Consider the following 54,593-nt stretch of genomic DNA (forward strand, 5'->3'; position numbering starts at 1 on the left):
GCGGTGCGGCGCGAATGCACGGTATCTCGGCCGCCGTCGACTCGCGTCGGCTCGGGCTGCCTCTGGCGCAGGAACTTTCGGCCTACCTGCGCACGCTGAATGCCGACGATCTGGCTCACGTCCTTACGGCAGGCATGACGTTCAACGAGCTGCCGTTCGGTGAGAACGAATTCTCGTTGGTGCGACGGATGCATCACGGCGCGGACTTCGTCATCGACCCGCTGCCCAACCTGTTGTTCACCCGCGACTCGTCGTTCTGGATCGGTGCGCGAGTGGCCATCACTTCGCTGGCGCTGCCTGCGCGAGTGCGCGAGACGTCGCTGACCGACCTGATCTACGCCCACCACCCGCGCTTCCTCGGCGTGCGGCGGGCGTACGAATCACGGTCGGCGCCGGTGGAAGGTGGAGACGTTCTGCTGCTGGCGCCCGGTGTCGTCGCGGTGGGGGTGGGGGAGCGGACCACGCCCGCAGGCGCCGAGGCGTTGGCGCGCAGCCTGTTCGACGATGATCTTGCGCACACGGTGCTCGCCGTGCCCATCGCTCAGGAGCGCGCGCAAATGCACCTCGACACGGTGTGCACGATGGTCGACACGGACGCCGTAGTGATGTATCCGAACATCGTCGACTCGTTGTCGGCGTTCACGATCAGCCAGAAGGGCAGCGGTGTGACGATCTCCAGAGCGGCGCCGTTCGTCGACGCCGCAGCGGATGCGATGGGGATCGGCAAGCTGCGCGTGATCGACACGGGCCTGGATCCCGTCACGGCCGAGCGCGAGCAGTGGGACGACGGCAACAACACGCTGGCGGTGGCGCCCGGTGTCGTGGTGGCCTACGAGCGCAACGTCGAAACCAATGCGCGCCTCGCCGATTCGGGCATCGAAGTGTTGCCGATCGCTGCCTCAGAGCTGGGGACCGGCCGCGGCGGCCCGCGCTGTATGTCCTGTCCCGCAGCGCGCGACCCGCTGTAATCGCCGCGACCCGCAAGATTGCAGTGAAGGCTGCGATCCATCGAGAATCACGACCCTGTGCGCAATCTTGGGGCATAGCCGCGCCGCGCGAAGGCTTGGTAAACGCGATGCAGGATGTATCGCCTGCTGTGTTCGGCAACGACATGGATGTCGATCCAGCCTTCTCGGTCAATCAGCTCGGCCCGTCCAATGTCGTGCACGTAGCGATCGCGATCGGTCAGGTGGTGCTTGCCGTCGTAATCGAGGCCGACCATCGGCTCGTCGTAGCCCATGTCGATGAACGCCCGATTAATCCCGTCGCTCACCATGATCTGGGTGCGTGGCGGTGGTAGCCCATCATCGATGAGAATCAGTCTCAGCCGTGTTTCCTGAGGCGATTGCGAACCACCGTCCATCAACGACAACGCGATTCGAGCGCGGGATAGGCCCCGAGCTCGCGGATAGCGGTCGGCGAGCAGGCTCACTTGTGGTGGGGTGATCCGAGTCGCCTGTGCAAGCGCATCGAGATGAGCCACCGCAGGGTCGCGCCGAAGGTGGCGTGCCAGGTCGAACGCTGTGCGTTCGGGAGTCGTTACGGCAATGCCGCCGATGTCGACGATGTCGGCCGCGTCGATTCGTTCATTGCGCACCTCGATGCCTGGTGGCGGCCGACCACATCGCCAGATCATTTCGATCGGTGAGTCGACGGCTACCCACAGGGCGCCGTGCATCGCGGCTGCCGCGCGGCCGGTGATGACACCTTTTCGGCCCGACCACAGCCAAGCGCCATGAGTCCGCTGTCTGAGCGACGGCACTGTCTGCTTCGGCAAGTAGATGTCCGGGAAGATCGTTCGATAATTCCAGCGCAGGCGTGCGCGAGTCATGCCGCCGCGAGCCAAGGCGTCACTCCCGACGAACACGTCTCGCATGCCGCGATGCTGTCGAATCGACCCGACAAATTGAGCGGCACTCGAAAGATTGCACACACGGCTGTGGATTACGCCTCGCAACAGCCCTCCGTGCAATCTTCAGCCCCGCCGGGCTACCGCCAGCTCGGAAGCCAGATCTCCAGATTCCACGTCGACTGCGAGATCGGTAAGCCCGTGAGAATTGGGTACATCCACGCGAAGTTCGTGATCACTAAGGCCACATAGCAGCTGACGGCAATGAGGCCGAGCGTTCTTCGTTCGGGGTTCTGGTTCGGCTGATGCAAAATGTCGCCGCAGATCATCGCGATCATCATGACGAGGAAGGGCGACATGGTCGCCGCATAAAAGAAGTACATCTGCCGGTCGATGTCGGCGAACCACGGCAGGAAACCCGCACCGTAGCCGACGAGAGCCGCGCCGTAGCGCCAATCCCTCTTCACGAACGCCCGCCACAGCGCCCAACCGAGAACCGGCACCGCGATGAACCACATCGCGGGCGTGCCGACCAGCATCACGGCCTTCACACATGACTGCGCGCCGCATCCGGAGACGTTCTCCTGGTCGATCGCATAAAGCACCGGCCGCAGCGACATCGGCCACGTCCACGGCTTGGACTCCCACGGGTGATGGTTTCCGTCGGCGTTGGTCAGCCCGGAGTGAAACCGGTATGCCGCGTACGTGTAGTGCCACAGCGAACGGATCGCGTCCGGCAGAAAGCCGCCCGGCCCGATCGACTGGCCGACCTCGTGGCGGTTCACCCCGGTCTCCGACGCGAACCACGGCGCATACGACGCCAGGTACACGCCGAACGGAATGAGTCCCAATGCGTAGACGACCGGGCCGACGTCGCGCCGCAGCGTGCCCGCCCAGGGCCGCGGCACGCGGTATTGCCTGCGGGCGGCGACGTCGAACGCCAAAGTCATCAGCCCGAAGAACACGATGAAGTACAGGCCGGACCACTTTGTTGCACAAGCCAATCCGAGCAGCACACCGGCGCCGAAGCGCCACCACCGAACGCCCAGCCGGGGGCCGAACGGTGATTCGCCGATGCGGCCCTCGAGCAGGGCGATGTGCATCCGTTCCCGCACCTGGTCGCGGTCGACGATCAACGCACCGAACGCCGCCACCACGAAGAACGCCAGAAACCCGTCGAGCAGCGCGGTGCGTGACGCCACGAAGTTCACGCCGTCGGCGATGAGCAGCAGGCCCGCGATGGCGCCGACCATCGTCGATCGGGTCATCCGCCGCACGATGCGAGCCACCAGGGCGATCCCGATGACGCCCAACACCGCGCCGGTGAACCGCCAGCCCAGCCCGTTGTAGCCGAAGATCGCCTCGCCGATCGCGATCAGTTGCTTGCCCACCGGCGGGTGCACGACCAGCCCGTAGCCGGGGTTGTCCTCGACGCCGTGGTTGAACAGCATCTGCCAGGCCTGCGGCGCGTAGTGCTTCTCGTCGAAGATCGGCGTGCCCGCATCGGTCGGCGAGTTGAGGTTGAGGAACCGCGTCAGCGCCGCCAGCGCAGTGATGACCGCCGTCATCGTCCAGCCGTTGAGCCGGTCGACGGGCCCGAAGTCCGCGACGGGCATCAGCGGGCCCGGGCTGATCACTGGAACCGATCGCGCGGCCGTCGGCTGCTCCTCCTGTGCTTCTCGCGTGCGCGGTCCGGTGGTGGGGGCGGTCACGCGAACGATCGTAGGCTGTGCGGGATGAGCCCCGGACGATTGCTGCTCGCGGCCACCCCGCTGGGGTTGCCCACCGACGCCTCCGCCCGGCTGATCAACGCATTGGGCGGCGCCGACGTGGTGGCCGCCGAGGACACCCGAAGGGTCCGCACACTGGCGAAGGCCCTCGACGTCCGCATCGCGGGCAGGGTGGTGAGCCTGTTCGACCAGAACGAGTCGACGCGCGTGCCTGCACTGGTCGACGACATCAGGGGCGGCGCGACAGTGCTGGTGGTCAGCGACGCCGGCATGCCCGTGATCAACGACCCCGGCTATCGGTTGGTGGCGGCCTGTGTGGAGGCCGGGTTGAAGGTGAGTTGTCTGCCCGGCCCGTCGGCGGTGACGACGGCGCTGGCGGTGTCCGGGCTGCCCGCCGACCGGTTCTGCTTCGAGGGCTTTCCGCCACGCAAGCATTCGGCGCGCAGCACGTGGCTGACGGGTTTGGCTTCCGAGGAGCGAACCGCCGTGTTCTTCGAGTCGCCGCGACGGCTCGGGGCGTTCCTCCAGGACGCCGTCGAAGTGCTCGGGCCGGAGCGGCGCGCAGTGGTCTGCCGGGAGCTGACCAAGACCCACGAGGAGATCGTTCGCGGCTCGCTGGCCGAACTCGCCGAGTGGGCCGCCGACGGCGTGCTCGGCGAGATCACCGTGGTGTTGGCAGGCGCCGAGCCGCAAGCCGATCTGGAGTCCCTGGTGGCAGCGGTGAACGCGCTCGTCGACGACGGCGCGCGGGTCAAGGACGCTTGTGCTGAGGTGGTCGCCGCGAATCCCGGGGCGCCGTCAAAGCGTGAGCTTTACGATGCGGTTCTGCGCTCGCGCGACTGACCGGGAGGCGCCATGGCATGGCCCGCACTGGTGCTTGTGCACGGCGGTGCGCACGCATCCGACTGCTGGAATCTGACGATCGGCGAAATACGGCGACTGGCACCGGAATTGACAGTGCTCGCCGTCGACCTGCCGGGGCGGCGTGGAAAGCAGGGTGATCTGGCGACGCTCACCATCGACGACTGGGTCGACTCGATCGTCACCGACGTCAATGCGGCCGGGCTGAAAGAGGTCGTGATCGTCGGTCATTCGATGGCAGGGGTGACGGTGCCCGGCGTCGTCGCCAGCCTGGTGCGCCCCGCGTCCGCGAAATGATCTTCGCCGCAGCGTGCGTCCCGCCCGAAGGTAGCGCGATGGTGGACGTCATCGCTCCGTTGACCGCACATATCGCGCACCGCAACGCCAAGAAAACTGCGCCATACGTTGTGCCACCTCTTCTGGCGAGATTGTTTTTCCTCAACGGCGCGACCCGTGAACGACGTCGCTTCATGGCAGGACGCCTTTATCCGGAATCCAATCGAATTCTTTTGGAGACGGTGACTCGGCGCGGAATGCCGACCGAGGTGCCCCGCAGCTGGATTCTGACCACGCGCGACCGCACGCACTCTCGGAAGGAACAACGGGCCAGTATCGCGGCGATCGGCGGCGTGGACACGTTGATCCCAATCGACTGCGGGCACGCGTTGATGGTCATCGAGCCCGAACGGGTGGCCGAAATACTGGTCGAACGCTGTCGGCGGTACGCGAAATGAGCCTGCCCGCGTTGGTGCTCGTGCACGGCGGCCAGCACGCCGCCGACTGCTGGAATCCGACCGTCGACGAAATCCGGCGTCGCGCACCGGGCTTCGGGGTGATCGCACTCGACCTTCCCGGCCGGCGCGACAAGCCCGGCGATCTTCTCACCGCCACCATCGACGACTGGGTGGACTCGTTGCTCGCCGACATCGAGGATGCGGGAGTCGACGACTTCGTCATCGTCGGCCATTCCCTGGCCGGGCTCACCGTCCCCGGCGTCGTGGCGAAACTCGGATCCTCACGAGTACGGGAGATGGTGCTCGCTGCGGCGTTCGTCCCACCGGCAGGCAAGTGCGTAGTCGACACACTGCCGGGCCTGGTGGGTTGGTACACCCGCCGTAAGGCTGACACCGGCATGTCGGGCACCCTGCCGAACTCGTTGGCGGAGTTCGTCTTCTGCAACGGGATGACGCGTCCGCAGCGGACGTTCAACCGGGCCTGTTTCTACGCCGAATCGCCGTCGATCATCTTCGACAAGGTCGACCGCTCCCGAATGCCCGACGATGTGCCGCGGACCTGGATCCTCACGCTGCGTGACCGGGCGCTCTCCGCGGCGTCACAGCGCAGATCGATCGCCGCACTCGGTGGCGTGCACACCGTGCTGCCGATCGACACCTGCCACAACCTGATGGTCAGCGAGCCGGAACTGCTCGCCGAGATCCTGCTCGAGCGCTGCCACCGGTACGCATAGCGCCGACGATCGGGGCCGCCTTGTGTAGGCACTCGTCCCATTCGCGGTCGGGATCGGAGTCGGCCGTGATGCCCCCGCCGACGCCGAGCACCGCCGAGCCGTCGGCTGCGAACTCCACGGTGCGAATCGCCACGTTCAATTCACACCCGGCGACCGGTGAAGCCAAACCCACTGTGCCGCAATAAACCCCGCGCCGATGCTGCTCCCACCCGGTGAGCAACTGCCGGGCACGCGTCTTGGGCGTGCCGGTGACCGACGCAGGTGGGAACGCTGCGTCCAGCAGTGCAGCGATCGGCACGTCGACGGGCATGCGCGCGGACACCGTCGACACCAGATGCCACACGCCAGGAGCCGGCCGCACCGCGAGGAGTTCGGGCACGGTCACCGTGCCGGTCACCGCGACGCGGCTCAGGTCGTTGCGGACCAGGTCGACGATCATGATGTTCTCGGCGACGTCCTTGGCCGACGCCCGCAGCGCCGCGGGATCGGCCGTCCGCGGCAACGTCCCCTTGATCGGGCTCGACGTGACCGCATCGCCTGCTCGTCGCAGGAACAATTCCGGCGACAACGACGCCACCGCACCCCAGTCGCCCGCAACATACGCCGCCCGCGCAGGCGAGGTGCGTGCCACGGCGTCGACGAAGAAGTCGATCGGCGCACCGTCGAGCCGGCCCGCGAACTGCGTGCACACACATGCCTGGTAGATCTCACCCGCGGCGATCGCCTCCAGGCAGTCGAGCACCCCGCGGCGGTGGGCTCCACGGTCGGCGTCGCTCCAGGTGATGCCGAACGGCCTCGGCGGCAACGGGCTTCGTAATGCTTCGGCAACCCACTCCGAAAGGGCGGCGCCGGAAAGGCTTTCATACCACCAGTGGCCGTCGCCGTCCTGGCGCAGCACGCAGTCGGTCCAGCCGCCCGCCGAGTCGGGAACGCGACCTTGGCGTCCGTCGGCAGCCGCGTCTGGATACGACAGATATCCGAACCAGCCACCCCCGACCGCCGCGTCGGAGCGATTTCGGCGCGCCGGCGTGCGCTGAGCGTCGGTGAGCGCGCCGAAATCGCTATAGGTGACATCGGACACCGTCAACGACGGCGCGATGACAGCGCCCGAGCCGAACCATTCGCCGATCAGCGCGGCGGGTGGCGCCATTCCGTGCCGATCCGCAGCGGCGGCCACCGCGCGCAGCACCCCTGGGGCACCGCCGAGATCGCCGAGCCGCTCGGTCCGCATCGACCAAGCTTGTCAGACGGTGCGGCTGATCTCCCTCGGGACCGCGATGCCCAACAGCTTGTCCGGGTTGCGCATCGCATAGAAATGGCTGATCAAGCCGTCGACGATCTCGATGAGGAAGACGCCTTCGAGCTGGTCGCCGTTGTACACCACGATCGAGGGTGAGCTGTTGTAGACGGCCGTCTCGAACCGGACATCCGGCATGCGCTCTGCCGCAACACGGAAGAGGGCGGACAGAATGGCCGCGACCTTGCGGGCACCGACGACAGGCCTGCGCGCTGCCGTCGCCTTGCCGTTGCTGTCGGCGGTCCACGTGGCATCCGGTGCCAGCAGCGCCATCAGGCCGTCCACATCACCCGTCGACGCCGCCGTCATGAACTGTTCGGTCAATTCGGCCGTCTTGGCCGAGTCGGCGGGCTCGAAGCGCTTGCGCCGCGCCTGCACGTGTTCGCGTGCACGGTGCGCCACCTGACGCACGTTCACCGCGGAATTCCCGACGGCGCCGGCGATTTCGTCGTAGTCGAACCCGAAGACCTCGCGCAGCACGAACACCGCCCGCTCGTCCGGGGTGAGGGTTTCGAGCAGCACAAGCATCGCCATCGAAACCGATTCGGCGAGAACGACATCTGTCGAGGCGTCACGGTCGTCCAGCAGCAGCGGCTCAGGCAGCCACGGGCCGATGTACTCCTCGCGACGGCGGGCGCCCGCCCGTAGTGCGTTGAGCGCCTGGCGGGTCACCAACTGCGCCAGATACGACTTGGTGTCCCGCACCGTCGCGAGGTCGACCTCGGCCCATCGCAGATAGCTGTCCTGCAGCACGTCGTCGGATTCGGTTGCCGAACCGAGAATTTCGTAGACGATCGTGAACAGCAGCGGCCGCAGGTGGGTGAACCGCTCGGCGTGTTCGCCGCCGGCTGAGCCGGCAATCTGGTTCCCGCCGAAGGTGGTCACGGGTTCGTGACCACCTGGGCATCGACCGCGGGCTCAACTTCACGCTTGGAGCCCTTGAACAGAAACGCCGAACCGGGCTTGCGTGCCTCCCGGCGCAGCCCCCACAGCGTGCCTCTGCAGACTGCCTCCTTCATGGAGGCGGCCAAGCGACCACCGAGGTAGAACCTCGCAGGCGCATCGTCCTCGTGGGTGAATTGCAGTGTGGCCCCGTGCCTGCCCAAGCTGACGCACTGCGCGACGAACTTCGGTTCGATGACAGCAGGCTCCTCGCCTGCGATGCGGCTCAAGACGGTGTCCGCCGCCTGCGTGGCGAGTGGGCCCGCCGATTGGCAGCTCATCCGCAGCGGTCGGCCCGACGGAGCGGCGCAGTCACCCGCGGCCACGATGCGTGCGTCGTCGACACTTGTCAGGGTTTCGTCGGTGAGCAGCCTGCCCAGCGCGTCGGTGCGCAACACGCTGTCGGCGGCCAGAGCGGGCACTCCGAAACCGGCCGTCCAGATGGTGATCGCGCTCGGGCGCACCGCGCCGTCGGCGAAAACCACCGCCCCGCGGCGGACCTCGGCCACGACGTCGGACTCCAGCACCGTCACTCCGTGTTTGTGCATCCACTTTGCGACGGACCGACGGCCCGGCTCGGACAGCGAAGGGGCAAGCTGACCCCCGCAGACCAACGTGACATTGCGGCTCTGCTCGGCCAGCTCGGAGGCCACCTCTATTCCGGTCAGTCCCGCCCCGATGACGGTGACCGGCGCATCGGGGTGTAGCTCGTCGATGGCGGTGCGCAGTCGTTGCGCCAGCTCCAATTCGGCTATCGGATAGGCGAATTCGGCCGCGCCTGGAACGGACGCCGGGACGGCTCCTGTGCTGCCGACGGCGTAGATGACGTAGTCGTAGTGCACCGGCCTGCGACCCGAGGCGAATTCCACGGTCTGTGCGGCGGTGTTGATCCTGATGGCGCTGTCCACGAGCAGCTGGATGCCTTCGCCAAGCAGCGTGCCGTAGTCGGCGGTCGCCTCGCCGGTTCCCGCGACCAGCTGGTGCAGTCGGATCCGCTCCACGAACTTGGGGCGAGGATTGACCAGCGTGATGTCGATGTCGCCACGCAGCCGCAGATGGTTGGCCGCCAGCGTGCCCGCGTATCCGCCGCCGATGACGACGACGTGGGGGCGTGTCCCGGTCATGATGTCTCCTGTCATTTTCGCTCCGCGCGTGCGCGGTGTTCTTTCGCTCCTCGCGTGCGCGATGTTCTTTCGGTGATGCCCTCAAGACACCGACGAGCCGTGAGACGTGACAAGACGTGACGAGCGTCACTCACCTATTCTGGCGAGCAGACGCAAACGCCCGCAAAATCAATTGAAAACTTGGGCCTTTGCGTCTGCTCGCGAGGGAAAGTCACCCTGTGGTCGGGGAGCCGAACTCCTAACCCGACGAGACGCCTTCCGGCAGAACAATCCGCGGGAACACCCCGACCGGGGCGGGCAGCGCGGTACCCGGCGCGAGCGGGGTGCCGATCGCGGCGAAGGTCCGCTGGTCGTCGGGCTGACCGAGCAGGTCCAGCAGCTTGGCCGCCGACTCCGGCATCACCGGCTGCGACAGCAGCGCGGCCACCCGGACAACCTCCATCGTGGTGTAGAGCACCGTGCGGAATCGTTGTTGGTCGGCCTCGGACTCGGACTTGCGCAGCACCCACGGCTCCTGCGCCGAGAAATAGCGGTTGGCCTCGCCGAGCATCAGCCAGATCGTCTCCAGCGCGAGATGCATCGCGGACGCATCGAAGTGCGCCCGCACCGTCGACAACAGCTGATCACCTGCGCGATCCAGAAGCGCGCGGTCGTCGTCGGTGAATTCGCCCGGCTCCGGAACGATTCCGTCGAGGTTCTTGGCGACCATCGACAGCGACCGCTGCGCCAGGTTGCCCAGTTCGTTGGCGAGGTCGGCATTGATGCGGGCGATGATCGCGTCCTCGCTGTAGCTGCCGTCCTGGCCGAACGGCACCTCGCGCAGGAAGAAGTAGCGCACCGGGTCGACGCCGAAGGTGTCGACGAGGTTCACCGGGTCGACGACGTTGCCCACCGACTTGCTCATCTTCTCGCCTCGGTTGAGGACGAAGCCGTGCACGAAAACCCTGCGCGGCAACTCGATTCCCGCCGACATCAGGAACGCCGGCCAGTACACGGTGTGGAACCGGATGATGTCCTTGCCGATCATGTGCAGATCGGCGGGCCAGAACCGTTTGAACAGTTCCGAGGAGGTGTCGGGGAAGCCGACCCCGGTCAGATAGTTGGTCAGCGCGTCGACCCACACGTACATCACGTGGTCGGGATGGCCGGGGACCGGCACGCCCCAGTCGAACGTCGTGCGCGAGATCGACAGGTCGCGCAGCCCGCCGGAGACGAAGCTGACCACCTCGTTTCGCCGGACGTCCGGCCCGATGAATTCGGGATGGGACTCGTAGTGGGCGAGCAGTTTGTCGGCGTAGGCCGACAGCCTGAAGAAGTAGGTCTGCTCCTCGGTCCACGTCACCGGCGCTCCGGTCTCGGTCGCGATGCGCACCCCGTCGGCGCCGACGGTGGTCTCGCCCTCGGTGAAGAAGCGCTCGTCGCGTATCGAGTACCAACCCTTGTACGCGTCGAGGTAGATGTCGCCGCTCTCGTTCATCCGGCGCCAGATCTCCTTGGACGCTTCGTAGTGGTCGGCGTCGGACGTGCGGATGAACCGGTCGTAGGAGATGTTCAGCTTGTCCTGCAGCCGCTGGAACACATCGGAATTGCGCCGCGCCAGCTCGGCGGTCGGAATGCCCAGCGCCGCCGCGGTCTCGGCCATCTTCAGCCCGTGCACGTCGGTGCCGGTGAGGTACCGCACGTCGAATCCGTCGAGCCGCTTGAACCGGGCGATCGAATCGGTCGCGATGTATTCGTAGGCATGGCCGATGTGCGGATCGCCGTTGGGATAGGCGATCGCTGTCGTTATGTAGTACGGGTTCCCTGGGGTGCGCGTCCTCGCGCCGGGGATGGCGGTGCTCATTTCTCCCTCAGCCTATGGTGTGGCGGTGAGCACCACCCGTCCGGCGCCGCCGCCTCCCGAGCCGTTGAGTCCGTTGGTGGATGCGCACACTCACCTCGACGCGTGCGGCGCCGTCACCGCCGACGATGTGCGCGCGATCGTGGACCGCGCCGCGGCCGTCGGCGTGCAGGCGGTCGTCACCATCGCCGACGACCTGGATTCCGCCCGCTGGGTCACCGAGGCCGCCGACTGGGATCCGCGCGTGTATGCGGCCGTGGCGCTGCACCCGACGCGGGCCAACGCGCTCACCGACGAGGCGAAGACAGTCATCGAACGGCTGGCGGGCCATCCCCGCGTGGTGGCGATCGGGGAGACCGGCATGGACAACTACTGGCCCGGCCGACTCGACGGATGCGCGACGCTGAGCGAACAGCGCGACGCCTTCGCCTGGCACATCGAGCTGGCCAAGCGGACCGGCAAGCCGCTGATGATCCACAACCGCGACGCCGACGCCGACGTGCTCGACGTGCTGCGGGCGGAGGGCGCGCCGCCGACGGTGATCTTCCACTGCTTCTCTTCGGACGCCGAGATGGCGCGGACGTGTGTCGACGCGGGCTGGGTGCTGAGCCTGTCGGGCAGCGTCAGCTTCCGCAACGCCCGCGCGCTGCGCGAGGCGGCCGCACTCATCCCTCCCGGACAGCTGCTGGTGGAGACCGACGCGCCGTTTCTGACTCCGCACCCCCACCGGGGCGCGCCGAATGAGCCCTACTGCCTGCCGTACACAGTGCGCGCACTCGCCGATATGGTGGACCGGCCCGCCGCCGACGTGGCCCGGAACACGTCGGCAACCGCAGCCCGCGTGTACGGCTTCTCGGTGAACGCGCCGTGAATGGTGACCGAGTTGCTGTTGCTGAGCGGGTTCGTTACCGTCTTGTGATCGATGGCGGGGGCACTGAAGCAGACCGGGGTCCGAGTCGGGGAATTGCACTGATTTGAATGCATTAACGAAACTCCACGAGTCGCGCTCGCCGCACCTGCGGGCACTGGTACTCGTCACATTGCTGGCGCTCATCTTCGCCGGCGGCTTCGCTGTCGCGGCGCACAAGACCGTGACGCTGACCGTCGACGGCACCCAGATGACCGTTGCGACGATGAAATCTCACGTCATCGACGTCATCACGGAGAACGGCTACGACGTCGGCGATCGCGACGATCTCTACCCGGCAGGCGACCAGGCGGTGCACCAGTCCGACACCATCGTGCTACGGCGCAGCCGGCCTCTGCAGCTCTCGCTGGACGGCCAGAACAGCCGCGAGGTGTGGACCACGGCGTCCACCGTCGACGAGGCGCTGGCCCAGCTTGCGATGACCGACAAGGCGCCCGCGGCGGCCTCGCGCGGCAGCCGAGTACCGCTCGGCGGCATGTCGCTACCGGTGGTGAGCGCCAAGAACGTGCAGATCAACGATGGTGGCGCCGTGCGAACCGTGCATCTGGCCGCGCCGAACGTCGCCGGCCTGCTGGCCGCCGCAGGCGCTCCGCTGGAACAGAGCGACACGGTGGTGCCCGCCGCCGCGTCCCCGGTCGTGGAGGACATGCAGATCCAGGTGACGCGTGTCCGAATCGAGAAGGTTACCCAGCGCGTACCGTTACCGCCGGCCAACCAGCGGGTCGAGGATCCGACGATGAATATGAGTCGCCAGGTCGTCGAAAACCCAGGAACTCCGGGAATTCAGGACGTAACGTTTGCCATCGCCAAGGTCAATGGGACCGAAACCGGGAGATTGCCAGTAGCCAATGTCGTCGTCGCGCCGTCCGTCGACGGGGTGCTGCGGGTGGGTACGAAGCCGGGTACCGAGGTGCCTCCGGTGAGCAATGGCGGCACCTGGAATGCGCTGGCCCAGTGTGAGGCGGGTGGCAACTGGGGGATCAATACCGGCAACGGATTTTTCGGTGGCGTGCAATTTGATCAAAATACCTGGGAGCGAAACGGTGGTCTGAGGTATGCTGCGAGGGCCGATTTGGCAACGCGCGAAGAGCAGATCACGATTGCTGAGGTCACCCGGGCCCGTCAAGGATGGGGCGCGTGGCCCGTATGTAGCGGGAGAGTGGGGGCGTCCTGACAATCAGACTGCTGGGCCGGACTGAAATTCGGCACCTGGCCAAAGAGCTTGATTTTCGGCCGCGTAAGTCTTTCGGCCAGAACTTCGTCCACGACGCGAACACTGTGCGTCGTGTGGTCTCGGCGTCCGGGATCAATCGTCAGGACCATGTCCTGGAGATCGGCCCCGGCCTCGGCTCGCTGACTCTCGCGCTGCTGGACCGCGGAGCGCACGTCACCGCCGTCGAGATCGACCCCGTACTGGCGGGTCAGCTGCCGCACACCGTCGCCGAACACTCGCACAGCGAGATCAACAGGCTTTCGGTGCTGCACCAAGACGTGCTCGAGTTGCAGCCGGGCGACCTGCCCGAAGAGCCGACGGCCCTGGTCGCGAACCTGCCCTACAACGTCGCCGTGCCCGCACTGCTGCATCTGCTCGCCGACTTCCCGTCGATCCGGACCGTCATGGTGATGGTGCAGGCCGAAGTGGCCGAGCGTCTCGCGGCCGAGCCCGGCGGCAAGGATTACGGCGTGCCCAGCGCGAAGGTCAGGTTCTACGGCAAGGTGCGCAGGCACGGCATGGTGTCGCCGACGGTGTTCTGGCCGATCCCACGGGTGTACTCGGGGCTGGTCCGCATCGACCGGTACGAGACCACGCCGTGGCCGACGGATCCCGGCTTCCGCCAGCAGGTGTTCAACCTGATCGACATCGGTTTCGCCCAGCGTCGCAAGACGTCTCGCAACGCATTCGCCGAATGGGCGGGGAGCGGCAACGAGTCGGCGCGACGGCTGCTGGCCGCCAGCATCGACCCGTCGCGACGGGGCGAGACCTTGTCCATCGCCGACTTCGTGAGGCTGCTGGAGCGCTCGGGGGTCTGGGACCCCCAGACGAAAAGGGTGATCCAGCCGGTCGAGTTGCCCTAGCCGCTACTCCAGCGCGCGGGTGAGCTGCTCGATGAGCTCCGTGCAGGAGTCGTATCGGGCCTCGGGGAGTTTCGCCAACGCGCGATGCAACCACGAGTCGAAACGACGCGGTACCCAGGCGATCTTGTCCGAGTAGCTCGGCACCTGCCGGTTGAGATGAGCGTCCACGAGTTGCATCCAGGTGCCTGCCCCTGAGTAAGGGGGTGCGCCGAGCAGAAGCTCGACCGCCGTGCACGCCAACGCGTACTGATCCGTCAGGGCCGACGGCGGCCTGCCGCGCAGCAGCTCCGGCGCCGTGTACGGCAGCGAGGCCTCGATGTGTTTCGCACGCCACCCCACGGTCTCCGCGACCGCACATGCGATCCCGAAGTCGATGAGCACAGCACGGGAAAGGTCATGCGAGACAAGAATGTTGGACGGTTTCACGTCGCAATGGACGATTCCGCACCGGTGGGTGTAATCCAGCGCAGCGGCGATCTGGCGCAGCGCGGTCAACCTGGTCTGCGTGTTCGGCAGTGCGCTTGACGTGCCACCGTCGATGATCTCCATGGTGAGCCAGCCGACGCCGCTGTCGTACACCGTCACGATGTGTGGGTGGTCGAGCTGGTGTGCGAACTCGAATTCTCTTCGTAGCCGGGCGATTTGCTCCTCACCGCGGTGGTGCTCGTCGAGAACCTTAAGCGCCACCGCACGATCGGGACCGGCAGGTCGGTGGGCCCGGTATACGGTGGCGTGCCCGCCCCGGCCGAGCGTTGCGTCGATGACATAACCCGCGAAGTCACCGCCGACCACAAGCACGATTCCAGCGTAGGCCGGGTGTCCGCCCGGCTTTTCTGGCCGCATGACTATTTGTTCGCGGCGCCTCGGCGCTAGGGTCGTGCCGTGTCCAACGGCAACACCGCATCCGAGTGGGTTCCTACTGGGTCGGTCACCGTGCGGGTGCCGGGCAAGGTCAATCTCTATCTGGCCGTCGGTGATCGCCGCGACGACGGCTATCACGAGCTGACCACCGTTTTTCATGCGGTATCGCTTCTCGACGAGGTCACCGTCAGAACCGCCGACATGCTCTCGCTGGAGATACTGGGAGAGGGCAGCGAGGGCCCGGGGGCGCTGCCCACAGACGAGCGCAACCTGGCCTGGCAGGCCGCCGAGCTGATGGCCGAGCATGTCGGCAGGGGGCCCGATGTCGCGATCACCATCGAGAAGTCGATCCCGGTCGCGGGCGGAATGGCAGGCGGAAGCGCCGACGCGGCGGCCGTTTTGGTCGCGATGAACTCGCTGTGGGAGCTCGGTGTGCCGCGCCGCGACCTGCATTCGATGGCCGCCGAATTGGGCAGCGATGTTCCGTTCGCCCTGCACGGAGGCACCGCACTGGGCACCGGCCGCGGCGAGGAGCTGGCGACCGTGCTGACCAGAAACACCTTTCACTGGGTGCTGGCGTTCGCAGACGGCGGCCTGTCCACCCCGGCTGTGTTCGCCGAGGCCGACCAGTTGCGCGAGTCGCAGGACCGGACCCTGCCGCCGCGCCTGGACGATGCCGAACCCGTGCTGGCGGCCCTTGCCTCCGGCGATCCCGCCAGCCTCGCGCCGCTGCTGGGCAACGACCTGCAGCCCGCGTCCCTGAGCCTCGATCCTGGGCTGCGCCGGACGCTGCGGGCGGGCGTCGAGGCAGGCGCGCTGGCCGGAATCGTGTCCGGCTCGGGCCCGACCTGCGCGTTTCTGTGCGCCTCAGCCACCTCGGCCGTCGAGGTCGGCGCCGAATTGGCCGGCGCCGGGGTGTGCCGCACGGTGCGGGTGGCAAGCGGGCCGGTGCAGGGTGCCCGGGTGGTTCCCGCGCCCACTCCACAGGTGTGACGCAAACCTCAATTACTGCATGAGTTTGGCAGTTACTTAAGAGTTGCATAAGATGACTAACGGTGAAAATTCGCGGTCAAGGAGTGGACGCAAATATCGCCGCTGCCGGGAGTCCCGGCGAGCGGGCGTGTCGCCTTACCGCATCACCGAATCGAGACATAACTGCGCTACAAACGTATGCGCGCCGACGTGAAAGCGCCTATGAGCAGGCGGAGCATTACACCTTGGCATTTGCGGGGACCCCGAGGAGGCTGTCGTGAGCAGATTCACCGACAAGATGTACCGCAGTGCCCGTGACGCCACTACGGGCATGGTCACCGGAGAACCGCACGAACCCATTCGCCACACCTGGGGAGAGGTGCACGAGAGGGCCCGCCAGATCGCGGGTGGCCTCGCCGCCGCGGGCATCGGACGTGGCGACGCCGTCGGCGTGCTGGCCGGCTTCCCCGTCGAGATCGCCCCGACCGCCCAGGGCCTGTGGATGCGTGGCGCCAGTCTGACGATGCTCCATCAGCCCACTCCGCGCACCGACCTCGTGGTCTGGGCCGAGGACACGATGAACGTCGTCCAGATGATCGAGGCCAAGGCCGTCATCGTCTCCGAACCGTTCATGATCGCGATTCCCGTGCTCGAGGAGCAGGGCATCAAGGTGCTGACGGTGACCGATCTGCTCGCGTCTGATCCGATCGACCCGATCGAGGTCGGCGAGGACGAACTGGCACTGATGCAGCTGACGTCGGGCTCAACCGGATCGCCGAAGGCCGTGCAGATCACCCACCGCAACATCCACTCCAACGCCGAGGCGATGTTCATCGGCGCCAAGTACGACGTGGACAGGGACGTCATGGTCAGCTGGCTGCCCTGCTTCCACGACATGGGCATGGTCGGCTTCCTGACCATTCCGATGTACTTCGGTGCCGAGCTGGTCAAGGTCACGCCGATGGACTTCCTGCGCGACACCCTGCTGTGGGCTCGGCTGATCGACAAATACAAGGGCACGATGACCGCGGCGCCGAACTTCGCGTACGCGCTGCTGGCCAAGCGGCTGCGCAGGCAGGCCCAGCCGGGTGAATTCGACCTGTCGACGCTGCGCTTCGCGCTCTCGGGCGCCGAACCCGTCGAGCCGGCCGACGTCGAGGACCTGCTCGATGCGGGTAAGCCGTTCGGGCTGGAGCCCTCGGCGATCCTGCCCGCTTACGGGATGGCCGAGACGACGCTGGCGGTGTCCTTCTCCGAATGCAACGCCGGCCTGGTGGTCGACGAGGTCGACCGCGACCTGCTGGCCGCTCTGCGGCGCGCGGTGCCCGCGACGAAGGGCAACACCCGCAGGCTGGCCACGCTCGGCCCGCTGCTCGAGGGGCTCGAGGCCCGCATCATCGACGAGCAGGGCAATGTGATGCCGACTCGCGGCGTCGGCATCATCGAGTTGCGCGGCGAACCCGTCACGCCCGGTTACATCACCATGGGCGGCTTCATCCCCGCGCAGGACGAGCAGGGCTGGTACGACACCGGCGACCTCGGCTACCTGACCGACCAAGGCCACGTCGTGGTCTGCGGTCGCGTGAAAGACGTCATCATCATGGCGGGCCGCAATATCTATCCCACCGACATCGAGCGGGCCGCCGGCCGCGTCGAGGGCGTCCGGCCGGGCTGCGCCGTCGCGGTGCGCCTGGACGCCGGGCACTCCCGCGAGACCTTCGCCGTCGCGGTGGAGTCCAACGCGTGGGAGGACCCGGCCGAGGTGCACCGCATCGAGCGTCAGGTGGCCCACGAGGTCGTCGGCGAGGTCGACGTCCGGCCACGCAATGTCGTGGTGCTGGGGCCCGGCACCATCCCCAAGACGCCGTCGGGCAAGCTGCGGCGCGCGAACTCCGTCTCGCTGGTCACCTAACCCCGCGAGCGTGCGTGTCTGTACCCGGACACGCCGTGCTACTGCGGCATTTTGCGCTCGCTCGCGACAGATCCAGCGGGCGCTAACTGCTCGTAGATCTGCCACCAGAGCGCCTCGTGATCGAGCGGCGACATGCGCTCCTCGTCGACGCGCTCGTCGGCATACGTCAGCGTCATGGCCTTCGCCAGCAGATTGTCACGAGCGGCAACTGTAGCCACATCTTTATGGCCCGCCATCGTCACCACACCGATGGCGCGGACCCGCGCGCGTGTTTCGTCGGCACGCATCAGCGCGACCGCGACCAGCGCGATGACCGTGCCCGTGGAAATCGCCAGCGTGGCCCACGGTCCGATCACTTGCTGTAGGAAGACCTCCGCCACGAACCACAGCACCGCGCCCCAGATCGGCGCGCCACGCCAGATGCGGAGACGACGGCGCTGGTCATCGCTGATGCCGGGCGGATAGACCACCAGCCGGTAGCGCGTCACGCCGAAGCGGTCGATCTGGATGCGAACGAAACCCCACCGGTTCTCGCCGTCGAGCAGCCGGGCGCACCAGCTGCGCAGTCGACCGGGGCGGTTTTCCATCTTCTCTTGCATACCGTCGGGTTTACGCTGGCCCACCCGCTAAACGTGGTATCCGAACGCTTCCTTGACGGTTCGCGACGGGTTCTTAACGCCGGACGGCGGAGACCATCCATGCGGGCAGGATCGGCGCTCGGGTGAGGAAGTGGTCGCCCTGGCCGATGCCCGGCAGCCGATCAAGTTTACAGACGCACCTCCACATGTAAAGCCATTGATGTGTACGTACCGCGGCTGTATGTAATACGCCCGCGAGGCGACCGCGGCCGCACTGCGCACCTTCGGCGACATCGACGACACGTCTCGTGCGATGGCCGTTCTCGTACAGTATGCGCGCGCCGTACTCGACGTAGGGCCAGGCTCCGACGCCGAAATCCTCGACGGCGTAGGCCATTTCCTGCATCTCGAACAGCGGCTGATCCCGAAAAGGTCACCGGCTGGTTGGCAGGCTAGCCGGCCGCGGCGCGTTTCATGCGCCGTCGAGACGTGCCCAGGCCCGCGGTGTGGCGCAGTTCGGCGAGAAACTGACCGGGACTGCCGCTACGAATCATGTAGTGGCACATAGCGATACGGACGACCGCCGAGGCCGCGACCTCGTTCTCGTCGCCGGAAATGATGCGGGCGATGCGCTCGTGCATGATCGGGAGCACCCGCTTCATCTGGTGCAGCACATGCTCGGGTTCGATGTCGGCGAGCGAACCCAGTGAGTACGTGCTCTGGAACTCCACGATGAAGCGCAACGCGGCGTCCAGGCGATCGGCGCCGCTCAATCCTGCCATCGCCGCGGCGATTCCGGAGTCGAAGTTGTCCTGCTCGTAGAGGCCGAACGCCTCGAGCGGTCCCTCTTTGGAACCGAAGTACCGGTACAGCGTCGGGCGCGAGACCTTGGCCTCGGCGGCGACGTCGGACAGTTGCAGCTTGCGTCGCCCGTCTCGCGCCAGCACCACGAACGTGGCCGCGAGGATTCGGCGCCGCGTCGACAGTTCGGCGTCGGGGGACGAGCGGGTTGCCACAATCGCGCCCTTTACATCTAGGGGTTCGAATGTCACGCTAGCAGCTGCCGGGCGGCTGTGTGCCTGCATGACAGTGCGAGACAGATGTGCGCAGAATGGTAAGCCAGCGACGGCCATCGACTGGGAGGTGGCGACAATGACGAAGTTCATGGTCGACACGATCCCGTGGGACTTCGACGCGTCGGTACCGTTCATGTGGCAGCCGGCCAACCCCGGACTGGGGCTGTTCTGCAACACCTTCACGTCCATCGCGGCGCCGTTCGAACGCTGCGACGAGACCGCCCGCGAACTGCATCAGCTGCGTGATCTGCTTGTGCGCGTCGAAGATCCAGCCGGCGGCACGGGTCTGGGCAATGCCGAGACGTTCGCGCTCGGCGCGTTCCCCGAACGCGGGCTGACCGCGGAGAACTCGTTCCTGTGACGGTCGCGGTCATCGGAGCCGGGCCCGGCGGCATCGCGATGGGCATCCAGCTCGCGGCCGCAGGCCACGACTTCACGATCTTCGACCGAGCCGACGGGTTCGGCGGAACATGGCGCAACAACACCTATCCCGGTGCGGCGTGTGATGTCCCTTCGCACTTCTACTCGTACTCGTTTGCGCTCAACCCGCGGTGGAGCAAGACGTTCGCCCAGCAGCCGGAAATCCTCGCGTATCTGGAGCGGGTGGCAGCCGACCACGGGCTGACCGAGCATCTCCTCGGCAATACGCTCGTCACCGAACTGCGCTGGGATGGCCACGCACAGAAGTGGTCGATCGAAACCGCCGACGGCGCGACCTACGAGTTCGACGCCGTCGTGAGCGCGGTCGGAATGCTCGACGTGCCCAACATCCCCGAGATTCCCGGCGCCGACCGATTCCGCGGTCGGGCATTTCACTCATCGAACTGGGATCACACGAGATCGCTTGCGGGCGAACGCGTCGCGTCGATCGGAACGGGTGCAAGCGCGATTCAATACGTTCCCGAAATCGCGGCCGATGCCGCGCACCTGACGGTGTTCCAGCGCACGCCGATCTGGGTGAGTCCGCGTTACGACGAGCCGTTCACCCCGCAGCAGCAGGAGCTGTTCGAGCATGCCCCGGAGGAGGCCCTGAAGGTTCGCGATGCGGCGTTTCAGGCGTACGAATCCGCCAACTTCGGCGCCGATTCCGAGATGACCAAGGGTCTGACCGAGATGGCCCGCGAGTACCTGGCCCGCAAGGTCGCCGACCCGGAACTGCGCGCCAAGCTCACCCCGTCGTATCCCGTCGGCTGTAAGCGGCCCCTGCAGTCGCGCGCCTGGTTCCCGACGTTCGCGCGGCCGAACGTCACGCTGGAGACGTCGCCGATCGCCGAGTTCACCGAGTGCGCCCTGCGCACCGCCGACGGCGACGACCACGAATTCGACACCGTCATCTACGGAACCGGCTTCCACGCCGCCGACTACCTGCTCAGCCTCGACGTGTACGGAACCGGCGGCCGTCGACTGCGCGACGACTGGCGCGACGGCGCCGAGGCGTATCTGGGCACCGTCGTACCGGGCTACCCGAACCTGTTCACGCTGTACGGACCCAACACGAACGGCGTCACCTCGATCATCTACATCCTCGAAGCCCAGGCCGAGTTCGTCCGTCGCATCCTCGACGACATGGCCACGGCGGGCGTGCAAGCCGTGGACGTCAGGCGTGACGTCCACGACACCTACAACGCCGAGATTCAGCGGGCGATGCAAGGCACGGTGTGGCTGGCCAACTGCAACAGCTATTACCGCCATCCAAACGGCAAGGTCGTTACCCAATGCCCTTACAGCGGAACAACGTTCGTCGAAATGCTTGCCCGTGTAGAACTCCACGATTTCGACCGGAAGGAATCGATCGCGTGCCAGGAATCCACCACACGGCGATAGTGACCGCCGACGTCGACGCCTCGATGCGGTTCTGGCGCGACGGTCTCGGCTTCACCGAATTGTTCGACCACACCTTCACCGGCGACTGGCCGACGTTGTTCGGAGCGGCCACCGATCAGCTGCGGTCGATCTTCCTCGGCGATCCCGAAACGCCCGACACCGGCATCGTGGAACTGGTAGTGCTCGTCGGCGCACGCGACGAGCACAGGGACATCCGCGCCGAGGCGAGGCATCCGCCAACGGATGTTCCGGGGTTCGGCTTCTTCCTGCTGTCGCTGCAGCGCGACGTCGACCCGACGCTGGCCACGCTGGCGGGCCTCGGCTTCGACGACGGGGTTCGCCGCATCGAGATGCCCGCACCTGGCGGAAAGAAGGTGGCGATGGCGGTGATCACCGCGCCGGACGGCGTCCGCGTCGAGCTGATCGGCCCACCGCAATGAGCGCGATAGTCACGGGCGGAGCATCCGGCATCGGACGTGCGGTTGCCGACCGGCTGCGCGCCGCGGGAAACGACGTCGTCGTGTGGGACCTCAACGGCGGTGACATCGATTGCGACATCGGCGATCCCGATTCGGTGGCCACCGCGATCGACCGGACGGTTGCCGGTCACGGAGTCCCCAACCGGCTCGTCGCGTGCGCGGGCATCGGCGCATCAGGCCTGCTGCTCGAGCAGACGACGGCGGACTGGCAGCGGGTCATCGACACAAACCTGACGGGGACCTGGTTGACGATGCGCGCCGTCGCCCGGGCGATGGTCGATCAGGGCGCGGGCGGGTCGATGGTCGCGGTGTCCAGCATCAGCGGGACGCTCGCCGACCGCGACATGGGCGCCTACTGCGTGTCCAAGGCGGGCATCGACATGCTGGTGCGGGTGGCGGCGACGGAGTGGGGCTTACACGGCATCCGCGTCAACGCCGTCGGCCCCGGCGTCACCCGCACGCCCATGCTCGCCAACCCCGAGCAGCTGCCGGGTTGGGTCGACGGGCTCACCGAACGGACCGCGCTCGGCCGGCTCGGCGAGGCCGACGATATCGCCGAGGCGATCGTCGCAGTTCTCGAAATGTCCTGGGTCACAGGGCAAACCGTGTTCGCCGACGGTGGGCTGGCGTTACACAGCCCGATCGACTCCTACGGGCAGGTGCAGCGCCTCCTGGCACAGCGAAAGAAAGATTAACAACCGTCATGCTGAGTATTGTGTACTGTACTCAGCATGACGGTCGACAAACTGCCCCCGCGCATCGCCGATCACCCGACGGTCCTCAAGGTCCGGTCGCGGAGCCGCAGGAAACCGGGCCTCATCGACGCGGACTGGCTGCGCCAGGTGTGTCTGGACGCGGGGGCCGACGACGTCGCATTCGCCAGCATCGACAACGCCGATCTCGCGTCGGAACGCGAGCACGTCGAGGCGGCGCTCCCCGGCACCCGCAGCTTCATCTCCCTGGTGGTCAAGATGAACCGCGACAACGTCCGGTCAACTGCGCGCAGTGTTGCCAACCAGGAATTCCATCGCAGCGGCGAGCTGATGAACGAGGCGGCGCACCGGATCACCCGGGCGCTGGAAGACGCGGGCCACCGCGCAATCAACCCGTCGATGTCGTTCCCCATGGAGATGGACCGGTTTCCCGGCCGCATCTGGGTGGTCGCACACAAACCGGTCGCGGTCGCCGCCGGCCTCGGCGTCATGGGCATCCACCGCAACGTGATCCACCCCAAGTTCGGCAACTTCATCCTGCTGGGCACGATTATGGTGGACGCGGCGATCAGCAGTTACGGTCAGCCGCTGGACTATTCGCCCTGCCTGGAGTGCAAGCTGTGCGTTGCGGCATGCCCCGTCGGCGCGATAAAGAAGAACGGCGACTTCGACTTCGTCGCGTGTTCGGTGCACAACTATCGCGAGTTCATGGGCGGCTTCACCGACTGGGCTCAGACCATCGCCGACAGCGAGAACGGCGCCGACTTCCGCTCCCGCGTCAGCGATTCCGAGAACGCATCGATGTGGCAGAGCCTGTCGTTCAAGGCGAATTACAAGGCGGCGTACTGCCTTGCGGTGTGCCCCGCAGGCGAAGACGTCATCGAGCCCTACCTTGACGACCGCAAGGGTTTCATGGACCTGGTGCTCAAGCCGTTGCAGGACAAGAAGGAGACGCTCTACGTGCTACCGGACTCCGATGCGAAAGCCCACGCCGAGCGCCGCTTCCCGCACAAGCAGGTCAAGGTGGTGAACAGCGGCATCAGTGGACGTTGAACGGTCGCTCGGCAGCCGCGAGCGCCCGCAGAATTACGCCGAAACACGGCGTGTCGCCGTACAAACACGGTCGCTCGCGGTGCGAGGGGAACCCTAGCCCATCGCGGTGCGAGGGGGTCACGGCCAGGCGTGCACGGTGTTCTGCGCCGGCTCGAGGCCCTGTGTAATCAGCAATTCGGTTGCGTCGGCGGCCTGTTCGCAGATCACCGGAACCTCGGGCCGCTCTGCTGCGCTGAAGTTCTCCAACACGAACGACGCCCCCGACTTGCGACCCGGCGGGCGGCCGATGCCGATGCGCACCCGTTGGAAGTCGTTGCTGCCGAGCGCGGAGGCCACGGAACGCAGGCCGTTGTGACCCGCTACGCCGCCGCCGAACTTCAGTCGTATCCGCCCGAAGTCGATGTCGAGTTCGTCATGCACGATCACGACATCGGCGGGCGGCACGGAGTAGAACTTCGCCAGCGGTCCGACCTGGCGGCCGGACTCGTTCATGTACACGCGCGGCTTGGCCAGCACGACCGAACGGCCCGCCAGCCTGCCGGTGACGACCTCCGCGCCGGACTTCTTGTGCACCTTGAACTTCTCGCCCATGCGGTCGGCCAGCACGTCGACGACCATGAAGCCGAGGTTGTGCCGCGTCGTGGCGTAGTTGGGCCCGGGATTGCCCAGGCCCACCACGAGAAGTGGCTCGGCCATGTCGCGGGGACGATCCGGCTATTCGGAGGATGCTTCGGCGGGTGACTCCCCGCCGTCGCCGGTGTCCTCGTCGGCCCCTTCGCCTTCCGCGGTCTCTTCGCCTTCAGCCGCGGCGGCTTCGCCTCCGCCCTCGGCCTCCAGATCCTCGGCGGTCGGTGCGGCAACGACGTTGACGACCAGCATCTCGGGATCAGATATCAGCGAGACGCCGTCGGGCAGCGGGATGGAGGCCGCGGTGAACTGAGTGCCGATGTCGGCGCCCTCGACCGAGACGGTGAGCTGATCGGGAATGGCCTGGACGTCCGACTCGATCTCGATCGTGTTGGTGTCCTGGGTGACCAGGGTGCCGGGGATGGCCTCGCCTTCGACGATCACGTTGACCTCGACGGTCACCTTCTCGCCGCGGCGGACCACGAGTAGGTCGGCGTGCTGGATGTTGCGACGGATCGGATGGATCTCGAGCGACTTCGTCAACGCGAGTTGCTCCTCGCCCTCGATGTCGAGGGTCAGCACCGCGTTGGTGCCGGTGTGCCGCAGCACCGCGGCGAAGTCGCGGCCGGGCAGCAACAGGTGCTTGGGGTCGGCGCCGTGGCCGTAGAGCACGGCAGGCACCTGGCCTGCGCGCCGGGCACGACGCGATGCGCCCTTGCCGGTCTCGTGGCGTACCGATGCCGTCAGTTTGTTCTCGCTGCGAGCTGCAGTCTTGGCCATGCGTGTTGCTCCTCTATGCCGGTTGTTCCTCGTCCGCGGCAGGGTCGCGATCACGCAATGCGTGTTCCCGTCGATAACGGTGGCAGATGCCACCCTCGCCGTGACGCCGACACAGGTTAGCGCATCAGCAGCTCAGAGTGCGAATTTGGTGCCCGTGAGCTGCTCGGACAGTTCCCATAGGGCGGCGGCGCGCTTCGCGTCGCGGGCAAGCGGGCTGCGCGGGGTCGGCCCGGTCGGCCCGCGCATTACGAACCGTGGACCGATGAAGCTGTCGCCGGGCAGCTCCTGGGAGGCCGCATATAGCGTCTGCCTCGCGCCGAAGCCGGCGTCAGTGCCCACCAACGGAGTCACGAAACCGATCAACTTCGTTCCGATGGGGTTGCCGGTGTTGCCCTGCAGATTGGTTTCGGAGTAGCCGGGGTGGGCGGCATGTGCCTTCAGCGTTGATCCGGCAGTGCTCAGGCGGCGCTGAAGCTCGCTGGTGAAGAGCAGGTTGGCCAGCTTCGACTGGCCGTATGCCGGCCACGCCAGGTACGGCCGCGACTTCCAGTTGAGGTCCTTGAGGCTGATGTAGCCCATCAGGTGCACCATCGACGACACCGTGACCACGCGGTCGGTGATCTTCGGCAGCAGCAGGTTGGTCAGCGCGAAGTGGCCGAGATGATTGGTGCCGATCTGGCTTTCGAACCCGTCGACGGTCTGCGCGTAGGGCACCGCCATGATGCCCGCGTTGTTCACCAGCACGTCGACGGCATCCACACCGTCGGCGAACGCCCGCACCGACGCCAGATCCTGCAGATCCAGCTTGCGGACCTCGACGTCGCCCGTCATGCCCGAGGCGGCCGCATCGCCCTTGTCGGTGTTGCGCACGGCCAGGATCACCTTGGCGCCGACGCGTGCGAGCTCACGTGCGGTGATTTCGCCGAGGCCGCTGTTGGCGCCGGTGACGATGACGCTACGTCCGGTGAACGAGGGCAGGTCGGCGGCGGTCCATCCACTCATGACAGACACCCTATCCGGATGATTTTCTGCGACCCGCGGGCGCGGCGATGCCGATCACTTCTTGGCGACGTTGAACCCGCTGATGACCGCCTCGATGTCGGGCGCCTCGTCGCGGGCCTTGTCGGCATAGCCGGTCACGGTGAACTGAATCAGGTAGCGCTGGTTGGCTGGTGCCGCACCGGTGGCGATGACGACCCGGTTGTAGGAGTGCATCCGCCTGCCGTTGAGGTCGTAGCTGCCCTCGATCATCGACGACGGGAACCCCTTGAAGTTGTCGAGAGAAGCGTTGAGTTTCTTGAAGTTCTCCGACAGTTCGGCGTCGGCGTTGCCGTGCTCGATGGCCTTCTTCGCGTCGAAGTCCCCGCCGCTGAGTTGAAACACCATCAACATCGCGGTCGGGTAGGTGTCGCCCTTGGCGATGACGCGAGTGCCCGGTGCGAACCTCGGATTGCTGTACTGCGCCCAGCCTTTCGGACTCGGCATCGTGACGATGAGGTCGGTCAGCTTGTCGGGCGCGACGGGTTGCCCGACCACGCCCGCGCTCTCCAGGTACTGCGAGATCGGAACCGGCGTCGTCGTCTCCGTCGGCTTGGCACTCGTGGTGGTGGTCAACAGCGACGTGTAGTCGGGGGACTGCGCCCCGCAGCCTGCCGCGGCGACGGCCAGCAACACGAGAGTCGCCGCAAAGCGGTGACGGATCACAGAACCTCGCGAACCGAGTCCAGCGGCCTGGCCAGTCGCGTGCCTCTGGGGGTGACGACGAACGGCCGCTCGATGAGAATCGGGTGCGCGGCCATGGCGTCGAGCAGTTCGTCGTCGTCGGCGTCCGCGAGGTTCAGCTCGGCGTAGAGAGGTTCACGCCTGCGCACCGCGGTCCGAACGTCGATGCCTGCGTCGTTGATCAGCTTGACGAGTTCGGCCCGCGACGGCGGCGTCTTCAGATACTGGATGATCGTCGGCTCGATGCCGTTGTCCCGCAGCAACTCCAGCGTCTTCCGCGAGGTCGTGCAGCGGGGATTGTGATAGATGACCGAATTCGACACTAAGCCGACCCGTCGAAAAGTCCTGTCACCGAACCATTCTCGAACACCGCGCGAATGGTGCTGGCCAGCAGCGGCGCGATGGACAATACCGTCAGCTGCGGGAACTGCTTCTCCTCGCCGATCGGCAGTGTGTTGGTGACGATGACTTCCCGAGCGCCGCATTCGGCCAGCCGCTGCGGCGCCGGATCGGACAGCACGCCATGCGTCGCGGCGATGATGACGTCCTTCGCACCGTCCTGATGCAACAGGTTGACCGCCCCGGCGATCGTGCCGCCGGTGTCGATCATGTCGTCGGTGAGGATGCAGGTCTTGCCCCGCACGTCACCGACCACGCGGTTCGACTTCACCTGGTTGGGCACCAGGGGGTCGCGGGTCTTGTGGATGAAGGCCAGCGGCACGCCGCCCAGAGCGTCGGCCCATTTCTCGGCCACGCGCACGCGGCCGGAATCCGGTGACACCACGACCATGTCGTGGTCGTGGTAGTTCTCGGCGATGTGGCCGGTCAGCAGGTTCTGTGCCCGCATGTGGTCGACCGGGCCGTCGAAGAAACCCTGAATCTGGTCGGTATGCAGGTCGACGGTGAGGATCCGGTTCGCACCGGCCGTCTTGAACAGGTCGGCGACCAGACGCGCGGAGATCGGCTCGCGGCCGCGGTGCTTCTTGTCCTGACGGGCGTACGGATAGAACGGCAGGATCGCGGTGATCCGCTTGGCGCTGCCGCGCTTGAGCGCATCGATCATGATCAGCTGTTCCATCAGCCACGTGTTCAGCGGCGCCGGATGGCTCTGCAGCACGAACGCGTCACAACCGCGCACCGACTCGTCGAAGCGGACGAAGATCTCGCCGTTGGAGAAGTCGCGGGCAGTTTGGGCGGTGACCGGGACGTCGAGCTCCTTGGCGACCTGTTCGGCCAGTTCCGGGTGCGCGCGACCGGAGAACAGCATCAGATTCTTGCGGTTGTCGGTCCACTCGGTGCCCACTGTGTTCCCTCGCCCTTCGGGGATCGATATCGGCCTAATCGTACGTATCACGGCGCGCCGCCCGTGGCCGGGTTGCCAGAACGAGAACGGAAACCGACCGGCTCACGTCTATTCGTCGTCGTCAGGGTCGGCGCCTTCGCTGGATTCGTTGGCCCTTCGGGCCGCCTCGGCGGCTTTCGATCCGGGGCGCTTGCGCTCGACCCAGCCCTCGATATTGCGCTGCGGGGCCGCCGAAACGGCCAGCGCACCCGGCGGCACGTCGTCGCGCACCACGGTGCCCGCTCCGGTGTACGCGCCGTCGCCGATCGTGACGGGCGCGACGAACATCGTGTCCGAGCCGGTGCGCACATGCGACCCGATCTTGGTACGCCGTTTGGTCTCGCCGTCGTAGTTGACGAAGACGCTCGACGCACCGATATTGCTGTGCTCGCCGATGTCCGCGTCGCCGACGTAGGTGAGGTGCGGCACCTTGGTGCCGGCGCCCAGCGTGGCGTTCTTGGTCTCGACGAACGCGCCGAGCTTGCCGACGTCGCCCAGCACCGTGCCGGGCCGCAGGTAGGTGAACGGGCCGACGACGGCGTCGTCGCCGATGGCGGAGACGGAGCCGTGGGTGCGGACCACCGACGCGCCTTCGCCGACGGCGACGTCGGTCAGGGTGGTGTCGGGGCCGATCTCGCAGCGGCCGCCGATGCGGGTGGTGCCCAGCAACTGGGTGCCGGGCTGGATGACGGTGTCGCGGCCGACGGTCACGTCGACGTCGATCCACGTGCTGGCGGGGTCGACGACCGTCACGCCCGCGCGCTGGTGGGCGGCCACGATGCGGCGGTTCAGTTCGGCGGCCAGCTCGGACAGCTGCACCCGGTCGTTGATGCCCGCCACCAGCGCGGCGTCGTCGACGTGCTGAGCCCGCACGATCAGGCCGTCCTGGCGGATGATCGAGATGACGTCGGTGAGGTAGAGCTCCTGCTGGGCGTTGTGAGGCCGCAACCGGTTCAAGGCGGATCGCAGAACTTCGATGTCGAAGGCGTACACGCCCGCGTTGACCTCGCTGATGGCCTGCTGCGACCGGGTGGCGTCCACTTCCTCCACGATGCCGATCACTTCACGGTCCTGGGTGCGCAGCACGCGGCCGTAGCCGGTCGGGTCGGGCAGGGTCGTCGTCAGCACGGTCGCCGCGGCAGTCGCGGCGCTATGGGCGGCGATCAGCTCGGCCAGAGTGTCGGCGTCCATCAGCGGAACGTCGCCGGAGGTCACCACGACGGTGCCCGCGAAGTCGGCGGGCAGAGCGGTCAACCCGCAGCCGACGGCGTGCCCGGTGCCGTGCTGCTCATCCTGCACCGCGATGTCGATCTGTCGGCCGAGCGACTCCGCCAGCTCGGCGACTGCCGGGGTGATGCGGTCGCGGTCGTGGCCGAGCACGACGACGAGGTGTTGCGGGGCGACCTTGGCGATCGAGTGCAGGACGTGCGCGAGCATGCTCCGGCCCGCCAGCGTGTGCAACACCTTCGGGATGTCGGATCGCATCCGGGTGCCGGCGCCTGCGGCCATCACCAGAACCGCGGATTGGCCGTGCTCGCTCATCTGCCTGTCCTCATCGGGAAGCTCCGTCGCCAGGACTCGAACCTGAACTATCTGAACCAAAATCAGAGGTGCTGCCGATTACACCACGACGGACTGATCAACCCGTGATGTTAGTCCAAGCAACTAGGCTGACCGGTGTGGCAGTGCCAGAGAAGGAACTGCGTGTACCACGCGCCCGGATGACCGGTGCCGAGCGGCGTCACCAGCTGATCGACATCGCTCGGTCGTTGTTCGCCGAGCGCGGATACGAGGGCACCTCGGTCGAGGAGATCGCCCAGCGCGCCAACGTCTCCAAGCCCGTCGTCTACGAGCATTTCGGCGGCAAGGAGGGCCTCTACGCGGTGGTGGTCGACCGCGAGATGTCTGCGCTGCTGGACGGCATCACCTCGTCGCTGACCAGGACGACCAACAACCGCTCGCGGCTGCGCATCGAGCGGGTCACGCTGGCCCTGCTGACCTACGTCGACGAACGCACCGACGGATTCCGCATCCTGATCCGCGACTCGCCGGCCGCCATCACATCGGGCACCTACTCGACGCTGTTGAACGATGCCGTCAACCAGGTGTCGTCGATCCTGGCCGGGGACTTCTCCCGTCGCGGCCTCGACCCGGAAATGGCTCCGCTGTACGCGCAGGCGCTCGTCGGGTCGGTGTCGATGACCGCGCAGTGGTGGCTCGACGTGCGCGAGCCGAAGAAGGAAGTGGTAGCCGCGCATCTGGTCAACCTGTGCTGGAACGGGCTGATGCACCTGGAGAACGACCCGCCGCTGCTCGACGAGTAGCGGAATCGGCGTGCGCAGTGGCGCTCGACACACGAAAGCGCGCCGAAATCGCAAGTGCCTAAGATGGAATCATCATGACCGCATCGGGGACCGTTCGTGTCCAAACCCCGATCGCGGGCCTCGTTGACCTGGCGCTGCGCGACCCCTGTCTACAGGAGGTCACCAGCCGTGCAGCCGACAGACCCGCCGATCTCGCTCTCATCGGACCCGCCAGCGCCAGGCTGTTCGCCGCCTGCGCGCTCGCCGAGGCCGGGCCGCTGCTCGTCGTCACCGCCACCGGCCGCGAAGCCGACGATCTGACCGCCGAACTGCGCGGCGTCTACGGCGATTCGGCGGCGCTGTTCCCGTCATGGGAGACGCTGCCGCACGAACGGCTGTCCCCGGGGGTGGACACCGTCGGCGCGCGGATGATGGTGCTGCGCCGGCTTGCCAACCCCGACGACGAGCGGCTCGGGCCGCCGCTGCGGGTCGTGGTCACCACGGTCCGCTCGCTGGTGCAGCCTATGGCGCCGGACCTTGCCGACATCGAGCCCGTCACGCTCACGCGCGGCGAGGACGCCGATTTCGACGGCGTCATCCACCGGCTGGTCGAGCTGGCCTACACCCGCGTCGACATGGTCGGCAAGCGCGGGGAGTTCGCCGTGCGCGGCGGAATCCTCGACCTGTTCCCGCCCACCGCCGAGCATCCCGTGCGTGTCGAGTTCTGGGGCGACGAGGTTTCCGAGATCCGGATGTTCTCGGTCGCCGACCAGCGCTCGATCCCGGACATCGACGTCGACACGGTGTTCGCCGTGCCGTGCAGCGAACTGCTGCTGACCGACGACGTCCGGGTCCGCGCGTTCGAACTCGCCGCCGAGCACCCCAGAACCGGCACCGAGGTGCCCGGCAGCGTGCCCGACATGCTGGCCAAGCTCGGCGAGGGCATCGCCGTCGACGGCATGGAGTCACTGCTTCCGCTGTTGCGTCCCGCCGAACTCTCCCTGCTCAGCGACCACCTACCCGCGCACACGCCGCTGCTGATCTGCGACCCCGAGAAGATCCGCACCAGGGCCGGCGACCTGATCAAGACCGGCCGCGAGTTCCTCGAAGCCTCGTGGTCGACGGCCGCCGTCGGCGGCGACGCACCCATCGACATCGAGGCGCTCGGCGCGTCGGGCTATCTGAACCTCGAGGACGTCATCGCGGGCGCCCGTTCGGGCGGTCACCCGTGGTGGACTCTTTCGCAGCTCACCGCGTACACGGGCGGAGAGGACGAGGGGGAGACGGCCATCGAGCTGGATATCCGCCCGTCGCCGTCCACGCGCGGCCAGCAGTTCGGCGTCGACGAGATCTTCGCCATGCTGCGCGCGCACGTCGCGACCGGCGGATCGGCGGCCGTCGTCACCCCTGGCACCGGCACCGCGCACCGGGTCTGCGAGCAGCTGGCCGACGCCGAGACGCCCGCGTCGATGTTGGAGCCGGGCGAGACGCCCAGGCCGGGTGTCGTCGGCGTCATCAAGGGTCCGCTGCACGACGGTGTGGTGCTGCCGGGCGCCAACCTCGTCATCATCACCGAAACGGATCTGACCGGCAATCGGGTCACCGCGCCGGAGGGCAAGCGGCTGGCCGCCAAGCGCCGCAACGTCGTCGACCCGCTGGCGCTGACCGCGGGCGACCTGGTGGTGCACGATCAGCACGGCATCGGGCGCTTCGTCGAGATGGTGGAACGCACGGTCGGCGGCGCCCGTCGCGAGTACTTGGTGCTCGAGTACGCGTCTGGGAAAAGAGGTGGCGCGGCGAGTAAAACGGACAAGCTGTTCGTGCCGATGGACTCGCTCGACCAGCTGTCCCGCTACGTCGGCGGCGAGGCGCCGACCCTGAGCCGACTCGGCGGCAGCGACTGGGCGAACACCAAGACCAAGGCGCGACGGGCGGTCCGCGAGATCGCCAGCGAGCTGGTGTCGCTGTATGCCAAGCGGCAGGCCTCGGCGGGGCATGCGTTCGGCCCGGACACGCCGTGGCAGGCCGAGATGGAGGACGCGTTCGGGTTCACCGAGACGGTCGACCAGCTCACCGCGATCACCGAGGTCAAAGGCGATATGGAGAAGCCGGTCCCGATGGACCGGGTGATCTGCGGCGACGTGGGCTACGGCAAGACCGAGATCGCGGTGCGCGCGGCGTTCAAGGCGGTGCAGGACGGCAAGCAGGCGGCGGTGCTGGTGCCGACGACGCTGCTGGCCGACCAGCACCTGCAGACGTTCTCCGAGCGGATGGCCGGCTTCCCTGTCACCGTGAAGGGGCTGTCGCGGTTCACCGATGGGGCGGAGTCGCGGGCGGTGCTCGAAGGCATGCGAGACGGGTCGGTCGACATCGTGATCGGCACGCACCGGCTGCTGCAGACGGGGGTGACCTGGAAAGACCTCGGTCTCGTCGTCGTCGACGAGGAGCAGCGCTTCGGCGTCGAGCACAAGGAGCACATCAAGTCGATGCGCACCCACGTCGACGTGCTGACCATGAGCGCCACCCCCATTCCGCGCACGCTGGAGATGAGCCTGGCCGGAATCCGCGAGATGTCGACGATCCTCACCCCGCCCGAGGAGCGCTATCCGGTGCTGACCTACGTCGGGCCGCACTCCGACAAGCAGATCGCGGCCGCCCTTCGCCGTGAGCTGCTGCGCGACGGGCAGGCGTTCTACATCCACAACCGGGTGCGGTCGATCGACCAGGCCGCCGCTCGGCTGAAGGCGCTCGTGCCGGAGGCGCGCGTCGTCGTGGCGCACGGGCAGATGCCCGAGGAGCAGCTGGAACGCACGGTCGAGGGCTTCTGGAACCGCGAATACGACATCCTGGTCTGCACGACCATCGTCGAAACGGGTCTGGACATCTCCAACGCCAACACGTTGATCGTCGAACGCGCCGACACGTTCGGGCTGTCGCAGCTGCATCAGCTGCGCGGCAGGGTCGGCCGCAGCCGGGAGCGCGGATACGCGTATTTCATGTACCCGCCCGAGGTTCCGCTGACCGAGACCGCCTACGACCGGCTGGCCACCATCGCGCAGAACAACGAACTCGGCGCGGGCATGGCGGTTGCGATGAAGGACTTGGAGATTCGCGGCGCGGGCAACGTGCTCGGCGCCGAACAGTCAGGACATGTCGCGGGTGTCGGGTTCGACCTGTACGTGCGGCTGGTCGGCGAAGCCGTGGAAGCGTATCGAGCGGCCGCCGATGGGGAAACCGTTGCCGCCGTTGAGGAACCCAAGGATGTGCGCATCGATCTACCGGTCGACGCACATCTTCCGCCGGACTACATCGCCAGCGACCGGCTGCGGCTGGAGGGCTACCGGCGGTTGGCCTCGGCGGCCGACCAGGATGCCGTCGGCGCCGTGGTCGACGAACTCGTCGACAGGTACGGCCCGCTGCCGGAGCCGGCCCGGCGCCTTGTCTCGGTCGCGCGGCTGCGGTTGTTGGCGCGCGAGTACGGCGTTACCGAGATCAGCGCACCGTCGGAGTCGACGCTGCGACTGTCGCCGTTGACGTTGTTGGACTCCCAACAACTGCGGCTGAAGCGGATGCACCCAAGTGCGAACTACCGCGCGACGACGTCGACGGTGCAGGTGCCGATACCCCGAACGGGCAGCGGCGTCGGCGCACCGCGGATCCGCGATGTCGAACTCCTGCAGATGGTGGCCGGTTTGATATTGGCCCTCAATGGAAAACCGCAGGACGATGTTGATATAACGAACGTCGGAGGTGTTTCGGGAATGACTGAACGACAAGCGCGATGACTGTCGTTCTGGTCGACCCGCGCCGCCCCTCATTGATTCCGGTCGAGGCGGTTGAATTGCTCGCCGGCGACGTCCAGTACACCGAAGAGATGCCGGTCAAGGTGCCGTGGTCGCTTCCGTCGGCCCGGCCCGCCTACGAGGGTGAGGACGCGCCGGTGTTGTTGTCGTCGGATCCCGACCATCCCGCGGTGCAGGCGCGCTTGGCCGCAGGCGACAAGCTGATCGCCGCACCTGAACCGCAGGCGGGCGAACGACTGGTCGACGCCGTCGCGATGATGGACAAGCTGCGCACGGCCGGCCCGTGGGAGAGCGAGCAGACGCACGACTCGTTGCGCCGGTTCCTGCTGGAAGAGACCTACGAGTTGTTCGACGCGGTGCGCAGTGGCAACGCCGACGAACTTCGCGACGAACTCGGCGACGTCCTCCTGCAGGTGTTGTTCCACGCCCGCATCGCCGAGGACGCACCGCAGCACCCGTTCACCATCGACGATGTCGCCGACTCGTTGCAGCGCAAGCTCACCAACCGTGTTCCGGCGGTACTCGCGGGTGAGCCGATATCGCTGGATGACCAACTGGCACAATGGGAAGAACGCAAAGCCCTGGAGAAGAGGGCGAAGTCGCACCATTCGAGCATGGATGACGTACCAACGGGGCAGCCCGCATTGGCGTTGGCGCAGAAGGTGATTGCCCGGGTCAGGCAGTCGGGTTTGCCGGCGGACCTGTTGCCTGCCTCGATGATGAACGTGGCGGTGTCGCCGGACGGCGACGCGGAAAACGAGCTACGTAGCGAGGTTTTGGAGTTCATGGACACGGTGCGCACAGTGGAGAGGGCGATCGCCGCAGACCGTCGCGGCGAGGACGTTCCCGAGGAGCTCGACATCGCCTCGCTCGGGGTCATCACCGAGGAGGAGTGGCGGGAGTTCTGGCCATCCGCCGAAACCGAGCCTGCGCCGGACCGCATTCCCGAGCCGACACCCGCCGACGTGCCGGAGCCCGGGCCCGTCGAGGTGCCGGAGCCCGCACCCGTCAATGTGCCGGAGCCGACGCCCGAGGACCTCAGCACGAACGGTGTCGAGGTCGACGAGGAAGCCGTCGAACCGCGCTCGTAAAACCGACGTAGCGATCCACTCTGCGGCCATGGCGGGATTTCGTCGAAATTCGCGCACTCGGGGCAAGAGTCAGTCGACGAGTTGATCGCCGAGGAACCGGTCTGAACCCGTAACCCCCGGCAGTACGAAGAAGAATCCGCCGCCGACGGGCAGGATGTACTCCTCGAGCGGCTCGCCCCTCAGCCGGCTCTGCACGGCGAGAAAGCCCTTCTGCAGGCTGCGTTGGTAGGCGACGAATGCCAGGCCCTGGTCGAGCCTGCCCGCGCCGTCGAAACCGCGCGAGTAGTTGAAACCCCTTCGCAGGATCAGGTTCTGCTGGCTCTCGGTGGTGCGGGGGTTCGCCAGTCGGATGTGGGCGTCCAACGGGACCCGCTTGCCGTCGGGGTCCTCGGCGTAGTCGGGATCGGCGAACTCGTCGGTCATGCCAAGCGGGGCGCCGCTGACCTTCTTGCGGCCGATGAGCGCTTCCTGCTCCCCGAGGCGGGTACGGTCCCAGAATTCGACGAACATCCGGATGATGCGGACGGCCTGATACGAACCGCCGACCGCCCATTCCGGTTCGCCGTCTCCCGGTTGCACCCATACGTGCTGGTTCATCAGCGTGCCGTCGTCGACGTCGAGGTTCGCCGTTCCGTCCTTGAATCCCAACAGGTTTCGCGGAGTGAGGGCCTCCGATGTCTTGCCCGCGCCGATGCCGCGGGCGTACCCGTCGATCATCCACCGCAGTGTCAGGTCGCTTCGGGTGCGGCGCATCAACTGCCGCAGCGCGAACTGCACGGTGTCGTTGTGCCCCGCCTCGAGGATGATCGAGATGTCTCCGTGGGACAGTTTCGGGTCGAGCCGATCGTTGGCCAGGAACGGCATCGTTTCCAGTTCCTTGGGCCTGCGATCCGTCAGGCCGAACCGGTCGTCGAACACCGAGGCCCCGAGGCCGACGAGGACCGACAGATTGTCGGGGGGTGGTTTCTCGCCGAGGATGCCGGAATCGACTGGGGGATAAGCGGGATCCCGCGTCTCGGGGGGCTTGCCCGCCATCAGCCCGCGGATCTCCTCGGTGAGTTCCTGCAGCGTCGCCTTCAAGCCTGCGCGGTCGGTGGCGTGCAGGTTGAATGAGGCAATCAGACCCTGTTCGGGGATCGGCAGCGTGGTGATGCCCGCTTGATGCCGGCCCTCGAACCGGACGAACTCGGGCTGCGGGAGCCGCGGCGGTGCCGGCTCGGGCGACGAACACCCGGCCAGCGCTGCGCCCGCACCCACCGCGACACCGGTGCCCAACGCCCCGGTGACGAACCCGCGGCGGGATAGTCCTCGTCGTGGTGGCCGCTCGGTCACTGCAGCTTCAAGGCTCCTGCAACCTGGGACAGGTTTTCCGACAGGCCGGCCAGCTGCGCCTTGAGCGCGTCGACGACCGGCGGCGTCACGGTGACCGCCGGGCACCGCGGCGACGGGAACTCACTGTTCTGCGGGCAGAAGTTCACCCAGCCGTCGCCCTGGTGCAGCGGCCGTATGGTGTCGAAGATCTGCGAGAACCCGGCGCTGATCTTGCCCAGCAGCTCGGCGTTGGCGTCCTTGAGCGGCCCGCTCAGCTTGTCGATCGCGACCTGCGATCCCTGCAGGTTGGCGTCGAAATCGTAGAGGTCGGTCTTGGAGTACCGATCCTCCTCGCCGGTCAGCTTGCCCTGCGAGACCTCCTCGATGAGCTCGGCGGCGCCGTTGGCCACGTCGATCGGCTTCACCTTGACGCTGGGCAGCTGCTTCTGCAGGTTGGCGATGTCGGCGTCGAGCCGGTCGGCGAACTGCGCGCCGCCCTCGGTGGTGTTCTTCTCGAACAGCAGGTACTCGAGCCGGTGCCAACCGGTAAAGGCCGGATCGTCGACGTTGGCGAAATCGTCCACCCGGGAGTCGGTCTTGGCGTCGGTGTCCTCCACCAGCCCGGCGATCGGTTCGATGCGCTCCCACGGCTGGCGCGACGGCGCGAAGGCCTCCTGCGCGGCCTTCAGGTTGTTCGCGCGCACGGCGTCGGTGAACACCTTGACGACCTTGACGAGCTCGTCGGACTGGGCGACGGCGTACGCCTTGTAGTCGTCTGCGGCCTTCTGAAGCTCTGGGCTGGGCGCGGCCGCAGCAGACGTCGACGTCTCGCCGGCCGAACTCGATTCGCTGCTCTCATCGGTACTGCCTGAGTCGCTGCTGGAGCAACCGGCTAGTACCAAGGCCGCTGTCGCAATCGACACAGGCCAGGTGAGATGCAGTTTCATTGAGCCTCCTCGTAGTCGGACGCGTGAACATTACAACGCTTTGCTCAATCGAGGGTAGGCATACCTAAATATTGTTTGCCTGCCCTTACCAGCGCTCGCCAACGGCGGGTCCGGCGGAGCACTCTGCGAGCCATGGGACGATGGATTTCAACAAAGGGTTTTGAGGAGTCCGGTGTCGCCAGTGCTTTGGCTGCGGGCTGTCGCGGTGATCGGCGCGACAGCGCTGCTGATGGCCGCAAGCTGCTCATGGCAGCTCGGCACACCGATTCCCGAAGGCGTCCCGCCGCCGACGGGTGACCCGGTCCCACAGATCGACACCCACGCCAAGGGCAGGCCGGCCGACCAGCTGCACTCCTGGGCTGCCGAACGGGCGTCGGCGCTGGGCATACCCGTCGGGGCGCTGGAGGCGTACGCCTACGCGGCCAGGGTCGCCGAGGTGGAGAACCCCGATTGCCATCTGGCCTGGCCCACACTCGCGGGAATCGGCATGGTGGAGAGTCACCACGGCACCTATCGCGGCGCGACCATCGCGCCGAACGGTGATGTCACGCCGCTGATCCGCGGCGTGCGGCTGGACGGCACGATGGGCAATCTGCAGATCATCGACAGCGATTCAGGTCTGCTCGACGGCGACCCCGGTATCGACCGGGCGATGGGCCCCATGCAATTCATCCCGGAAACCTGGCGGCTCTACGGGGTCGACGCGAACAACGACGGCAAGGTCAGCCCCGACAACTTCGACGACGCGGCGCTGTCGGCGGCGGGCTATCTGTGCTGGCGCGGCAAGAATCTGTCCACGCCACGAGGCTGGATGAACGCTCTGCGGGCCTACAACTTGTCCGACCAGTACGCCCGCACCGTGAGGGACTGGGCGACGGCCTACGCCGATGGCCACGCCCTTTAATCGCACCGTCCCCATAACCACGTTCTGAGCCGGATTGTCGAGCTCTCCCCCTACGCTTCGCGTGGGAGGTACCCCCACAACGCGGCGCCCCGCCGCTTGATCGTCGCCCGACTAGGCTCATCCCCTAGGCCCCCGTCCGAACTCGACCGACCAAGGAGAAGCGCCAGTGCCCATCATCGAGCAGGTCGGAGCACGCGAAATCCTCGACTCCCGCGGTAACCCGACGGTCGAGGTCGAGTTGGCCCTGACCGACGGCACGTTCGCCAGGGCGGCGGTGCCGTCGGGCGCCTCGACCGGTGAGCACGAGGCGGTGGAGCTGCGCGACGGCGGATCGCGCTACGGCGGCAAGGGTGTGCGCAAGGCCGTCGAGGCGGTTCTCGACGAGATCGCGCCCACGGTCATCGGGTTGAGCGCCGACGACCAGCGGGTGATCGACCAGGCCCTGCTCGACCTCGACGGCACACCGGACAAGTCGCGGTTGGGCGCCAACGCGATCCTCGGTGTGTCGCTGGCGGTGGCCAAGGCCGCCGCGGAATCGGCGGGGCTGCCGCTGTTCCGCTACGTCGGCGGACCGAACGCCCATGTCCTGCCCGTGCCGATGATGAACATCCTCAACGGCGGCGCACACGCCGACACCGGCGTAGACGTTCAGGAGTTCATGGTCGCGCCGATCGGTGCGCCCAGCTTCAAGGAGTCGCTGCGCTGGGGCGCAGAGGTGTACCACTCGCTGAAGTCGGTCCTCAAGAAGCAGGGCCTGGCCACCGGACTGGGCGACGAGGGCGGATTCGCGCCCGACGTGGCGGGCACCAAAGCCGCCCTCGACCTGATCCTGTCGGCCATCGACGCGACGGGCTTCAAGCCAGGTACCGACGTGGCGCTTGCGCTGGACGTGGCGGCAACCGAATTCTACACTGAGGGAACGGGTTACAGCTTCGAGAAGCAGATCCGAAGCGCGGAGGAGATGACCGAGTTCTACGCCGGGCTGCTGGACGCGTATCCGCTCGTCTCGATCGAGGATCCGCTGTCGGAGGACGACTGGGACGGCTGGGTGGCGTTGACGACCGCGATCGGCGACCGCGTCCAGATCGTCGGCGACGATCTGTTCGTCACCAACCCCGAACGTCTCGAGGAGGGAATCGAGCGTGGTGCGGCCAACGCTCTGCTGGTCAAGGTGAACCAGATCGGCACGTTGACCGAGACGCTCGATGCCGTATCGCTCGCACACAACAGCGGCTACCGCACCATGATGAGCCATCGCAGCGGCGAAACCGAGGACACCACGATCGCCGACCTGGCGGTCGCGGTCGGCAGCGGGCAGATCAAGACCGGTGCACCCGCGCGCAGCGAGCGCGTCGCCAAGTACAACCAGTTGCTGCGCATCGAGGAGACGCTCGGCGATGCCGCGCGATTCGCAGGCGACCTCGCGTTTCCGCGGTTCGCTCCTGGCGATGAGCCGCTTGTGCGAAGCATAGACGGTGAGGCCAAATAGCCTGTGCCCGAAGCGAAACGGCCCGACCCGAAGCGGCGGTCCCCGGCGTCCCGACCGGCCAAGACGGCCAAGTCGGGGAAGGCTGGTGACACCGCGCGGGGCCGTCCGAGGGCAGCGTCTCCCGCACGACGCGAGCCGCGCAAGGCCGAGTCGCGGCCCAAGCCGCAGCCCGACGAAGAGCCGACGACCGCGGATTCGATCCGCAAGTCGATCGCCGAGGCCGCCGAGCAGCAGTCCGAACAGCGGCTGGGTTCGGCTGCGCGGCGGGCGGCGATTCTGGCCGCGGTGGTGTGTGTGCTCACGCTGACGATTGCGGGCCCCGTGCGGACGTATTTCTCCCAGCGAACCGAGATGAAGCAGCTGGCCGCGAGCGAGGAGAAGCTGCGCGGGGAGATCGCCGGCCTCGAGGAGCAGAAGGCGAAACTCGCTGACCCCGTTTACATTGCGGCACAGGCGCGTGAGCGGCTCGGCTTCGTGAAGCCCGGCGACACCCCGTACCAGGTGCAGCTGCCTCCCGGTGCGGTGGCACCCGGTGAGCCGGCCCAGCAAGCCGCCGCGGCACGGGCGGGCCAGCCGTGGTACACGTCGCTGTGGCACACGATCGCCGACGATCCGCACAACATCCCGACCACTGTGCCCTCCGTTCCACCCGCACCTCCCGCCCCGCCCGATGCTCCGCCTCCCGGTGGTTGAGCGGCCGGATCTCGATGCCGTCGCGCGGCAATTGGGCCGCGAGCCCCGCGGCGTCCTGGAGATCGCCTATCGATGCCCGAACGGGGAGCCCGGCGTCGTCAAGACGACCCCGAGATTGCCTGACGGCACGCCGTTTCCGACGCTGTACTACCTGACCCATCCGGCGCTCACGGCGGCGGGCAGCCGTCTCGAGTCCTCCGGGCTGATGCGTGAGATGACCGATCGACTGCACGACGACCCGCAACTGGCTGCCGCATACCGGCGCGCGCACGAGTCCTATCTGGCCGAGCGCGATGCGATCGAATCGCTGGGCACCACGTTTTCCGGCGGAGGCATGCCGGAACGGGTGAAGTGCCTCCACGTTTTGATCGCGCATTCGCTGGCAAAAGGTCCTGGTGTGAACCCGTTCGGCGACGAGGCGCTGGCTATGCTGGCCGTCGAGCCGGGCATGGCCGGCATTCTGGATCGCGAGGTGTGGACATGACGCCCCGAAAGCGAGCGGGAGCCGAGGCATGAGCACAGTCGCCGCAATCGACTGCGGCACCAACTCGATCAGGCTGCTGATCGCCGACTCGGTCGACGGTTCGCTTCGGGATGTCCACCGCGAGATGCGCATCGTGCGACTGGGCCAGGGCGTGGACGCCACCGGGCAGTTCGCCCCGGAGGCGATCGAGCGGACGAAAGCCGCCCTGGCCGATTACGCCGAACTGCTGAAGCGCCATGATGTTTCGAAAGTCCGGATGGTCGCGACGTCGGCGGCCCGTGACGCCGCCAACCGTGACGTGTTCTTCGCCATGACAGCCGATGTGCTGGGCGCCGCCGTACCCGGCGCTGTTGCAGAGGTGATCAGCGGCGACGAGGAAGCCAGGCTGTCCTTCAACGGCGCTGTCCACGAACTAGACGCCGCTGCAGCGCCTTACGTCGTCGTCGATCTCGGCGGCGGATCCACCGAGGTGGTGCTGGGGGAGCGGGAGGCCCAAGCCGGCTACTCCGCCGACATCGGCTGCGTCCGGTTGACCGAACGCTGCCTGCACACCGATCCACCCACGGCGGTCGAGGTGGCGGCGGCGCGTGAAGTGGTGCGCGAACGGCTGGGGGAGGCGCTGCGGGTGGTGCCCGTCGAGCGGGCACGCACGTGGGTGGGCGTCGCGGGGACCATGACCACCCTTGCGGCGCTTGCGCAACGGATGACGACGTATGACCCTGCCGCGATTCATCTGTCGCGGGTCGGGTTCGGCGCACTGCTTCCGGTGTGTGAAGAGATCATCGCGATGAGTCACGACCAGCGCGCCGCGTTGGGCCCGATGCACGAGGGCCGCGTCGACGTAATCGGCGGTGGCGCAATCATCGTCGAGGAATTGGCGGATGCGCTGGGCAGCCGGGCCGGAATCGACGAGCTGGTGGTGAGCGAGCACGACATCCTAGACGGCATCGCGCTGTCGATCGTCTAGGTCGAGACCTTTGCGCGCCGCTTCGTCGGGTCGTGCTGGCCTGCCAGCGTGAGGCCCAACAGCACCATGCCGAGCCCGAGCCCGAAGTGCAGCCAGTTGTCGGCGTTGTTCACCGGAACGAAGTTGGTCGAGCCGTCGTGGTCGATGACCAACCCGTAGACCCACAGCCCCAGGTATGCGAGGCCCCCGATGAGGAAATAGGCGCGGGCCTTGGCATAGGTGCGCGCCATCGCCAAACCGGCGGCGCCGAACGCCATGTGGACGATGTTGTGCAGGCCGGAAACCATGAAGACACCGAACAGGTGGGCGCCGGAGTGGTGGCCGAGCCACTGCAGTTGGTCGTAATGCGTCGTCACGCCGGGAATGAACCCCAGCACCCCGACGATCAGGAATGCGGCGGCGACAATCACCGCCGCGCCCTGAACGGCCATTAGTTTTGCAGTCTTCGCCATCGCCTCGCCTCCCTCCGCAGTTATTGACGGGTCAGCAGGTTAGAGGCATACCCCTGGCGTTAGCCCGCTAATCGGCGAGCCACGAGCCGAGTCAGGCCCGCCGCCGATCCCCGGGAAAGTGCACACAAACGGACGGCGACGGATCTCCGTCGCGGTTGCTCCGCTACTGAAAGAGGCTCGCGCCGCTGCGGTCAGCGCCTGACGTTGCAGTTCGGCGGGTTACCGCAGTGATGACCGCCATCGCATGCGTTGCAATGACAATTACATCCGCCGGCCTTAGTTTCTGACACTCGCATGCTGTTCAACTCCTTAGTCGCTCTGACCGCCTGTGCAGGTGGGAGCAGAGTTCGTCTCAACATATGCCGACTTCACAATAGTTCTCTTCAGCGTGGAAACACAGGAAAGCGTCGTCGTGATCTTGATGGACCCCTTCGGCAGACAACACCTTTGGCGGGCCTCGTTGACTCTGCGCACATGGCGCGCATCACTCGCAGCCACCCGCCCTCACCGCAGAGTCAACGCGACAGAATGGGCCTGAGCTTCTCGAGCACCGCCGGGTCCTCGATCGTCGAGGGCACCGGTTCGTCGCGACCGTCGGCGATACCGCGCATGGTCTTGCGGAGGATCTTGCCGGAACGGGTCTTCGGCAGCGCGGGCACGACGTCGACGGCCTTGAAAACCGCAACCGCGCCGATGTTTTCGCGTACGGCGGCGATCAGCTCCTCGGCTAAGCCATCGGCCGAAGCGCCCGCCTTGAGCACGACCAGACCGCGCGGCACCTGTCCTTTGAGTTCGTCGGCGACGCCGATGACCGCGCATTCCGCGACCGCAGGGTGGGCCGCCAGCACCGCCTCGATGGAACCCGTCGACATGCGGTGGCCCGCAACGTTGATGACGTCGTCGGTGCGTCCCATCACATACAGGTAGCCGTCCTCGTCGATGTATCCGCCGTCGCCGGTCAGGTAGTAACCGGGGAACGCCGACAGATAGGCCGCGACGTATCGGTCGTCGTCGCCCCACAGCGTCGGCAGGGTGCCCGGCGGCAACGGAAGTTTGACGCAGATCGCGCCCTCCTCGTCCGGGTCGGCCTCCGAGCCGTCGGGGCGCAGGATGCGCACCTCGTACCCGGGCATGGGCACGGTCGGTGAACCCGGCTTGATGTCCATTTGCTCTACGCCCATCGGATTGGCGGCGACCGGCCAGCCCGTCTCCGTCTGCCACCAGTGGTCGATGACCGGAACGCCCAGCCGTTCCGACGCCCAGTGGTAGGTGCCCGGGTCGAGTCGCTCGCCCGCCTGGAACAGATACTTCAGCGCCGACAGGTCGTGCTTGCCGAGATGGATGCCGTCGGGGTCCTCCTTCTTGATCGCCCGGATCGCGGTCGGAGCGGTGAACATCGCCTTGACTCCGTGCTCGGCCGCCACCCGCCAAAACGCGCCGGCATCGGGCGTACCGACCGGTTTGCCCTCGTAGAGCACCGTCGTCGCGCCCAGCATCAGCGGGCCGTAGACGATGTAGGAGTGGCCGACCACCCAGCCCACATCGGAGGCGGCCCAGTACACGTCGCCCGGTTCGGTGTCGTAGACGTGTCGCATGGTCCACAGCAGCGCGACGGCGTGTCCGCCGTTGTCGCGGACGATTCCCTTGGGACTGCCCGTCGTGCCCGATGTGTAGAGCACGTACAGCGGGTCGGTGGCGGCGACGGGCACCGGATCCACCGGCTCGGCGTCGGCGATCACCTCGTTCCAGTCGTGATCGCGGCCCGCCAGCGGCTCGCACGGCTGCTGATGCCGCTGCACGATGACGCATGCCGGCGGCGCGTATTCGGCGATGTCGAGGGCGGCGTCGATCATCGGCTTGTAGTCGACGGTGCGCGTCGGCTCGACGCCGCAGGAGGCCGTGACGATGGCGGCGGGCCGGGCGTCGTCGATGCGGGCGGCCAATTCGTGCGCCGCGAACCCGCCGAACACCACCGAGTGGACGGCGCCCAGCCGCGCGCACGCCAACATCGCGATGACGGCCTCGGGGATCATCGGCATGTAGATGACGACTCGGTCGCCCTTCTCGACGCCGAGGCCCCGCAGCGCGCCCGCGAACCGCGCCGTCAAGTCGAGCAGTTCGCGGTAGGTGTAGGTGCGCTGCGAGCCGGTCACCGGCGAGTCGTAGATCAACGCGGGCTGCTCGCCGCGGCCCGCTTCGACGTGCCTGTCCAGCGCGTTGGCGCAGGTGTTGAGCTCCCCGTCGGGGAACCACCGGTAGAACGGCGGGTTCGAGTCGTCGAGGATCTGCTTCGGCTCACGCGTCCACGTCACCGCGCGGGCGGCGTCGGCCCAGAACGCGTCGGGGTCTCGGATGCTCGCGTCGAACAGCTCTCGATATCCACCCATATCGGCACGGTAGCCGCGATGACGCCGCCATAGGGCGACATCGTCGTTTGACTCCGGTGGTCCCGGGTAGCCCGCTTCCATGACGGGCGCCAGGGGTCTCGCGTTGGTGACGGGCGCATCGAGCGGTATCGGGTTCGAGTTGGCGAAGCTGTTCAGCGAGGACGGATTCGACGTCGTGGTCGCCGCCGACGACGACGCGATCCACGCCAGCGCCGAGAAGCTCGGCTCCGGCGGGGCGGGGAAATTCGTCGAGCGAGATCTCGAGAGCGACCTCGACGTCGTGGACCTCAACGTCCGATCCACGGTGCTTCTTTCCAAACTCGTTCTGCGGGACATGGCCGCACAGGGGTCCGGCAAGGTGCTGTATACGTCATCCATCGTCGCCCAGATGCCTGATTCCCGTCAGGCGATGTACGCGGCATCCAAGTCGTTCGTGCAGTCCTTCGCCGAAGCCCTTCATGACGAGATCCGCGACACCGGCGTGACCGTCACGTCATTGATGCCGGGCCCGACCGACACCAATTTCTTCGCGCGCCTCGGTATGGCCGACACCGTCGTAGGCCGCATGCCGAAGGACGATCCTGGCGAGGTCGCCAACCAGGGGTACGACGCGATGATGCGCGGCGAGCAGAAGGTCGTCGCGGCGGTGTCTGCGCTGTCCAAGGCGATGGGACTGGCCAATCGGTTCCTGCCGGACTCGGTCAAAGCCGTTGCCCACCGATTGATTTCGCAGCGGCCGCGATGATCCGACAAACCGCCGATGCCGTGGTGATCGGCGCCGGACACAACGGCCTGGTGGCCGCGGCGATGCTCGCCGACGCCGGGTGGGATGTGTTGGTGCTCGAGGCGCAGTCCGCGCCCGGCGGCGCGGTGAAGAGCGCTGAGTTGTTCCCCGGCTTCGTCAGCGATCTGTACAGCGCGTTCTATCCGCTGTCGGTGGTCTCGCCGGCGCTGCGGGCACTGAACCTCGAAGACCACGGCTTGCAGTGGACGCATGCGCCCGGGGTGGTCGGTCATGCGCGATCGGCCGACGACGATGACGCACCGGTGATCTACCGCGACATCGACCGGACGATCGCCGACCTGAATCGACGCGATCCCGGCGACGGCGACCAGTGGGGCGAACTGTTCGAACAGTGGCAGCGGATCAGCCAGCCGCTGTTGTCGACGCTCTTCTCGCCGTTTCCGCCGTTGCGCGGACCCGTCCGGCTGCTGCGCGAGCTCGGCACCGCCGAGGCGCTGAGGTTCGCCCACCTGTTGCTGCTGCCCGCAGGGGTGATGACGGAGAAGCTGTTCACCGGCGAATCGGCGCGATTGCTGTTGCTCGGCAACGCGATGCATGCGGACGTGCCCATCGACGCGCCCGGCAGCGCGGTGATGGGTTACATGCTCATCATGATGGCCCAGGACGGCGGCTTTCCGGTACCTGTGGGCGGTGCGGGCAAGTTGGCCGAGGCGCTGGTCAACCGGGCCCGATCGGCCGGCGCGCACATCGAATGCGGACGTGAGGTCGACGCGATCGAGGTGCACGGCGGACGCGCAATCGCCGTGCACACCACCGACGGCTCGACGGTGAAGGTGCGCCGAGCCGTGGTGGCCGACACGTCGGCGCCGAGCCTGTTCTGCGACCTGCTGCCATCACATGCCGTGCCGAACGGACTGAAGCGATCGCTTCACCACTTCGTCTGGGACACACCGGTTCTCAAGATCAACTATGCGCTGGATTCGGCGATACCGTGGCAGTCCAAGAGCCTGAACGATGCGGGCACCGTGCACCTCGGCGCCGACCACGACGGCCTCGTACGGTGGATGGCGGACCTGAACACCAAGACGGTTCCGCGATGGCCGTTCATGCTGTTCGGCCAGATGACCACGGCGGACCCGACTCGCTCACCGGCGGGAACCGAAAGCGCCTGGGCTTACACCCATCTGCCGCGCGGTATGGCAGACGATGAGTCCGCGGATCGACTGTCGCAGGCTGTCGATCTGGTGCTCGAGGAGCATGCGCCGGGATTCGCCGACCGGGTGATCGGGAAGGCGATCCAGCGTCCGTCGGATCTGGAGAACAGTGATGCCAACCTGTTCGCCGGCGCCGTCAACGGCGGTACCTCGCAGCTGTACCAGCAGTTGATCTTCCGCCCCGCTCCCGGCTTCGGCAGGGCCGAAACACCGGTGGACAACGTCTATCTCGGTAGTGCCGGCGCCACACCCGGCGGCGGCGTGCACGGAGTGTGCGGACGCAATGCGGCGAACGCCGCCCTTGTCCGCGACGGGTTACGCGGCTGGCCCCGTCGGCGCATCGGCAGTGCAGTGCTGTCACTGCTCACCCGATAGCCGCCTAAAGGTCTGAAGTGGGCGACCATAGCGACCTCGATGAGGTAGCCGCGCGGGTATTCGGTTGGCAGGCACTGCGACCCGAGCAGATCGACGCGATGACCGCGATTCTCGCCGGGCGCGACGTCCTCGCAGTAATGCCGACCGGGTCGGGTAAATCGGCGATCTACCAGGTGCCGGGTGTGCTGTTGGGCGGTCCGGTGATCGTCGTATCCCCGCTGATTGCACTGCAGCACGATCAGATCGCTCAACTGGAGCGGGTCAGCGCGCCCGCTGCGGTGGCCATCAACTCGCGGCTGAAGGTGTCGTCGATCGACCGCGCCTGGTCCGCGATCGACAGCGGGGAGGCGCGCTATGTGTTCCTGGGCCCCGAGCAGCTCACCAAGGACGAGACCCTGCGCCGCCTGGCGGATGCAGCGCCTGCGCTCATCGTCGTCGACGAGGCCCACTGTGTTTCAGCGTGGGGACACGAGTTTCGTCCGACGTATCTGCGGGTGCGCGATGCCATCGACGCGCTGGGCAGGCCACCGGTCGCTGCGCTGACGGCGACTGCGTCGGCGGTGGTGCGCGGCGAAATCGTCGACGTCTTGAATCTGCGCGACCCGCTGGTGATCTCGGGTGGATTCGACCGGCCCAACATCGCACTCGAAGTGCGCGACGACTTGGATGACGACGAGAAGCGCGGTGACGTTCTCGACGTCATCGATGGGCTCGAGCGACCCGGACTGCTCTACTGCGCGACCCGCAGGGATGCGCAGTGGTACGCCGAACGAGTCGCCGAGAGAGGTATTTCGGCCGCCGCGTACCACGCGGGCTTGAGCAGATCCGACCGCGATGACGTGCACCGGCGATTCCTGGCCGACGAGGTGGACGTCGTCGCGGCGACGTCCGCATTCGGGATGGGAATCGACAAACCAAACGTCCGCTTCGCCCTGCACGCATCGGTGCCGGAGTCGGTCGACACCTACTACCAGCAAATCGGGAGGGCAGGACGCGACGGTGAGTCCGCGCGCGCCGCCTTGTTCTATCGTTCGGAAGACCTGTCGCTGGGCGACCTGTTCGCCACTCGGCACGCCGATGAGGATGCGCTGCACGCGGTATACGCGGCGCTTGGCAACGAGCCGAAACGGTTGAAGCAGCTTCGCTCTGACATCGAGATGCACGGGCGGAAGCTGACGGCGACGGTCAATCTGCTCGAGCGTGCGGGCGCCATCACGTCCGGCGCGGAGGGCTTCACGGCGACAGGCCTGGCCGCGGACGCAGCGGTGGCGAAGGCGGTGGAGATGGCCCGCCTCGGCGAACGCGTCGATCGCACGCGCGTCGAGATGATGCGGTCCTATGCCGAAACCACGCACTGCCGTCGCCAGTTCCTGTTGGCGTACTTCGGAGACTTCCTCGCCGGTCCCTGCGGGAACTGCGACCGCTGCCACGAGAAGGGCCCCGCCGCGGCCGACGGGGAGTCGGCGATCGCGCTCGGCACGCCCGTCGAACATCGCGAGTGGGGACCGGGAGTCGTCCTGCACGGTGAGCCCGATCGGGTGACGGTGCTGTTCAATTACTACGGGTATCGCACACTGTCAGTCCACGCGGCTGAGGAGAACGATCTGCTGCGGGTCGAAGATCCCGCCTGACCTATAGTCCGATGATGGCTGATCAACCGCCTCCGATCGCCGGAGCGCGCCGGTCCTTCGTCGACGCCAACGGTGTGCGCTTCCATGTCACGGAGGCGGGCCCGCCGGACGGCCGCCCGGTCCTCGCGCTGCACGGTTGGCCGCAGCACCACTGGGAGTACCGCGACCTGTTGGCCGATCCGCCGCCAGGGCTGCGGATCATCGCGCCCGACCTACCCGGTTACGGGTGGTCGGGGCCGGCGCCGCACAAGTGGGCCAAAGACGACGTCGCCACCGATGTGCTGGCGCTGCTCGACGCACTCGGACTGGACCGGGTGCTGCTGGTGGCCCACGACTGGGGCGCCGCCGTCGGCTATCTGATGGTGCTGCGCGAGCCCGAGCGGTTCGACGGCTATCTCGCGATGAACATCAACCATCCGTGGCAGTCGCCGCGTGCTGCGCTGCCGCATCTGTGGCGACTGGCATACCAGCTGCCGCTCGCCACGTTCGGTGTTGCGTTCCAACGCCACACGAATCTGGTTCATTACTTCTTGAAGGCCGGATCCAAAATCGACCCCGCAGACGCCCGCGTCTTCGCCGACCGATTCCGCGACCCGGTGTGCGCCCGCGCCGGCAGGGACACCTATCGGACGTTCCTGCTTCGCGAGTTGCCCGCTGCCGCACGCCAACCCGAAACGCGACGGGCCACCGTGCCGATACGGGTGCTCTACGGTGCCGGCGACGCCGTCGTCCGCCCCTCGATGGTGTCAGTGGAGACCGCGAACGCCGACGACTACACGCTGGAATCCGTCGACGCCACCCACTTCGTCGTCGACGAGCGCCCGGACATGGTGCGCAAGAAGCTGATCGCGCTCGCCGAGGAGACCGCTCACTAACACTGCTCGGCGGAAAAAGTCACTCCTGGAAGCGGTAGCCCATGCCGGCTTCGGTCAGCAGGTGCACGGGGCGCGACGGGTCATCCTCGAGCTTGCGCCGCAGCTGCGCAAGGTAGACCCGCAGATAGTGCGTCTCCTTGGCGTACGCGGGCCCCCATACTTCCTTGAGGAGCTCCTCGCGGCCGACCAGCTTGCCGCGGTTGCGCACCAGCATCTCCAGCATGCCCCACTCGGTCGGCGTGAGGTGGACCTCGGTGCCGTTCTTGGAGACCTTCTTCGATGCCAGATCCACTGTGAACGAGGATGTTTCGACGACGGGCTCGTCGGTTTCCGCGGCGGCGGCACCACGCCGGATCGCTGCGCGCAGACGCGCGAGGAACTCGTCCATACCGAAGGGCTTGGTGACGTAGTCGTCGGCCCCGGCGTCGAGAGCCTCCACCTTGTCGGCGGAGTCGGTGCGCGCCGACAGCACGATGATCGGCGCGGTCAGCCAACCCCGCAGGCCGCCGATGACGTCGATACCCGACATGTCGGGCAATCCGAGGTCGAGGATGACGACGTCGGGGTGGTCGTCCGCGGCGGCACGCAGTGCACCGCTGCCGCTCGCGGCGGTGACAACTTCGTAGCCACGCACGGACAGGTTGATGCGCAAGGCGCGCAGGATCTGCGGTTCGTCGTCGACAACCAAAACCCTTGTCATGTCGCCGAACTCCTTGGAGGAGCGGTGAGGTCGACGAGCACGGTCAATCCGCCGCCGGGCGTGTCGGTGGCCTGAACGGTTCCACCCATCGCCTCGACGAATCCCTTCGCGACCGAGAGGCCGAGGCCGACGCCGGTGTTGTTGTCCTGATCTCCGAGTCGCTGGAACGGCGCGAACAACTGCTCCTCGGCGCCGCGCGGTATGCCCCTGCCCTCGTCGATCACAGCGATCAGCACCCGGTCGCCCACTGTGCTCGCCGTGACCCGCACGGGGCTGTCGGGCGCGTAGCGCAGGGCGTTGTCGATCAGGTTCGCCAGCACCCGCTCGAGCAGGCCGCTGTCGGCCATCGCAACCGCGTCGTCCACCTCCACCTTCACCCGGTCGAGCGCCACACTGCGAAAACCGGTGGAGTGCTGGCTGATTCCCACCAGCGCCCGCTGCACCGTCTCTTCCAGGTACACCCGCCGCAGCGCCGGGCGGACCACTCCGGCCGCCAGTCGCGACGAGTCGAGCAGGTTGCCGACGAGCGCGGTGAGCTGGTCGATCGACTCCTCGATCGTGGCGAGCAGCTCGGAGGTGTCCTCGGCGGAGAAGTCGACGTCGTCGCTGCGCAGACTGGATACCGCTGCCTTGGCCGCCGCCAACGGTGTGCGCAGATCGTGGCTGACGGCTGACAACAGCGAGCGGCGCAGCTCGTCGGCCTGCGCGATCGCTTCCGCCTTGCCGGCCTCCTCGGTGAGCTCGCGCTGCTTGATCAGGCCGGCCGCCTGTTTCGCGACAGCCGTCAGTACGCGGCGGTCGCGGGCGGCGAGTTGCCTGCCCGCCATCAACATCCAGAATTCGTCGTCGCCGACCTCGATGGCGGTGTCGGCCGAATCCACCGACACGCACGGGTCCTTGCCGACGCACGCGACGATGCGTTCGTCGTCGTGGTTGACGCGCAGCACGCTGACGGCGCGCTGGGAGTACGTCTCGCGGACCCGCTCGAGCAGCGTGTCGAGGTCGGCGCCCCGAAGCACCGAGCCGGCGAAGAGCGCGAGCAGTTCCGCTTCGCGGGAGGCCTGCGTGGCCTCCCTGGCGCGTTTCGCGGCGCCGTCCACCAGCGCGGCGACCGCGACCGCGACGGCGAGCAGCACGACGACGGTGATGGCGCTGTCGGGCTCGGCGATGGTGAAGGTGTGACGAGGCTCGACGAGGAAGTAGTTCAGCAGTAGACCCGACAGCAGGGCCGACAGTGCGGCGGGCGCCACGCCACCAAGCAACGCGACGACGAGGACGCCGACGAAGAACAGCGCGCTTTCCCCGCCGACACCCAGGAACGGGTCGAGCAGTCCGACGATGAGCGTGCAGATCGCCGACGGGACGACCAGTGCGGCGAGCCAGGACACCGTGTGCCGCTGCCGAGGGGTCAGCGATGACCACGAGGGGCCGCGCCTGGCCTCCCCGTGGGTGACCATGTGAACGTCGATCTTGCCCGACTGTTGCACGACGGCGGCGCCGATGCCCTCGTCGAAGATCCGCGCCCACCGCGATCGCCGTGAAATGCCGACTATCAGCTGTGTGGCGTTCATTTCGCGGGCGAAATCCAGAAGTGCGGCGGGCACGTCGTCTCCGACGACGGTGTGCACGGTGGCGCCCAGACTGGTGGCCAGCTCTCGCACCTTGCCCATCTGGGGAGCGGAGACACCCGAGAGGCCGTCGCCGTGCACCACATGGACCACCATGAGCTCTGCGCTCGATTTCGATGCGATGCGAAACGCGCGTCGCACAAGCGTTTCGGACTCAGGCCCCCCGGTTACGGCGACAACAACCCGTTCGCGGGCTTCCCATGTGTCGGTGATGTGTTTGTCGGCACGGTATTTGGCCAGCGCAGCGTCCACCTGATCGGCCAGCCACAGCAGCGCCAGTTCGCGTAGCGCAGTCAGGTTGCCTTGCCGGAAGTAATTGGACAGTGCGGCATTGATGCGCTCGGATGCGTACACATTGCCGTGAGACAGTCTGCGCCGCAACGCCTCCGGCGTGATATCGACGAGTTCGATCTGATCGGCGGCGCGGACGACTTCGTCGGGCACCTTCTCCTGTTGTTCGATCCCGGTGATCTGGGTGACGACGTCGTTGAGGCTCTCGAGGTGTTGGACGTTGACCGTCGAGATCACGCTGATGCCCTCATCGAGGAGCTCGTCGACGTCCTGCCACCGTTTCGGGTTCCTGCTGCCCGGAGTGTTGGTGTGCGCGAGTTCGTCGACCAGCACGACCTGTGGGTGGCGCTTGATGACGGCGTCGACGTCGAGTTCGGCCAAGCGGGTGCCGCGATAGTCGATGTAGTTCGGCGGGATGACTTCGATGCCCTCGATCAGCTCGGCCGTCTTCTTGCGGCCGTGCGTCTCGACGACGGCCGCGACGATATCGGTGCCGCGCTCCAGTCGCCGGTGAGCCTCGCCGAGCATCGCGTACGTCTTACCGACGCCGGGAGCTGCGCCGAGGTAGATGCGCAGCTCCCCGCGTTTGGCGCCCTGCGGCGACTTACTCACATGCTCATCATCCACCGGTGCGTCAGCTCTTTGCCGGATACTTCTGGTCCAAGGCGATGTTGAGCTTCAAGACGTTGACGGTCGGTTCGCCGAAGAACCCGAGCCAGCGCCCGTTCGTGTTGTCGGCGACGGCTTGGCGAACCAGATCGGCGGCGACGCCGCGGGCCGTGGCGACCCTGTTGACCTGCAGATCCGCGTAGGCGATCGAGATGTGCGGGTCGAGGCCACTACCGCTGGCGGTAACGGCGTCGGCGGGCACCGCGGGGTCGGCCGGTGCGCTGCCGCGGATCGGCACGATCTGGCCGATGCTGTAGTCCTCGCCGTAGCGGGCGCACTCGACCCGGACGCCCTGGTAGGTGTTCAGGAACGGCGTCGGCGTGGTCTCGCACGGCTCGTTGACGCTGACGACCCGTGTCGGGTGCACCACGTCGCCGCGGGCGTCGCGGGTGCCGATCACCGACAGCACGGCGCCGACACCGTCGCCCGTGCAGAACGGCCGTGACCCGTCGACGCCGTCGAGTTCACCGGCGGCGGCGCTGCGCGAGCACACCAGGGTGAGCAGGCTGGGCTTGTAGCCGTTGTTGTCCCCGGGCAGGGACGGGTCACCGGGCGTGTCGACGATGCTCTCCGGTCCCAGGTTGCTTGCGCTGGTGGCCAGCGGATCGTAGCCGTCGCCTGCCGCCGAAGGCCTGCTCTGGAAGTACTGCGGCAGCGGGTCGCCGTCGCTGTCGGTGAACGACTGGCCGATCAGGCTGCTGCCGACCGGTTTTCCGTCGGCCTCGATGATCGAGCCGTCGGCCTTGTCGCGCAGCCCGGGCAGCTGGACGACCAGCCAGATGAAGAGGGGATAGGCCAGGCCGACGATTGCGGTGAGCACTAGCAGCGCGCGCAGCGCCGCCCAGTGTTGACGAACGAGGTTGGATAGCTTCATTTCACATTCCGGGGAGGAGTTGGACGACGAGATCGATCAGCTTGATACCGATGAACGGCGCGATGATGCCGCCGAGGCCGTAGACGTAGAGGTTGCGGCTCAACAGCTTTGAGGCACTGCTCGGCGTGTAACGTACGCCCCGCAACGACAGCGGGATGAGCGCGACGATGATGATCGCGTTGAAAATGACCGCGGACAGGATCGCCGACTGCGGGCTGTGCAGCCGCATGACGTTCAGCAGGTCCAGGCCGGGGAACAGCGCCACGAACATCGCAGGGATGATCGCGAAGTACTTGGCGATGTCGTTGGCGATCGAGAACGTCGTCAACGCACCACGCGTGATCAGCAGCTGCTTGCCGATCTCGACGATCTCGATGAGCTTCGTCGGATCGGAGTCGAGGTCGACCATGTTGCCGGCCTCTTTGGCCGCCGACGTGCCGGTGTTCATCGCGACGCCGACGTCGGCCTGAGCCAGTGCGGGGGCGTCGTTGGTGCCATCGCCGGTCATCGCGACGAGCTTGCCGCCGGCCTGCTCCTTCTTGATCAGCGCCATCTTGTCCTCGGGCGTGGCCTCGGCGAGAAAGTCGTCGACGCCCGCCTCATCGGCGATCGCCTTGGCGGTCAAGGGGTTGTCGCCGGTGATCATCACGGTGCGGATGCCCATCCGGCGCATCTCGTCGAACCGCTCCCGCATGCCCTGTTTGAC

Annotated in this window: 52 protein-coding genes and 1 tRNA gene; 27 read left to right on the forward strand and 26 right to left on the reverse strand. The window is 67.0% G+C overall.

Annotated elements, in window-relative coordinates:
- Positions 1 to 968, forward strand: a 968-nt coding sequence (locus tag QOC76_RS15260) for an arginine deiminase (protein ID WP_526357723.1), incomplete at its 5' end; no start/stop codon positions are given.
- Between the two features lie 47 nt (positions 969 to 1,015).
- On the opposite strand, the gene QOC76_RS15265 is transcribed toward QOC76_RS15260, so the two are convergent.
- Both QOC76_RS15265 and QOC76_RS15270 read right to left on the reverse strand, forming a co-directional pair.
- Positions 1,016 to 1,876 (reverse strand): type IV toxin-antitoxin system AbiEi family antitoxin, encoded by an 861-nt coding sequence (locus QOC76_RS15265; protein WP_526357725.1) that lies wholly within the window; start codon positions 1,874 to 1,876, stop codon positions 1,016 to 1,018.
- 113 nt (positions 1,877 to 1,989) lie between these two features.
- Positions 1,990 to 3,465: a dolichyl-phosphate-mannose--protein mannosyltransferase gene (locus QOC76_RS15270; protein ID WP_526357817.1), complete on the reverse strand. Its 1,476-nt coding sequence runs from the start codon at positions 3,463 to 3,465 to the stop codon at positions 1,990 to 1,992.
- Positions 3,466 to 3,585: 120 nt separating this feature from the next.
- Here QOC76_RS15270 and rsmI point away from each other — a divergent pair, with 120 nt between their 5' ends.
- Genes rsmI through QOC76_RS15290 form a run of 4 tightly spaced genes read left to right on the forward strand, consistent with a single transcriptional unit; the run spans position 3,586 to position 5,908 of the window.
- Positions 3,586 to 4,422 (forward strand): 16S rRNA (cytidine(1402)-2'-O)-methyltransferase, encoded by an 837-nt coding sequence (gene rsmI, locus QOC76_RS15275; RefSeq protein WP_526357727.1) that lies wholly within the window; start codon positions 3,586 to 3,588, stop codon positions 4,420 to 4,422.
- A 12-nt stretch (positions 4,423 to 4,434) separates the two neighbouring features.
- Positions 4,435 to 4,737, forward strand: coding sequence for an alpha/beta fold hydrolase (locus QOC76_RS15280; RefSeq protein ID WP_526357729.1), 303 nt, complete (start codon positions 4,435 to 4,437; stop codon positions 4,735 to 4,737).
- A gap of 38 nt (positions 4,738 to 4,775) precedes the next feature.
- Complete coding sequence (locus tag QOC76_RS15285) at positions 4,776 to 5,174, forward strand: hypothetical protein (RefSeq protein WP_526357731.1); 399 nt, start codon at positions 4,776 to 4,778, stop codon at positions 5,172 to 5,174.
- Entirely contained in the window at positions 5,171 to 5,908 is a 738-nt protein-coding gene (locus tag QOC76_RS15290) for an alpha/beta fold hydrolase (RefSeq protein ID WP_526357733.1), read from the forward strand. The genes QOC76_RS15285 and QOC76_RS15290 overlap by 4 nt, the downstream gene beginning before the upstream one ends.
- On the opposite strand, the gene QOC76_RS15295 is transcribed toward QOC76_RS15290, so the two are convergent.
- The 4 genes from QOC76_RS15295 to metG form a co-directional block, all read right to left on the reverse strand.
- Complete coding sequence (locus tag QOC76_RS15295) at positions 5,850 to 7,139, reverse strand: aminodeoxychorismate synthase component I (protein WP_526357735.1); 1,290 nt, start codon at positions 7,137 to 7,139, stop codon at positions 5,850 to 5,852. The genes QOC76_RS15290 and QOC76_RS15295 overlap by 59 nt on opposite strands.
- Before the next feature lie 12 nt (positions 7,140 to 7,151).
- Positions 7,152 to 8,090 (reverse strand): RNA polymerase sigma factor SigJ, encoded by a 939-nt coding sequence (gene sigJ / locus QOC76_RS15300; protein WP_526357737.1) that lies wholly within the window; start codon positions 8,088 to 8,090, stop codon positions 7,152 to 7,154.
- A complete protein-coding gene (locus tag QOC76_RS15305) occupies positions 8,087 to 9,271 on the reverse strand; it encodes an NAD(P)/FAD-dependent oxidoreductase (RefSeq protein ID WP_526357739.1) in 1,185 nt (394 codons plus the stop codon). The genes sigJ and QOC76_RS15305 overlap by 4 nt, the downstream gene beginning before the upstream one ends.
- 238 nt (positions 9,272 to 9,509) lie before the next feature.
- Positions 9,510 to 11,114 carry a methionine--tRNA ligase gene (gene metG, locus QOC76_RS15310; RefSeq protein ID WP_526357741.1) on the reverse strand — a complete coding sequence of 535 codons (1,605 nt, stop codon included), beginning with the start codon at positions 11,112 to 11,114 and terminating at the stop codon, positions 9,510 to 9,512.
- Here metG and QOC76_RS15315 point away from each other — a divergent pair.
- The 3 genes from QOC76_RS15315 (at position 11,101) to rsmA (ending at position 14,115) form a co-directional block, all read left to right on the forward strand.
- Positions 11,101 to 11,982, forward strand: coding sequence for a TatD family hydrolase (locus QOC76_RS15315; RefSeq protein ID WP_526357819.1), 882 nt, complete (start codon positions 11,101 to 11,103; stop codon positions 11,980 to 11,982). The two genes, metG and QOC76_RS15315, sit on opposite strands and share 14 nt — an antisense overlap.
- A gap of 103 nt (positions 11,983 to 12,085) precedes the next feature.
- Positions 12,086 to 13,213: a transglycosylase family protein gene (locus tag QOC76_RS15320; protein WP_526357743.1), complete on the forward strand. Its 1,128-nt coding sequence runs from the start codon at positions 12,086 to 12,088 to the stop codon at positions 13,211 to 13,213.
- On the forward strand, positions 13,210 to 14,115 hold the full coding sequence (gene rsmA / locus QOC76_RS15325) for a 16S rRNA (adenine(1518)-N(6)/adenine(1519)-N(6))-dimethyltransferase RsmA (protein ID WP_526357821.1): 906 nt from the start codon (positions 13,210 to 13,212) through the stop codon (positions 14,113 to 14,115). The genes QOC76_RS15320 and rsmA overlap by 4 nt, the downstream gene beginning before the upstream one ends.
- Positions 14,116 to 14,118: 3 nt before the next feature.
- Here rsmA and QOC76_RS15330 read toward each other — a convergent pair whose 3' ends face one another.
- Complete coding sequence (locus tag QOC76_RS15330) at positions 14,119 to 14,913, reverse strand: serine/threonine-protein kinase (RefSeq protein ID WP_526357745.1); 795 nt, start codon at positions 14,911 to 14,913, stop codon at positions 14,119 to 14,121.
- A gap of 84 nt (positions 14,914 to 14,997) precedes the next feature.
- Here QOC76_RS15330 and QOC76_RS15335 point away from each other — a divergent pair, with 84 nt between their 5' ends.
- Both QOC76_RS15335 and QOC76_RS15340 read left to right on the forward strand, forming a co-directional pair.
- Positions 14,998 to 15,969 (forward strand): 4-(cytidine 5'-diphospho)-2-C-methyl-D-erythritol kinase, encoded by a 972-nt coding sequence (locus QOC76_RS15335; RefSeq protein WP_526357747.1) that lies wholly within the window; start codon positions 14,998 to 15,000, stop codon positions 15,967 to 15,969.
- A 256-nt stretch (positions 15,970 to 16,225) separates the two neighbouring features.
- The gene (locus QOC76_RS15340) at positions 16,226 to 17,860 is read left to right on the forward strand and encodes a fatty acyl-AMP ligase (protein WP_526357749.1); all 1,635 of its coding nucleotides are present in this window, start codon (positions 16,226 to 16,228) and stop codon (positions 17,858 to 17,860) included.
- 38 nt (positions 17,861 to 17,898) lie between these two features.
- Here QOC76_RS15340 and QOC76_RS15345 read toward each other — a convergent pair whose 3' ends face one another.
- The 3 genes from QOC76_RS15345 to QOC76_RS15355 are packed head-to-tail and all read right to left on the reverse strand — an operon-like array spanning position 17,899 to position 19,454.
- Positions 17,899 to 18,483, reverse strand: coding sequence for a DUF6611 family protein (locus QOC76_RS15345; RefSeq protein WP_526357751.1), 585 nt, complete (start codon positions 18,481 to 18,483; stop codon positions 17,899 to 17,901).
- 49 nt (positions 18,484 to 18,532) lie between these two features.
- On the reverse strand, positions 18,533 to 18,835 hold the full coding sequence (locus QOC76_RS15350; RefSeq protein ID WP_526357753.1) for a hypothetical protein: 303 nt from the start codon (positions 18,833 to 18,835) through the stop codon (positions 18,533 to 18,535).
- Between the two features lie 55 nt (positions 18,836 to 18,890).
- Complete coding sequence (locus tag QOC76_RS15355; protein ID WP_526357755.1) at positions 18,891 to 19,454, reverse strand: TetR/AcrR family transcriptional regulator; 564 nt, start codon at positions 19,452 to 19,454, stop codon at positions 18,891 to 18,893.
- 136 nt (positions 19,455 to 19,590) lie between these two features.
- Here QOC76_RS15355 and QOC76_RS15360 point away from each other — a divergent pair, with 136 nt between their 5' ends.
- The 5 genes from QOC76_RS15360 to QOC76_RS15380 are packed head-to-tail and all read left to right on the forward strand — an operon-like array spanning position 19,591 to position 23,583.
- Positions 19,591 to 19,875 carry a hypothetical protein gene (locus QOC76_RS15360; protein WP_526357757.1) on the forward strand — a complete coding sequence of 95 codons (285 nt, stop codon included), beginning with the start codon at positions 19,591 to 19,593 and terminating at the stop codon, positions 19,873 to 19,875.
- Positions 19,872 to 21,338 (forward strand): flavin-containing monooxygenase, encoded by a 1,467-nt coding sequence (locus QOC76_RS15365; protein ID WP_526357759.1) that lies wholly within the window; start codon positions 19,872 to 19,874, stop codon positions 21,336 to 21,338. The genes QOC76_RS15360 and QOC76_RS15365 overlap by 4 nt, the downstream gene beginning before the upstream one ends.
- Positions 21,311 to 21,778 (forward strand): VOC family protein, encoded by a 468-nt coding sequence (locus QOC76_RS15370; RefSeq protein WP_526357761.1) that lies wholly within the window; start codon positions 21,311 to 21,313, stop codon positions 21,776 to 21,778. The genes QOC76_RS15365 and QOC76_RS15370 overlap by 28 nt, the downstream gene beginning before the upstream one ends.
- Positions 21,775 to 22,512 carry an SDR family NAD(P)-dependent oxidoreductase gene (locus tag QOC76_RS15375; RefSeq protein ID WP_526357763.1) on the forward strand — a complete coding sequence of 246 codons (738 nt, stop codon included), beginning with the start codon at positions 21,775 to 21,777 and terminating at the stop codon, positions 22,510 to 22,512. Before QOC76_RS15370 ends, QOC76_RS15375 begins: the two co-directional genes overlap by 4 nt.
- 36 nt (positions 22,513 to 22,548) lie before the next feature.
- Positions 22,549 to 23,583 carry an epoxyqueuosine reductase gene (locus QOC76_RS15380; protein WP_526357765.1) on the forward strand — a complete coding sequence of 345 codons (1,035 nt, stop codon included), beginning with the start codon at positions 22,549 to 22,551 and terminating at the stop codon, positions 23,581 to 23,583.
- 117 nt (positions 23,584 to 23,700) lie between these two features.
- On the opposite strand, the gene pth is transcribed toward QOC76_RS15380, so the two are convergent.
- The 8 genes from pth to QOC76_RS15420 form a co-directional block, all read right to left on the reverse strand.
- Positions 23,701 to 24,279: an aminoacyl-tRNA hydrolase gene (gene pth / locus QOC76_RS15385; protein ID WP_526357767.1), complete on the reverse strand. Its 579-nt coding sequence runs from the start codon at positions 24,277 to 24,279 to the stop codon at positions 23,701 to 23,703.
- 18 nt (positions 24,280 to 24,297) lie between these two features.
- On the reverse strand, positions 24,298 to 24,990 hold the full coding sequence (locus QOC76_RS15390; RefSeq protein WP_526357769.1) for a 50S ribosomal protein L25/general stress protein Ctc: 693 nt from the start codon (positions 24,988 to 24,990) through the stop codon (positions 24,298 to 24,300).
- Between the two features lie 132 nt (positions 24,991 to 25,122).
- Entirely contained in the window at positions 25,123 to 25,992 is an 870-nt protein-coding gene (locus QOC76_RS15395; protein WP_526357771.1) for an oxidoreductase, read from the reverse strand.
- A 54-nt stretch (positions 25,993 to 26,046) separates the two neighbouring features.
- Positions 26,047 to 26,664: an LpqN/LpqT family lipoprotein gene (locus QOC76_RS15400; protein ID WP_526357773.1), complete on the reverse strand. Its 618-nt coding sequence runs from the start codon at positions 26,662 to 26,664 to the stop codon at positions 26,047 to 26,049.
- A gap of 26 nt (positions 26,665 to 26,690) precedes the next feature.
- Entirely contained in the window at positions 26,691 to 27,035 is a 345-nt protein-coding gene (arsC, locus tag QOC76_RS15405; RefSeq protein ID WP_526357775.1) for an arsenate reductase (glutaredoxin), read from the reverse strand.
- Positions 27,035 to 28,015 (reverse strand): ribose-phosphate diphosphokinase, encoded by a 981-nt coding sequence (locus tag QOC76_RS15410; RefSeq protein ID WP_526357777.1) that lies wholly within the window; start codon positions 28,013 to 28,015, stop codon positions 27,035 to 27,037. Before QOC76_RS15410 ends, arsC begins: the two co-directional genes overlap by 1 nt.
- A 108-nt stretch (positions 28,016 to 28,123) precedes the next feature.
- Entirely contained in the window at positions 28,124 to 29,596 is a 1,473-nt protein-coding gene (gene glmU, locus QOC76_RS15415; RefSeq protein ID WP_526357779.1) for a bifunctional UDP-N-acetylglucosamine diphosphorylase/glucosamine-1-phosphate N-acetyltransferase GlmU, read from the reverse strand.
- Between the two features lie 21 nt (positions 29,597 to 29,617).
- Positions 29,618 to 29,689: transfer RNA gene (locus QOC76_RS15420), tRNA-Gln, on the reverse strand.
- A gap of 86 nt (positions 29,690 to 29,775) precedes the next feature.
- Between QOC76_RS15420 and QOC76_RS15425 the strand changes: the two genes are divergently transcribed.
- From QOC76_RS15425 to QOC76_RS15435, 3 genes are all read left to right on the forward strand, one after another.
- Positions 29,776 to 30,378, forward strand: coding sequence for a TetR/AcrR family transcriptional regulator (locus QOC76_RS15425; RefSeq protein WP_526357823.1), 603 nt, complete (start codon positions 29,776 to 29,778; stop codon positions 30,376 to 30,378).
- Between the two features lie 74 nt (positions 30,379 to 30,452).
- Positions 30,453 to 34,142: a transcription-repair coupling factor gene (gene mfd / locus QOC76_RS15430; protein WP_526357781.1), complete on the forward strand. Its 3,690-nt coding sequence runs from the start codon at positions 30,453 to 30,455 to the stop codon at positions 34,140 to 34,142.
- Positions 34,139 to 35,251 (forward strand): nucleoside triphosphate pyrophosphohydrolase, encoded by a 1,113-nt coding sequence (locus QOC76_RS15435; RefSeq protein ID WP_526357783.1) that lies wholly within the window; start codon positions 34,139 to 34,141, stop codon positions 35,249 to 35,251. The genes mfd and QOC76_RS15435 overlap by 4 nt, the downstream gene beginning before the upstream one ends.
- 69 nt (positions 35,252 to 35,320) lie before the next feature.
- Here the strand turns inward: QOC76_RS15435 and QOC76_RS15440 are convergent, their stop codons facing one another.
- Positions 35,321 to 36,583 carry a Dyp-type peroxidase gene (locus QOC76_RS15440; protein ID WP_526357785.1) on the reverse strand — a complete coding sequence of 421 codons (1,263 nt, stop codon included), beginning with the start codon at positions 36,581 to 36,583 and terminating at the stop codon, positions 35,321 to 35,323.
- On the reverse strand, positions 36,580 to 37,509 hold the full coding sequence (locus QOC76_RS15445) for an EfeM/EfeO family lipoprotein (protein ID WP_526357787.1): 930 nt from the start codon (positions 37,507 to 37,509) through the stop codon (positions 36,580 to 36,582). Before QOC76_RS15445 ends, QOC76_RS15440 begins: the two co-directional genes overlap by 4 nt.
- A gap of 172 nt (positions 37,510 to 37,681) precedes the next feature.
- Between QOC76_RS15445 and QOC76_RS15450 the strand changes: the two genes are divergently transcribed.
- The 5 genes from QOC76_RS15450 (at position 37,682) to QOC76_RS15470 (ending at position 42,046) form a co-directional block, all read left to right on the forward strand.
- Entirely contained in the window at positions 37,682 to 38,413 is a 732-nt protein-coding gene (locus QOC76_RS15450) for a lytic transglycosylase domain-containing protein (protein ID WP_526357789.1), read from the forward strand.
- A 166-nt stretch (positions 38,414 to 38,579) separates the two neighbouring features.
- Entirely contained in the window at positions 38,580 to 39,902 is a 1,323-nt protein-coding gene (gene eno, locus QOC76_RS15455; protein ID WP_526357791.1) for a phosphopyruvate hydratase, read from the forward strand.
- A gap of 3 nt (positions 39,903 to 39,905) precedes the next feature.
- Complete coding sequence (locus tag QOC76_RS15460; protein ID WP_526357793.1) at positions 39,906 to 40,595, forward strand: FtsB family cell division protein; 690 nt, start codon at positions 39,906 to 39,908, stop codon at positions 40,593 to 40,595.
- Positions 40,588 to 41,079 carry a DUF501 domain-containing protein gene (locus QOC76_RS15465; RefSeq protein ID WP_526357795.1) on the forward strand — a complete coding sequence of 164 codons (492 nt, stop codon included), beginning with the start codon at positions 40,588 to 40,590 and terminating at the stop codon, positions 41,077 to 41,079. Before QOC76_RS15460 ends, QOC76_RS15465 begins: the two co-directional genes overlap by 8 nt.
- 28 nt (positions 41,080 to 41,107) lie before the next feature.
- The gene (locus tag QOC76_RS15470; protein WP_526357797.1) at positions 41,108 to 42,046 is read left to right on the forward strand and encodes a Ppx/GppA phosphatase family protein; all 939 of its coding nucleotides are present in this window, start codon (positions 41,108 to 41,110) and stop codon (positions 42,044 to 42,046) included.
- Here the strand turns inward: QOC76_RS15470 and QOC76_RS15475 are convergent.
- Complete coding sequence (locus QOC76_RS15475) at positions 42,043 to 42,498, reverse strand: DUF4383 domain-containing protein (protein WP_526357799.1); 456 nt, start codon at positions 42,496 to 42,498, stop codon at positions 42,043 to 42,045. The genes QOC76_RS15470 and QOC76_RS15475 overlap by 4 nt on opposite strands.
- Positions 42,499 to 43,013: 515 nt before the next feature.
- Positions 43,014 to 44,885, reverse strand: coding sequence for a propionyl-CoA synthetase (locus QOC76_RS15480; RefSeq protein ID WP_526357801.1), 1,872 nt, complete (start codon positions 44,883 to 44,885; stop codon positions 43,014 to 43,016).
- A gap of 79 nt (positions 44,886 to 44,964) precedes the next feature.
- Between QOC76_RS15480 and QOC76_RS15485 the strand changes: the two genes are divergently transcribed.
- Genes QOC76_RS15485 through QOC76_RS15500 form a run of 4 tightly spaced genes read left to right on the forward strand, consistent with a single transcriptional unit; the run spans position 44,965 to position 49,725 of the window.
- Positions 44,965 to 45,630 (forward strand): SDR family NAD(P)-dependent oxidoreductase, encoded by a 666-nt coding sequence (locus tag QOC76_RS15485; protein WP_526357803.1) that lies wholly within the window; start codon positions 44,965 to 44,967, stop codon positions 45,628 to 45,630.
- The gene (locus tag QOC76_RS15490; RefSeq protein WP_526357805.1) at positions 45,627 to 47,219 is read left to right on the forward strand and encodes a phytoene desaturase family protein; all 1,593 of its coding nucleotides are present in this window, start codon (positions 45,627 to 45,629) and stop codon (positions 47,217 to 47,219) included. Before QOC76_RS15485 ends, QOC76_RS15490 begins: the two co-directional genes overlap by 4 nt.
- A gap of 17 nt (positions 47,220 to 47,236) precedes the next feature.
- Complete coding sequence (locus QOC76_RS15495; protein ID WP_526357807.1) at positions 47,237 to 48,850, forward strand: RecQ family ATP-dependent DNA helicase; 1,614 nt, start codon at positions 47,237 to 47,239, stop codon at positions 48,848 to 48,850.
- Between the two features lie 14 nt (positions 48,851 to 48,864).
- Positions 48,865 to 49,725 carry an alpha/beta fold hydrolase gene (locus QOC76_RS15500; RefSeq protein ID WP_526357809.1) on the forward strand — a complete coding sequence of 287 codons (861 nt, stop codon included), beginning with the start codon at positions 48,865 to 48,867 and terminating at the stop codon, positions 49,723 to 49,725.
- 19 nt (positions 49,726 to 49,744) lie between these two features.
- Here the strand turns inward: QOC76_RS15500 and QOC76_RS15505 are convergent, their stop codons facing one another.
- The 4 genes from QOC76_RS15505 to QOC76_RS15520 all read right to left on the reverse strand — a co-directional run.
- Positions 49,745 to 50,425, reverse strand: coding sequence for a response regulator transcription factor (locus tag QOC76_RS15505; protein WP_526357811.1), 681 nt, complete (start codon positions 50,423 to 50,425; stop codon positions 49,745 to 49,747).
- Positions 50,422 to 52,995 carry a DUF4118 domain-containing protein gene (locus QOC76_RS15510; protein ID WP_526357825.1) on the reverse strand — a complete coding sequence of 858 codons (2,574 nt, stop codon included), beginning with the start codon at positions 52,993 to 52,995 and terminating at the stop codon, positions 50,422 to 50,424. The genes QOC76_RS15505 and QOC76_RS15510 overlap by 4 nt, the downstream gene beginning before the upstream one ends.
- Complete coding sequence (locus QOC76_RS15515) at positions 52,979 to 53,887, reverse strand: potassium-transporting ATPase subunit C (RefSeq protein ID WP_526357813.1); 909 nt, start codon at positions 53,885 to 53,887, stop codon at positions 52,979 to 52,981. Before QOC76_RS15515 ends, QOC76_RS15510 begins: the two co-directional genes overlap by 17 nt.
- A gap of 1 nt (position 53,888) precedes the next feature.
- Positions 53,889 to 54,593: HAD-IC family P-type ATPase (locus tag QOC76_RS15520; RefSeq protein ID WP_526357815.1), on the reverse strand; the 705-nt coding region annotated here is incomplete at its 5' end.

The sequence above is a fragment of the Mycobacterium sp. genome (genome assembly GCF_032159565.1).
Taxonomy (GTDB): Bacteria; Actinomycetota; Actinomycetes; order Mycobacteriales; family Mycobacteriaceae; genus Mycobacterium.

Bases quoted from the DNA above. Each gene is read 5' to 3' on its own strand.
- QOC76_RS15265 (WP_526357725.1), bottom strand. From the start codon at position 1,876: ATGCGAGACGTGTTCGTCGGGAGTGACGCCTTGGCTCGCGGCGGCATG.
- QOC76_RS15270 (WP_526357817.1), bottom strand. From the start codon at position 3,465: ATGCCCGTCGCGGACTTCGGGCCCGTCGACCGGCTCAACGGCTGGACG.
- rsmI (WP_526357727.1), top strand. From the start codon at position 3,586: ATGAGCCCCGGACGATTGCTGCTCGCGGCCACCCCGCTGGGGTTGCCC.
- QOC76_RS15280 (WP_526357729.1), top strand. From the start codon at position 4,435: ATGGCATGGCCCGCACTGGTGCTTGTGCACGGCGGTGCGCACGCATCC.
- QOC76_RS15285 (WP_526357731.1), top strand. From the start codon at position 4,776: ATGGTGGACGTCATCGCTCCGTTGACCGCACATATCGCGCACCGCAAC.
- QOC76_RS15290 (WP_526357733.1), top strand. From the start codon at position 5,171: ATGAGCCTGCCCGCGTTGGTGCTCGTGCACGGCGGCCAGCACGCCGCC.
- QOC76_RS15295 (WP_526357735.1), bottom strand. From the start codon at position 7,139: ATGCGGACCGAGCGGCTCGGCGATCTCGGCGGTGCCCCAGGGGTGCTG.
- QOC76_RS15305 (WP_526357739.1), bottom strand. From the start codon at position 9,271: ATGACCGGGACACGCCCCCACGTCGTCGTCATCGGCGGCGGATACGCG.
- QOC76_RS15315 (WP_526357819.1), top strand. From the start codon at position 11,101: ATGGCGGTGCTCATTTCTCCCTCAGCCTATGGTGTGGCGGTGAGCACC.
- metG (WP_526357741.1), bottom strand. From the start codon at position 11,114: ATGAGCACCGCCATCCCCGGCGCGAGGACGCGCACCCCAGGGAACCCG.
- QOC76_RS15350 (WP_526357753.1), bottom strand. From the start codon at position 18,835: ATGGCCTACGCCGTCGAGGATTTCGGCGTCGGAGCCTGGCCCTACGTC.
- QOC76_RS15360 (WP_526357757.1), top strand. From the start codon at position 19,591: ATGACGAAGTTCATGGTCGACACGATCCCGTGGGACTTCGACGCGTCG.
- QOC76_RS15375 (WP_526357763.1), top strand. From the start codon at position 21,775: ATGAGCGCGATAGTCACGGGCGGAGCATCCGGCATCGGACGTGCGGTT.
- QOC76_RS15380 (WP_526357765.1), top strand. From the start codon at position 22,549: ATGACGGTCGACAAACTGCCCCCGCGCATCGCCGATCACCCGACGGTC.
- pth (WP_526357767.1), bottom strand. From the start codon at position 24,279: ATGGCCGAGCCACTTCTCGTGGTGGGCCTGGGCAATCCCGGGCCCAAC.
- QOC76_RS15390 (WP_526357769.1), bottom strand. From the start codon at position 24,990: ATGGCCAAGACTGCAGCTCGCAGCGAGAACAAACTGACGGCATCGGTA.
- QOC76_RS15395 (WP_526357771.1), bottom strand. From the start codon at position 25,992: ATGAGTGGATGGACCGCCGCCGACCTGCCCTCGTTCACCGGACGTAGC.
- glmU (WP_526357779.1), bottom strand. From the start codon at position 29,596: ATGAGCGAGCACGGCCAATCCGCGGTTCTGGTGATGGCCGCAGGCGCC.
- QOC76_RS15425 (WP_526357823.1), top strand. From the start codon at position 29,776: ATGACCGGTGCCGAGCGGCGTCACCAGCTGATCGACATCGCTCGGTCG.
- mfd (WP_526357781.1), top strand. From the start codon at position 30,453: ATGACCGCATCGGGGACCGTTCGTGTCCAAACCCCGATCGCGGGCCTC.
- QOC76_RS15435 (WP_526357783.1), top strand. From the start codon at position 34,139: ATGACTGTCGTTCTGGTCGACCCGCGCCGCCCCTCATTGATTCCGGTC.
- QOC76_RS15445 (WP_526357787.1), bottom strand. From the start codon at position 37,509: ATGAAACTGCATCTCACCTGGCCTGTGTCGATTGCGACAGCGGCCTTG.
- QOC76_RS15470 (WP_526357797.1), top strand. From the start codon at position 41,108: ATGAGCACAGTCGCCGCAATCGACTGCGGCACCAACTCGATCAGGCTG.
- QOC76_RS15475 (WP_526357799.1), bottom strand. From the start codon at position 42,498: ATGGCGAAGACTGCAAAACTAATGGCCGTTCAGGGCGCGGCGGTGATT.
- QOC76_RS15480 (WP_526357801.1), bottom strand. From the start codon at position 44,885: ATGGGTGGATATCGAGAGCTGTTCGACGCGAGCATCCGAGACCCCGAC.
- QOC76_RS15485 (WP_526357803.1), top strand. From the start codon at position 44,965: ATGACGGGCGCCAGGGGTCTCGCGTTGGTGACGGGCGCATCGAGCGGT.
- QOC76_RS15490 (WP_526357805.1), top strand. From the start codon at position 45,627: ATGATCCGACAAACCGCCGATGCCGTGGTGATCGGCGCCGGACACAAC.
- QOC76_RS15500 (WP_526357809.1), top strand. From the start codon at position 48,865: ATGGCTGATCAACCGCCTCCGATCGCCGGAGCGCGCCGGTCCTTCGTC.
- QOC76_RS15505 (WP_526357811.1), bottom strand. From the start codon at position 50,425: ATGACAAGGGTTTTGGTTGTCGACGACGAACCGCAGATCCTGCGCGCC.
- QOC76_RS15515 (WP_526357813.1), bottom strand. From the start codon at position 53,887: ATGAAGCTATCCAACCTCGTTCGTCAACACTGGGCGGCGCTGCGCGCG.